The sequence below is a fragment of the Brotaphodocola sp. genome, assembly GCF_050873065.1.
In the GTDB taxonomy this organism is placed as follows: Bacteria; Bacillota; Clostridia; order Lachnospirales; family Lachnospiraceae; genus Brotaphodocola.
The window spans coordinates 1-40,384 of sequence record NZ_JBNMIC010000027.1 but is presented as its reverse complement, the minus strand read 5'-3'; the positions used below and the strand labels follow the sequence as shown (position 1 = coordinate 40,384).

The window sequence follows — 40,384 nt, the reverse complement described above, 5'->3', positions numbered from 1 at the left end:
CGTTCTACTGTTGTTTGGTTTGTTTTTGTTCTGAATTTCTCAATTCAAAGATGTCTTTACCAAAAGACTCTTTTTTATAAGAATTTTCAGGGTTTTAAACACTGTTCAATCTTTCATTTTCAAGGTTCAGTTTGTTGCTTTCGTTCTCAGCAGCAACTCGTTCATTATATCAGAGTGTTGCGAGCTTGTCAAGCACTTTTTTAAAAGTTTTTTCGAAGCATTTCGCTTCGTTTTCGCTGTTGCTCATCAGCAACTTTGGTAGTTTATCATACCTCGTTGTGTTTGTCAACAACTTTTTTACTTTATTTTTTCAAGCTCTTTACCAGCATTTTGCTTTAAGAGTGAAAAAAAGAATCATTTGGAACTGAGCGGAGAAAGAGGGATTTGAACCCTCGCGCCGGTTGCCCGACCTACACCCTTAGCAGGGGCGCCTCTTCGGCCTCTTGAGTATTTCTCCGAACTTGTGATTCCATATGATCGCGATTTGAAACATATTTTGTTGTCAAACGCATGAGTAATTATACTTGATACAACCCTCTTTGTCAACAACTATTTTAAAGTTTTTTATTTTTCTCTTGATCTTTTGTCCTGTTTTGTCTTATTTAAGAAGAAAAGAGCCCGGAAAACCGGACTCTTTTCCAAAACAAAAACACTCTAAATTCAAATACGATTCAAATACGCTCCTGCTGGCTGCTATTTCGCATACTGTTTGATTGCAGTCTCATACAGATTATTTCCCTCGGAGTCAATCACGACAATCACCGGGAAATCGCGGACCTCGAGCTTGCGGATCGCCTCTGTTCCGAGATCGTCATACGCGATCACCTCAGAAGACTGGATTCGCTGGGAGAGCAGTGCACCTGCTCCTCCGACTGCGGCAAAATAGACGCTTCCGTTTCGCACAACCGCATCAATGACCGCCTGACTGCGTTTTCCCTTTCCGATCATCGCACCGAGACCGAGATCGAGAAGCTGAGGGGTATACTTGTCCATCCGGCTCGCCGTCGTCGGACCTGCAGAACCGATCGGACGCCCTTCTCTTGCCGGAGACGGTCCCATATAATAGACAACATTTCCCTTCCAGTCAAGAGGAAGTTCTTTTCCCGCCTCAAGCGCCTCATACATTCTCTTGTGGGCAGCGTCACGGGCCGTGTAGATTGTTCCGTTTAACAGCACATAATCTCCCGCATGCAGACTCTTTGCATCCTCTTTACTGATCGGTACCTGAATAGTTCGATTCATCCTTCTCTCCTCCTACAAAACCCGATGAGTATGACGATTCACATGACAGCAGATGTTGACCGCCACAGGAAGTCCTGCAATGTGAGTCGGATACGTCTCAATATTGACAGCAAGTGCCGTAACCGTACCGCCAAGACCTCCCGGTCCGATTCCCAGCGCATTGATCTTCTCAAGCATCTCTTTCTCAAGCTCTCTGACATAAGGAACCGGAGAAACCTCCTCGAGGTTTCTCGTGAGTGCGTGCTTTGCCATCATCGCACACTTCTCAAAAGTACCACCGATTCCGACACCGACCACCATCGGCGGGCAGGCATTCGGACCTGCATCACGCACAGCAGTGAGAATTGCTTCCTTCACACCCTCGATTCCGTCTGCCGGTTTGAGCATGAAGACACGGCTCATATTTTCACTTCCAAATCCCTTCGGTGCCAGAGTCAGATCAATCTGATCCCCCTCGACAATCTCATAATGAATAACTGCCGGGGTATTGTCTTTTGTATTCTCTCTCTCGATCGGATCGCGCACAATGGACTTGCGCAGATAGCCGTCTACATATCCGTCGTGAACACCCTGATTGATCGCATCCGTCAGACTTCCGCCCTCGATATGGACATCCTGGCCCACGCGCGCAAAGATCACGGCCATTCCGGTATCCTGACAGATCGGGATCATATCATCGCCTGCAATCTTTAAGTTCTCCTGAAGCTGATTCAAAATCTGTTTTCCGAGAGGGGACTCCTCCTTCTCGACAGCCTGCTTCATGCAGGCTGCCATATCGTCAGAAAGGAAATGATTTGCCTCAATGCACATTTCCTTCACTGCCCTGGAGATCTCCTCAGTTCTGACTGTTCTCACCATCGTTTCCTCCCGTCTCGAGATTGAGTTCCTCGATTCCGTCACCTTCCGACTTGTTTCCGTCGTCACGTACTTTTGCAATGCTTGCCACCCGAATATCAGAATCCTGGTCGATCGCCATCAGTTTCACACCTGATGTATTTCTTCCGATCACGGAGATGTCATCCACAGAGATCCGGATTACAATTCCCTCATTGGTGATAATCATCAGATCGTGCTCATCCTTCACAATCTTCGCGCCGACAATATCGCCGGTCTTATCCGTAATCTTGTAGCAGAGAACACCCTTTCCGCCACGGTTCTGTGCCGTGAACTCAGAAATCGGGGTGCGCTTGCCCATGCCATTTTCCGACACGATCAGCAGATAATCGCCCTGCGTATCTACCTGCATGCCGACAACCTCATCGCCCTCGTTGAGCTTCATGCCGATGACACCCATCGAGACACGTCCGGTCACACGCACGTCCGTCTCATGGAAGCGGATGCACTGTCCCTTCTTCGTGACAAGGAAGACGTCCTTGGTGTCGTCCGTCGCCTTGACCTCAATCAGATCATCATTCTCCCGCAGAACAATCGCCTGAAGACCATTTTTTCGAATATTCTCATACTCGCGCATCGGAGTCTTCTTCACCATGCCATTCTTCGTTGCCATGAAGAGGTACTCACTCTCATGGAACTCCTTCATCGGAATGATTGCGGTGATCTTTTCCTCTGGAAGCAGCTGAAGCAGATTTACGATTGCAGTTCCACGCGCTGTCCGGCTGCCCTCCGGGATCGCATATCCCTTCAGACGATAGACACGTCCGCGGTTTGTGAAGAACAGGATGTAGTTGTGCGTCTTTGTCAGCAGCAGATCCTCAATGTAATCCTCATCGATCGTCTGCATTCCGCGGATTCCCTTTCCGCCGCGGTTCTGGCTGCGGAAATTATCGACGCTCATGCGCTTGATGTATCCGAGCTTTGTGATTGCGACAACCGTGTTCTCATTCGGAATCAGATCCTCCATCGACATGTCGAACTCGTCAAAGCCGATCGAAGTCTTTCTGTCATCGCCGTATTTCTCAGAGATTGCAAGAATCTCCTCCCGGATTACACCGAGCAGCTTCTTCTCATCCGCAAGAATTGCCTTGAGTTCTTCGATTCTTGCCATCAGCTCCTGATACTCGTTCTCAATCTTCTCTCTCTCAAGACCGGTCAGTGCACGCAGACGCATATCAATGATCGCCTGAGCCTGCACATCGCTGAGTTCAAATTTCTCCATCAGCTGCTGTTTTGCAATCTGAGGAGTCGACGCAGCGCGGACAATCTGGATCACCTCGTCAATGTGGTCGAGGGCGATCAGCAGACCTTTAAGGATGTGAGCGCGCTCCTCTGCCTTGTTCAGATCATATCTGGTGCGGCGGGTCACAACATCCTCCTGATGGCTCAGGTAGTAGGTCAGCATTTCTAAAAGATTTAAAACCTTCGGCTGGTTATCCACAAGTGCAAGCATGATCACACCAAACGTGTCCTGAAGCTGGGTATGTTTGAGCAGCTGGTTGAGGACAATATTTGCATTTGCATCACGGCGAAGCTCAATCACAATCCGCATTCCCTGACGGTCGGACTCATCGCGCAGATCTGTGATTCCGTCCACACGCTTGTCTTTGACAAGCTCTGCAATCTTCTCGATCAGTCTCGCCTTGTTCACGAGATACGGAAGCTCCGTAACCACAATCCGGCTCTTTCCGTTCGGCATCGTCTCGATGTCAGAGACTGCGCGCACACGGATCTTACCGCGTCCGGTCCGGTAAGCCTCCTCAATTCCGGCTCTTCCGAGGATCTCCGCTCCGGTCGGGAAATCTGGTCCCTTTACGATGTCAAGAATCTCCTCGATCGAAGTCTCACGGTCTTCCTGTACGCGGTTGTCAATGATTTTCACAACAGCGGAAATAACTTCTTTTAAGTTGTGCGGCGGAATGTTCGTCGCCATTCCGACTGCAATTCCGGTCGTTCCGTTTACGAGAAGGTTCGGGAAACGTGCCGGAAGAACAACCGGCTCCTTCTCCGTCTCATCAAAATTCGGAACAAAGTCAACCGTATTCTTTCCGATATCCGCAAGCATCTCCATCGAGATTTTGCTCAGGCGCGCCTCGGTGTAACGCATTGCTGCCGCACCGTCTCCGTCCACAGAACCAAAGTTTCCATGACCGTCCACCAGTGGATAACGGGTCGACCACTCCTGCGCCATGTTGACAAGTGCTCCGTAAATCGAGCTGTCACCGTGCGGGTGATATTTACCCATTGTATCGCCGACAATACGCGCACACTTTCTGTGTGGCTTGTCAGGTCCGTTGTTCAATTCAATCATCGAGTAGAGCACACGGCGCTGTACCGGTTTCAGACCATCTCTGACATCCGGAAGCGCACGCGCAGCAATAACACTCATGGCATAATCGATATAAGATTTTTCCATGGTGGATTTCAAATCTATGTCGTGAACTTTATCAAAAATATTCGGTTCCATCTTTCTCTCCTATCTCTTCGGTATTCCGTTCGTATTTCGATTTACACGTGCTTAAATATCCAGATTCTGCACGTACTTTGCATTCGTCTCGATAAATTCACGTCTCGGCTCTACCTGATCGCCCATCAGCGTTGTGAAGGTCAGATCCAGCTCAGAAGTCACATCATCATCCATGTTGACGCGAAGAAGAATACGGCGCTCCGGATCCATCGTTGTCTCCCAGAGCTGTTCTGCATCCATCTCTCCAAGACCTTTGTATCGCTGAATCTTATTGTTGTTGTCTCGTCCTACTTCCTTGAGAATCTGGTTGAGCTCCTCATCGCTGTACGCATACCAGACTTTCTTGTTCTTCTCAAGCTTGTATAACGGCGGCTGAGCCAGATAAACATGTCCCTGCTTGATTAGCTCCGGCATGAAGCGGTACAGGAAGGTCAGCATCAGCGTGCTGATGTGGGCACCGTCGACATCGGCATCTGTCATGATGATGATTTTTCCGTAACGCAGCTTTGTGATATCGAAATCGTCGTGGATTCCCGTTCCAAATGCCGTGATCATTGCCTTGATCTCCGCATTTGCGTAAACCTTGTCCAGACGTGCCTTCTCGACATTGAGGATTTTTCCGCGCAGCGGAAGGATTGCCTGGGTATCTCTCGAGCGCGCTGTCTTTGCGGAACCGCCTGCGGAATCTCCCTCAACGATGAAGATCTCACACTTCTGCGGATCTTTGTTGGAGCAGTCTGCAAGTTTTCCCGGAAGAGTCATGCTCTCAAGTGCCGTCTTTCTGCGGGTTAAATCTCTCGCCTTTCTCGCTGCCGCACGAGCGCGCTGGGAGAGAATGGATTTCTCACAGATCGTCTTCGCTGCAACCGGATTCTGCTCAAGGAAATACGTGAGCTGTTCGCTGACGATGTTGTCAACTGCACCTCTCGCCTCACTGTTTCCAAGTTTCTGCTTCGTCTGTCCCTCAAACTGCGGTTCCTCAATCTTGACGCTGATGATTGCAGTCAGGCCCTCACGGATATCCTCTCCGCTCAGATTGTCCTCACTGTCTTTGAGAAGCTTATTCTTTCTCGCATAGTCGTTGATCGTCTTTGTCAGCGCATTTTTCAGACCTGCCAGATGGGTACCGCCCTCCGGGGTATTGACATTATTTACAAAGCTGTAAATGTTCTCTGTGTAGGAATCGTTGTGCTGCATTGCCACTTCCACATAGACATTATCTTTTGTTCCCTCACAGTAAATCACATTCTCATACAGCGGTGCTTTTCCCTTGTTGAGGTAAGTGACAAACTCACGGATTCCTCCCTCATAGTGGAAAACTTTGTCTTTCTTCTCCTCACGCTCATCCTTCAGTTCAATTCTCAAGTTCTTTGTCAGGAATGCCGTCTCCTGGAGGCGCACACGAAGAATCTCAAAGTCGTAAACCGTCTCCTCGAAAATCTCCGGATCCGGCAGGAAATGAACCTCTGTGCCGTGTTTGTCCGGGGCACACTCGCCCACAACCTTCAGCGGATACATGACTTTTCCACGCTCATAGCGCTGCTGATAAATCTTTCCATCCTGATAAACACGAACCTCAAGCCAGGTGGAGAGCGCATTTACTACGGATGCACCCACGCCGTGCAGTCCGCCGGATACCTTGTATCCTCCGCCGCCGAATTTACCGCCGGCATGAAGGATTGTAAATACAACCTCAACTGCCGGGATTCCGGCCTTCTTCTGAATGCCGACCGGAATTCCGCGGCCATCATCAATGACGGTAATGGAATTATCAGCATTGATGGTAACCTCAATCTTGTCGCAGAAGCCGGCTAATGCCTCATCCACCGCGTTATCCACAATCTCATACACAAGATGGTGGAGTCCCCGCGATGAGGTACTGCCGATGTACATTCCAGGTCTCTTCCGGACTGCTTCGAGTCCCTCCAAAATCTGAATTTGATCTGCTCCGTATTCTGCACTCATGTTATGTCCTCCTCATTCTCAATTCCATTCAAATTCCACATAAATCTAAATCTGTATTTCAATTCACAGCCTCTGAAAATTCTTCAAGCTTTTTCAACCGGTCTTTCGATCCTTCTGTAGACGATCTCAATTCTCACAGGAAACTGTGCCTTCCACAACCCGAAACAGCCGGTCAATGTGAAAGCGGTTGTTCACAAAATCTTCAAGTCCCGTACAGGTAATCATCGTCTGAATATGACAGATTGCATCGAGAAGCTGATTTTGTCTGCTTCCGTCCAATTCAGAAAGAACGTCATCCAACAGAAGAATCGGATAATCCTTCACCATTTTTTTTACCAGCTCAATCTCCGCTAACTTCAGCGAGAGTGCCGCCGTCCTCTGCTGTCCCTGGGAACCAAACTTGCGGATGTCGATGTCATTGACAAAAAATGCAATGTCATCCCGATGCGGGCCGGACAGCGTCGTCTTCTGCTTCAAATCCTGCGCCCGGCTCTGGCGGACGGCCATCTCAAGTTCATCAGCTCGCGCATTCGGGTCATAGACAATTCTGAGAGCTTCCTTCTCGCCGGACAGTTTTTGATGAATTCCGAAAATCAGTTCATTGAGCTGATGGATAAAGTCTTCCCGATACCGGATCAGCTCCTGTCCATACTGGACAAGCTGCATATCCCACACATCGAGTGTCTCCTCATATTCCGGATGAAATGCAATCTCCTTCAGCAGGCGGTTTCGCTGCATCAGAACACGGTTGTATGAGACGAGGGAGTGCACATACAGTTTATTCAGCTGGCAGAGTTCGAGATCGATAAATTTTCTGCGCTCGGAGGGTCCGTTCTTGATCAGATTCAAATCCTCCGGCGAAAAAAATACCACATTCACAATCCCGAACAACTCACTCGCACGCCGGATCGGGATTCCGTTGATCGCAACCCCTTTTGCCTTATTCTTTTTCAGATGCATGTCAATGCGGTAAGGCACATCCCGTTTTCTCACCGTCATCTTGATGTGAGACTCCTCCTCACCGAAGCGGATCATCTCCCGATCTTTGCTGCTCCGGTGTGATCTCGTCGTCGCACAGACATAGACCGCCTCAAGGACATTCGTCTTTCCCTGTGCATTGTTGCCGTAAAGAATGTTGGTTCCGGGGGAAAACTCCATATGAAGCTCCTCATAGTTCCGGTAATTCTTCAGTTCGATGGATTCAATAATCATAATACAATCCGGATGGTCTCTCCCTGATACGTCACGACGTCACCGTCACGAAGTTTCTTTCCTCTCTGGTATTCCACATTTCCATTCACCTTTACAAGGCCATCCTCAATTGCATACTTTGCGTCGACTCCGGTCTCGCACAGTCCGGCAGCCTTGAGCGCCTGACCAAGTTTGATATACTCATCTCTTAATTTGATTGTCTCCATAATTTTCCTTTCCAGACAGATTTTACCTTTCTGTCCTCACAAACTATCTGCAAATTATAGCAGATTTTGCGCTCTTCTGCACCCGTTTCGTAAATTTCATAGCACTTTGTGCAGGGAATGCTGAGTTATGAACACAGCCCTCTTATCCACACCTACTCATCCACATGAATGTGGATAACCTGTGCATAACCTTGTAGATATCCGAGCAGTCTGTTGACTGAAACAAATCTCTGTTTCATTATACCTCAGATGCGATAAAGTTGACCGGTAAAATCAGATAAATATAAGTTCCGTCCTCATCCTTGATGAAGCACGGGGATTTCGGGTTCATCATGTAGAGCTCCACGTCCTCATCATCGATGACACGCAGGGCATCGAGAAGGAACTTCGGGTTGAAAGCAATCATGATATCGCTTCCGGTCTTGTGCGCCATCATATCGGCATTCATCGAACCGAAGGAGGATTTGACTCTCATATTGATGCTGTTGTCCGTGACATTCAGGATAATCGGCTTGCGGTCGCTGTCGCGGATCATAATCATCGCACGCTCAATGTTATCCATAAACTCTCTCTTGTTGACTTTCACGCGGGTCTCATAATCGCTTGAGAGCATGTGGTCAATCTTAAAGTATTCTCCCTCGATCAGACGGGAAACGACAACGGTGTCCCCAAACTCAAACAGGATATGGTTCTTGCTGAAGTAGATCTGAACCTCTGCCTCATTGTCCCCGTTGAGAATTTTGCTGATCTCAGACAGGGTCTTTCCAGGGATGATCACCTTGTGGTCTTCATAATGATCTTTAAGGCGAATGTTGCGGATGGAGATTCTGTGGCCGTCGAGAGAGACAACCTTGAATACGTCATCCTTTACCTCCATGAGTTCACCAGCCATCATCTTGTTGCTGTCGTTCGGAGAGATGGAAAAAATCGTCTGACGAATAGATTCCTTAAGCGTGAACTGCGTTAAGGAAATATGCTGATCACGCTCAATGTATGGCAGGTATGAAAATTCTTCCCCATCTCTTCCCTGAATGTGGAAGGATGCATTCTCACATTCGATTGAGGTGTTGAAGCGATTGTCGCTTGTGATCGTCACAGGAGAATTGCCGTCCGGGAGCTTTCTGACAATCTCATAGAACAGCTTTGCCTCCAGAGCAATTTTTCCACGCTCAAGAATAGAGCCGTCCACTTTTGTTTCGATTCCCAGTTCCATATCGTTTCCGGTCAGTCTGATGTCGTTTGCATCGGCATTGATCAGAATGCATTCTAAGATGGTCATGGTCGTCTTGGACGGGATTGCCTTGGATACGATAGAGATTCCATTCAGCAGTGCGTCTTTCTGAAAAACGAGTTTCATTGTTGATAACTTCCTTTCTTGGTGATCTGGTGGGGACGGTCCTTATAATAGAAAGATATAAGTAAGTTTCCGTCGTAGTAGTAGTAGGCGTTGTGGATTTGTGGAAAAGTGGCTCAAATCCTTGTGGTTAAAGGAAAGTTGATGTGAATAACTATGTGGAAACTATGTAGATAACCAGGTGAGTTATCCACAGTTATCCACAATGAAAAATGTGCAAAAAATCGCGAAAAAGTTATCCACAGGATATCCACACAGTATCCACAAACAATCCACAGAGTTATCCACACCCCATTTTTTTCGATTTTTTCACTATCCACAGGCCATTGTGGATAAAATGTGGATAATGTGGATAAAAAAAAGCATGCTTTTTTTACGGATGAATCTTCTTTTTCAAGATGTCAATCGTGTTTTGCAGGCTCTGGTTGTTTGGCAGATCCTTTGTTATTTTTTCAATTCCGTGAAGGATGGTTGTGTGGTCACGTCCTCCAAGCACTTTTCCGATTACCTGGAGCGGAATTGCGGTCATGTTGCGGCACAGATACATCGCAATCTGACGTGGGTAAACGATCTCCTTGTTGCGTTTCTGGGAAATGATCTCCTGCGGAGTCAGATCAAAATGATCTGCGACAACCTGAAGAATCAGTTCCGGAGTGATGCTCTGCACACCGTCAGGTGATATGATGTCTTTGAGAGCTTCCTCGGCAAGGGCAAGGTTGATTTCCTTGTTGCTGCTTCCGGGATTTCCGAGTTTGGAGAGGGCAACGATCTTGGTCAAGGCGCCTTCAAGCTCTCGGATATTGGATTTAATATTTGTTGCAATGTACTTGATGACCTCGTTGTCAATGTTGTAGCCCTCAAGTTCTTCTTTTTTGCGGAGAATCGCCATACGTGTCTCGTAATCAGGCGACTGGATATCCACAGACAATCCCCATTCAAACCGGGAACGCAGACGCTCTTCGAGCGTTTCAATCTCTCTCGGTGGTTTATCCGAGGAGATGATGATCTGTTTCTTCGCGTCGTGAAGGGCGTTGAAAGTGTGGAAAAACTCCTCCTGAGTGCTCTCTTTTCCTATTATAAACTGAATATCGTCGATCAGAAGCACATCGATGCTCCGGTATTTCTCGCGAAACTCGGTTGTGGAATAGTTGTTCTTATTTCGGATCGCATCGATCAGCTCATTTGTGAACTTCTCGGAAGTCACATACATGATCTTTGTGTTTGGATTGTTCTTCAAAATAAAGTTGGCAATCGAGTGCATCAGATGCGTTTTGCCGAGTCCGACACCTCCGTAAATGAAGAGGGGATTGTAAATTTCTCCCGGAGATTCCGCAACTGCGAGGGATGCCGCGTGTGCCAGGCTGTTGTTTGCGCCGACAACGAAGGTATCGAAGGTGTATTTCGGATTCAGACCGGCTTCCTGAAGCGTCGTCTGGCTGACCATGAGCTGATTGTTCTGAACCAGCTGGTTTGCTTTGAGCTGTTCTTCCTGAATCTCATCTTTTACGACGAAATCAACCTTGCACTTGAATCCCGTGATCTCTCCGATGGAGACAGTCAGCATCGTGGTGTATTTCTTTTTGATGTATCCAAGGAAATGGGCATCCGGTACGACAAGTTTTACTACTGTCTCGTCTTCAATGGAGTAAACTTCAAGCGGGAGCAGCCATGTCTCAACGGAAACTTCGGAAATTCCGTACTCATCTTTTAAGAAGCGGATGATTTCCGGCCATTTTTCTTTCAGTGTTTCTAACATACCATGTCTCCTAATTCTGCTGTAACTGTAATAAAGATCGCTAAAAACCGTAAATGGTAAAGACAGTTACATTCTGATAAATAAATGATGCCAGGGAGAATTCCCCGACATGATAAAAAAGAGTAACTGCAAGAATGTGGGGCAGTTACAAAAATGTGGACCAGAGTGAAAAAATTGTGGATAACTCTGTGGATATCTTTGTGGATAATCCTCAGAGCACGCATAGACAGCGGACAAAATAAACAAGAGCTTGTTTGTGGATAACTCTGGACAAATTGTGGATACTTATTAGAACCCAATCTATTATTATTGTATACCAAAATGGGCTTTTTTTCAATGAGAATAGTAAAAACGGAGCGGTTTTCTGAAGATTATCAACATAGTTATCCACATCTTGTGGATAACTTCTCCCCAAACAACTATATCCTGTTTTTTGTCGAATTCATCCACAAATGCAAGAATCCGCGCGAAGAAAGAGAAGTTCCTGTCGAGAACGGGACGGTTATCCACATTTTGGGTGGTTGAAAACCATTGTGTATAAGTGGATAACTTATTGCTCTATATAGGTAGGAATTAGTTGATGTCAAAAACATAAGAAACTACTTGACGAAAATGAGGCTTTTCATTATAATTGAAACGATGTCAATTAAAATAGTCGTAATGTGTTCATCAGATAAGAGAGAATAAGAGGAGGTGCTGCGATATGAAAATGACTTTCCAGCCGAAGAACAGACAGAGATCGAAAGTTCATGGCTTCAGAGCCAGAATGAGTACTCCGGGCGGTAGAAAAGTACTTGCTGCTAGAAGAGCTAAGGGCAGAGCAAAATTATCAGCTTAATGAACGAAGGTCACAAGAAATTGTGGCCTTTTTCTTAAATTTAGGGATAATATGAAAAGATTTCCAAGTATCAGAAAAAATAGGGATTTTCAGTCTGTATACCGGACCGGGAAATCCTGTGCCAACAAGCAGTTGGTGATGTATGTAAAGCGGACGGAGGAGCCGGCAACCAGAATCGGAATTTCCGTCAGCAAGAAAGTCGGAAACAGTGTGGTGAGACATCATATTACCCGTCTGGTGCGGGAGAGTTTCCGTCTTCATGTGGACATGTTGGAGACTGGTTGTGACATCGTCGTGGTGGCGAGAGCCGCCGCAAAGGACTCAGATTATAAAACCATTGAGCGTGCATTTATGCATTTGTGCGGACTTCATAACATTGTAAGAGAATCGAAGTGAGAGAATGATTAAAAAAATCTTGATTTTAATGATTCGGGGATACCAGATTTTCCTCTCCCCGTTAAAAGTAAGGACTCACTGTATTTACACGCCGACGTGTTCTCAATACGCCATTGAGGCACTCACCAGGTACGGTGTGGTGAAAGGACTATGGTTGGCCACGAAGAGGATACTGCGGTGTCATCCGTGGGCAGAAGGCGGTTATGATCCAGTTCCGTAGCTTATGAGGAGGTAACAGATTGGAATACTTGGCATTGACAAAGACCGGGGGATTTTTCTTGTTCGCGTGGATCGTAGAGATTATGGGCTACATCATGAGCGCGCTGTTCAAGTTTACAAGCCTGTTCGGTGTTCAGAACATTGGCTTGTCAATCATTTTGTTTACACTGGTCGTTAAGGTCCTGATGTTCCCGCTGACCATCAAACAGCAGAAGGCTTCCAAGCTGATGGCGGTGATGCAGCCGGAGATTCAGGCGATTCAGAATAAGTATAAGGGAAAAACAGACAATGACTCCATGATGAAAATGAACGTGGAGACAAAGGCTGTCTACGAGAAATACGGCACTTCCATGACAGGCGGATGCTTACAGCTGGCAATTCAGCTGCCGATCCTTCTGGCACTGTACCGGGTAATCTACAACATCCCGGCATATGTAGGTTCTGTAAAGACACACTTTATGAGCATCGTTTTCGCACTGACCGGAGTGTCAAATGCGGCTGACCTTGCAGACGGAGCGGGAGCTTCCCTTCTTCAGTTTGCAACGGAGCACGGTGTGAACTTAAAGGGTATGAATGCCATCGGCGATCTGACCGGAGTGACCGGAACGGCACTCGGCAACAAGATGGTTGATATTCTTTACAAGATGAACCCGAGCCAGTGGGGCGATTTAGCAGGTGCATTCCCGAATGCAGCAGACGTCATTCATGAAAATTATAAAGTTATTGAGGGAATGAACTCCTTCCTTGGCATCAACCTTGCAGCACAGCCGTTTGACGGAAGTTTTGTTCCGAATCTGGCGTGGATCATCCCGATCCTTGCAGGTCTGAGCCAGTACCTGAGCACAAAGCTGATGATGAACACAAACCCGACTTCTTCCGGTCAGGATGAGAATCAGGCAGCACAGATGATGAAGAGCATGAACGTAACCATGCCTCTGATGTCTGTCTTCTTCTGCTTCACTTTCCCGGCAGCAGTCGGCATCTACTGGGTAGCCAGCAGTGTGTTCCAGATTCTTCAGCAGCTCATTGTAAACAAGTATTTAAACAGCATGGATCTCGATCAGCTGATCGCAGAGAATGTTGCAAAGGCAAACAAGAAGCGTGAGAAGCAGGGGCTTCCGCCGCAGCAGATCAGCCAGAATGCGACTGCAAAGTTAAAGAACATGCAGATCGAGGCTGAGAAGGAAGAGAAGCAGCGTGCGCAGAAACTCGAGAAGAACGAGGAGCTGGTGAAGGAATCTACTGCTTATTACAATAAGGATGCAAAGCCTGGCAGCCTTGCGGCAAAAGCCGGAATGGTTGCGAAGTACAACGAGAAACACAGTAATAAATAAGGGGGAGGGACACAATGGAGGAGAAGATTACGGTTTCTGCCAAGACATTGGACGAGGCGATCACAAAGGCGCTGATCGAACTTCAGACGACGAGTGATCACCTTGACTATGAGGTGGTTCAGAAGGAAAGCTCAGGTCTTCTTGGATTATTTGCGAAACCCTGTGTGATTCGCGCCAGAGTGATGAGCGAGGCGGAAGAACAGACCCTGAAAGAGAAAGCTGCCAAGGCTGCCGAGGAAGAGGCGCGAAAGCTCAGAGAAGCTGAAAAGAAAGCGCAGATGGAACGGCAGACGGCAAAACCGGCAGCACCGGAGAGTCCGAAGAAGGCTGAGATGACGGCGGAGCCGGAGCGATCCGAGAAGCCGGAAACAGCAGAGCCGGAGAAGAAATTAAAGAGCTCTGCGAAGATCAATGAGGAAGCTGTCAAGACGGCAGCGAAGAACTTCCTGAGTCAGGTTTTTGACGCGATGGGAATGGAAGTTTCTGTTGAGGCGGAGTATGATCCGTCCGAGCGGGAACTGCGCGTGATGATGGAGGGCGGAGATATGGGAATTCTGATCGGAAAACGCGGTCAGACACTCGATTCCCTTCAGTATCTCGTGAGCCTTGTTGTGAATCGTGAGACAGAAGGCTATCTTCGTGTGAAGCTGGATACGGAGAACTACCGGGAGCGCAGAAAGGAAACGCTTGAGACGCTTGCCAAGAATATCTCTTACAAGGTAAAGCGCACGAAGCATCCGGTTGCACTCGAGCCGATGAATCCGTATGAGCGCAGAATCATTCATTCCGCTCTTCAGAATGACCGCTATGTTGTGACGCGAAGCGAGGGAGAAGATCCTTATCGCCATGTTGTGATTTCCTTGAAGAAGGAAGTTCCGTACAGCGGAAACAACACCCGCCGCGACCGCTATCCGTCGCGCCGTGACAAGAACAACACGGAGACGGCAGAGGGCAGAAAGGGCGGAAAGAAGCCTTATCGTTCTCATTCTCACTCTCGTTCCGGACAGAACGCGCAGAGTGCACAGAATACACAGAACGGTGGAGAGCAGGCTGCTCTTGCAGATGCGGAAGTTCTGGTAAAGACAGAGACCACGATTGTAGAAACCATAGCAACAGGTTCTGAGACAACAGAATCATAAGATCATAAGATCATTAGAAAAAACATCAGACGGTTTTTGGAAAAAACGGGGGTGTCTGGTAGTGGGTTTGACCACCGCCGGATGCCCCCGTTTGTATTGGATTCATTGGCGCTCCTTAGGCAAGGTAAAGTTATGCAAACGCGCTCTCGCTCTAGGTTTGCATAACTTTCCTGCCTTCGGAGCTTTCAACAAAGTTTCACTATTTATAGTATTTACAGAAAGAAATAACAGAAAGAGGCAGATATGGAGAAAGTTACCGATACGATCGCAGCGGTTGCCACGGCGATGAGCAGTTCCGGAATCGGAATCATCCGAATCAGTGGGCCGGAGGCGATTGAGGTTGCCGATCGGATTTTTAAGAGCCGGAGAGAGAAGTTTCGTCTGGCAGATGCAAAAACACACACGATTCATTATGGAATGGTGTATGATGGGGAGGAAGCGCTCGACGAGGTCCTTATGATGGTGATGCGGGGACCGCACAGCTACACGGCGGAGGATACGGTTGAGATCAACTGTCATGGCGGTGTTCTGGTTATGAAGCGGATTCTTGAGACTGTGATTCGAAACGGTGCCCGTCCGGCAGAGCCGGGAGAGTTTACAAAGCGTGCATTTTTAAATGGAAGAATGGATCTGTCCCAGGCGGAGGCAGTCATCGATGTCATCAATTCCCGCAGCGAGTATGCAATGCGTTCTTCTGTCAGCCAGCTTGGCGGATCGCTCTCAAGAAAGGTGAAAAAGCTCAGGGAGGATATTCTGTATCAGATTGCTTTCATTGAGTCAGCTCTCGATGATCCGGAGCATATCTCCCTTGACGGGTATGAGGAGAAGCTGAATGCACTCCTTATGCCGATGGTGTGTGAGATTGAGAAAATGCTGAGATCGGCGGACAACGGCAAACTGCTCTCAGAGGGAATCAAGACCGTCATTCTCGGAAAACCGAATGCCGGAAAATCTTCTCTGATGAACGTTCTCGTCGGCGAGGAGCGTGCAATTGTCACGGACATTGCCGGAACGACGAGGGATACGCTTGAGGAGCAGATCCGCCTCAGAGGAATCAGTCTCAACATCATTGACACGGCGGGAATCCGTGAGACAGAGGACCGCGTTGAGCAGATCGGTGTCAGCAGGGCGCGGGCAGCGGCGGACGAGGCAGACCTGATCATCTACGTCGTCGACGGTTCCCGTCCTCTCGATGAGAATGACCGGATGATCATTGATCTGATCCGCGACCGCAAGGCGATTGTTCTGCTGAATAAGTCTGACCTTGAGGCAAAGGTTTCAGAAGAAGAATTGTCAGAACTGACAGGCGGAAAGACGGTTCTTAGTGTGTCGGCGAGGGAGGAGACCGGAATCGATCGCCTCGAGCAGGAGATTGAGAAACTGTTTTATGAGGGAAATCTGGATTTCAATGATGAGATTCTGATCACGAATGTGCGCCATAAATCTGCTCTCGAGCAGGCGCTTGCATCTCTTCGCATGGTGCAGACAGGAATTGCCGACCAGATGCCGGAGGATTTCCTCACAATCGATCTGATGGATGCGTACCGTCAGCTCGGCACAATCATCGGAGAGGCTGTGGAGGATGATCTCGTCAATGAGATTTTCAGCAAGTTCTGTATGGGAAAATAAATCCCTCAATTACAAATATAGAAAGGCGTTAAGACAGAAATGAAATGTTTGGAAGAAAGCTATGATGTGGTCGTCGTAGGAGCCGGACATGCGGGGTGTGAGGCGGCACTTGCGTGCGCGCGTCTGGGACTTGAGACGATTGTGTTTACGGTCAGTGTGGACAGCATTGCACTGATGCCGTGCAATCCGAATGTCGGCGGAAGTTCAAAGGGACATCTCGTCCGTGAGCTCGATGCGCTCGGCGGAGAGATGGGAAAGAACATTGATGCGACCTTTATTCAGTCCAAGATGCTCAACGAGTCAAAGGGGCCGGCAGTCCACTCCCTGCGTGCCCAGGCGGATAAGCAGGAGTACAGCCGCCATATGCGTCAGACACTTGAAAACACCGATCATCTGACAATCCGTCAGGCGGAGGTATCTGAGCTGATTGTGGAGGATCATCGGATAACGGGAGTCAAGACATTTTCCGGAGCAATCTATCACGCGAAGGCAGTTGTGCTTGCGACAGGAACCTATCTGCGCGCACGCTGTATCTACGGAGAAGTCAGCAATGCGACGGGACCGAACGGACTTCAGGCAGCCAACCATCTGACGGACTCCCTGATTGCAAATGGAGTTGAGATGTTCCGCTTTAAGACCGGAACGCCGGCGCGTGTGGACAAGAGAAGCATTGATTTTTCAAAGATGGAGGAGCAGTTTGGAGATAAGAGAATCGTTCCGTTCTCATTTTCGACGGATCCGGAGTCTGTGCAGAAGGAGCAGGTATCCTGCTGGCTGACGTACACAAACGAGGAGACGCATCAGATCATCCGGGACAATCTCGACCGTTCTCCGCTGTTTTCCGGTGCGATCGAGGGCACAGGTCCGCGCTACTGCCCGTCGATTGAGGACAAGGTTGTGAAGTTTCCGGATAAGTCGCGCCATCAGGTCTTTGTGGAGCCGGAGGGACTCTACACGAATGAGATGTATCTCGGAGGAATGTCGAGCTCACTTCCGGAGGATGTGCAGTATGCGATGTACCGCACGGTTCCGGGTCTTGAGCACGTGAAGATTGTGAGAAATGCATATGCGATTGAGTACGACTGCATCAACTCCCGCCAGCTCAAGTCCTCCCTGGAATTCAAGGCGATTCACGGACTCTTCAGCGGTGGCCAGTTCAACGGAAGTTCCGGATATGAGGAGGCAGCGGTTCAGGGATTCATGGCAGGCGTCAACGCAGCAATGCAGGTGCTCGGACGGGAGCCGGTGATTCTTGACCGTTCTCAGGCGTACATCGGCGTTCTGATCGATGATCTTGTGACGAAGGAAAACCATGAGCCGTATCGGATGATGACCTCGCGCGCGGAGTACCGCCTGCTTTTAAGACAGGACAATGCAGATCTGCGTCTTCGCGGAATCGGCCATGAAATCGGTCTTGTCAGCGATGAGGAGTATGAGAGAGTCTGTCAGAAAGAGCGGGACATTGAGGCGGAGGTGGATCGCCTCGAGCACACGACAACCGGAGCAAACGAGAGGGTGCAGGCTTTCCTGCGCGCGCATGGAAGCACGGAGCTCAAGACAGGTGCGACGATGGCAGAACTCTTAAGACGGCCGGAGCTTGACTATTTCATGCTTGCCCAGATTGATCCGAAGCGCCCGGATCTTCCGCGCGATACCGCAGAACAGGTCAACATCAATGTGAAGTATGAGGGATACTTAAAGCGCCAGATGCAGCAGGTTGCACAGTTTAAGAAACTCGAGAGCAAGAGGCTCGATCCTGATTTTGATTACAGCACGGTCAACAGCCTGAGAATTGAGGCGGTACAGAAGCTGAATCTCTATAAACCGGCATCGATCGGCCAGGCATCCCGAATCTCCGGAGTTTCACCGGCGGACATCTCGGTTCTTCTGGTGCACTTGGAGCAGCTGCGTCACGGCGGTCACAGCAGCCATGACAGTCATGGAAAGAAACAGGAAAGCTAAGAGAGGATAAGGTAAGAGAGCCGGAATGGAAGAGATTTTTAGAGAAAAAATGGAAGTGGGAGTTTGGGAGGCAGGACTGGAATTATCTGAGAACCAGCTGGAACAGTTTTACCGCTACTATGAACTCCTTGTAGAGTGGAATAAGGTGATGAACCTGACCGGAATCACAGAGGTCGGGGATGTGGCGGAGAAACATTTTGTGGACAGTCTCGCTCTGGTGCGCGCCGTCAAGGAATCCGCGCTTGAGGGGGCGAAACTGATCGATGTGGGAACCGGAGCAGGATTTCCGGGACTGCCGCTCAAGATTGCGTTTCCGAAGTTAAAGGTGACGCTTCTCGATTCCCTGAACAAGCGAATCAAGTTCCTGAACGAGGTCATCGGTGAGCTTGGTCTTCAGGATATCGAGACAATTCACGGAAGAGCCGAGGATTTCGGAAAGAATCCACAGTACCGTGAGCAGTATGATTTCAGTGTATCGCGGGCAGTGGCAAATACGGCATCTCTTTCAGAGTACTGCCTGCCATTCGTAAAAGTGGGTGGACTTTTTGTGCCGTACAAGTCAGGAAAGATCGATGAGGAGCTGAAAGCCGGCGAGAAGGCGATTCAGGTGCTCGGCGGAAAAGTGGAAAACGTTGTGAGATTCACTCTTTCCGGTGCAGAAGCGGACAGAAGTCTTGTGGTGATTAAGAAGACGGAGAAGACGCCGAAACGCTTCCCGAGAAAAGCGGGAGTTCCGGCGAAGGAGCCAATTGCGTAACTGAATACAAAAGAATAGGGATTAAGGGGAAAACTTTTCCCCTTAATCCCTATTCTTTATCTTGCAGGTACAATCTCAATCCAGTATCCGTCCGGATCGCCGATAAAGTAGATTCCCATTGCCTCATTCTCAAAGCAGATGATTCCCATCTCTTTATGGCGGGCGTGAAGAGCCTCGAACTCATCGGTTGTGAAAGCGAGATGGAACTCACATTCTCCGAGATCGTAAGGTTCGGTGCGATCCTTAAGCCAGGTCAGCTCAAGCGTGAAATCAGAGCTTCCGTCGCCGAGGTAGACGAGCTTGAAGGAGCCGTCCTCAGCCGTCTTCTCTCTGACCGGAGTCAGATTCAGAGCTTCCTTGTAGAATGCAAGACTTCTTTCAAGATCGAGAACATTGAAGTTAAAGTGATTGAATCGGATCATTTTTGTAAGGTTTCCTTTCTCGTTTTTCTTTTCATTGTATCTGGAATGAGAAGAAAACTCAAGCGTTATATATATGAGTGCTTGTTTTCGTTTGAATTTTCACGTATAATAGGAAAATGGGATACATTTAGGAAAAATTTATTGAAATTCGAAGATAAAGGAGGGGATGGAATGAGACAGACAGAAACGGATGACAAGATTCAGGAAAAACAGGTCATTTTAATTGTAGATGATTCTGAGATGAATCGTGCGATCCTGACGGATATGCTTCAGGAAGATTATCGAACTCTGGAAGCAGAAAATGGAGTACAGGCAGTTGAACTCATCCGCAAATATTCTGATGCTATTGATCTGGTTCTTCTGGACATTACCATGCCGGAGATGGATGGTTTTGAGGTATTGGCAATCATGAATAAGTATCATCTGATTGACAATATTCCGGTCATCATGATTTCAGCAGAGCGGGCATCTTCTTATATGGAGCGCGCCTATGAACTTGGTGTGACGGATTACATCAGCCGTCCGTTTGACGCGCTGATTGTACGGCGCAGAGTAGAAAATACCCTGATGCTTTACGCAAAACAGAAACGTCTGGTAGGTCTTGTTGCGGATCAGGTTTATGAAAAAGAGCGAAATAACAGCATGATGGTGAATATTCTCAGCCATATCGTGGAATTCAGAAATGGCGAGAGCGGACTTCACGTCCTTCACATCAACACGATGACAGAGATTCTGCTTCAGCACCTTGTAGAAAAGACGGACAAGTATCCTCTGACGCAGGAGGATATCATCCGGATTTCCACGGCATCGGCACTTCACGATATTGGAAAGATCAGTATTCCGGATGAGATCATCAACAAACCGGGAAAGCTGACAAAAGAAGAATTTGAGATCATGAAAACACACTCGGCAGTCGGAGCTTCCATGCTGTCTGCAATCACGGCTTATCAGAATGAGCCGTTTGTGAAGACGGCATACGAGATCTGCCGCTGGCATCACGAGAGATACGACGGAAAGGGATACCCGGATGGACTTAAAGGGGATGAGATTCCGATTTCCGCGCAGATCGTTTCCCTCGCAGATGTGTATGATGCATTGACGAGTGAGCGATGCTACAAGAAGGCATTCTCGCATGAGACGGCAATCAACATGATTCTGAATGGAGAGTGCGGTGCGTTCAATCCGCTTCTGCTCGACTGTCTGCTGGAAGTCGCAGGGGATATTCAGAGAGAACTTGCTGTGAACTCTCCGGAGAGAGAATTCCAGGTGCATGAGACGGTAGAACAGATTCTCAAGCACAAAAAGCTTCATGGATATGGCTATTCGATCAACCAGATGAGAATTGAGCAGGCGAAAAAAGAATTCTTCTTCGAGCATGAGAGAACACTGGTCTTTGATTACAGCGAGCTGACCAATGTCATTCTGTTTTCAAACTGGGGAAGACGTCTCCTTGGGCTCAAGAAAAATCAGCTTGATCTCAGAAAAGAGTCTGCTCTCCTTCAGGATCAGGAGACATTTGAACAGGTGCAGGCGGAACTCGCAAAGACAACACCGGAGAATCCGGCGATCGATATAAAGATCAAGATTCATGCATTTGGCGAGTTGAAGGAGCACCGTCTTGTTGCGAGAACCTTGTGGTCTGACGGTGAGGAAGCACTCAGAGTCGGTGTGATTGGAAGAGCGGAAGAGGTATTCCGGCTGGATGAAAGGAGATAGGGAAAATGAATCTGAGAGAATGTTACGAAGCGATGGGAGCAGACTTTGATGCAGTTTTGTCTCGTCTTCGCAGCGAGGGATTGATTAAGAAATTCGTACTGAAATTTGTGGACGATCCGAGCTATTCACAGTTGGAGCAGACGATGCAGGCAGAAGACTACAAAGAGGCATTTCGCGCCGCACACACAATTAAGGGTGTCGCACAGAATATGGGATTTGATGGTCTTGCACATTCCTCTTCTGATCTGACCGAGTGTCTTCGCCCGGCAGGTGAGGATAAGGCGGTGGATCTTGCAGAGGCAGGACGCCTGTGGACTCAGGTTCAGGAGGATTACGCCCGCACGATCTCTGCAATCAAGGCGATGAATGAGTAAGAGTAATAAGTGAGGCTGAGTGCCATTAGGGCATTAAGAGAAAAAGCGATTTTTCTATCTGGTTGAGGGAATACCTCAGGCAGGATTGAAAAATCGCTTTTTTATTTCACAGTTTTATAGAAAATTGCGCCCTGTTCTGCAAAAATGCGTTCGGCAGAACTTAGTGGATGTAGGTGCGGATCAGCTCCACCAGCTCTTCCGGAGCCTCGAGCTGAGGAAGTCCCTTGGCACCCGGGATTAGTGCAGTCTCGATTGCGGAGTTGTATTCCTTGTATTCATTCAGGCGGTCTTCGATATGCTCGATTCCGCTGCCGCCGATGAGATATATACTGTTGTCAATCTTTTTGAGCGCATTGGCGATGTTGCAGCGCGTGTAATTGCAGCTTGTGCTCGCATACATGGACTTCGGAGAGGCGCCGAGGTGGGCGGATTCATAGTAGGCATCCACATATGCCGGTTTGACGGAGTATGGATTCTGGAAACCGGATTCCACGAAACGCTCATGGATGGCCTGACGGCTGTTGGCAATGTTGTAGAGCAGGGTTCCGATCATCGGGAGCTCGACAAGGAGTTTGTACATCTTTGAGATCTTTCCCGGCATCTGGCAGAAATCCTGTACACTCAACGGGTTGATAAACATCAGCTGGTCAAAGAGTTCCGGATTGTTGGCGCATGCCATGATCGGGATTGATGCGGATTCTCCGGTTGCGATGACGCTGGTGCGGTGGCCGATTACGGATTTGATGAAATCAGAGATCAGCTGAACGTAGAGGTAATTCGTGTAGGTCATGTTCGCCTTTTCCGAGCGGCCGCAGCCGAGAAGATCGATGGTGTATACCGTGTAGTCATTCTGGAGGGAAGAGACAATTCTGCTCCACTCATAGCCGCTTGCTCCGGCATTCAGATCGTGGATCAGAAGCAGAGGCATTCCGCTTCCGGCTTTTGTGTAATGGATATTTCCCAGGCGCCATTTAAAGCACAGGGAATTTGACTTATCATCCGTGAGAAGATTCTTTGATACCGCGGTAACTTTGATGATTTTATTGATAGCTGCGACGGAGGCAGCGGTGGTGGCAGACAGAATCAACAGGGTCAGTAATTTGTTTTTTGCCTTCATATAATTCCTCCTTGTTGCAGGCAAGATGCATTTGATCTGTTGATATTATAGTACAAATTATCGGGATAGACAATAAAAAGACAGAAAATTAGGAACAGACATACAGAGGAGTTTCACAGGAACGAATTATCAGACAACTACCGGGATGGATTTCATTTATTTTTATAGGAAAACAAAAAAAATTGTGTTATACTATTCCCCGTAAAAAAGAACGGGTTTCCGCGGAAAATACGAACCTTTCGGGCGGGACCCATGAGAGATACAATAAAAAGGATGCAGAATGGGTAGAATAATAGCGATTGCAAATCAGAAAGGCGGCGTGGGAAAGACGACCACGGCGATCAATCTTTCAGCGTGTCTGGCAGAGGCAGGACAGAAGGTTCTGTCTGTGGATTTTGATCCGCAGGGAAATGCTACGAGCGGACTGGGATTTGAGAAGGAAGAGATGGATAAAACCGTCTATGAGCTTTTGCTTGGAGACTGTGGACTGGATGCATGCATCTATCAGGAGGTACAGGAGAATCTTGACGTCATGCCGTCAGATATGAATCTGGCAGCGGCAGAAATTGAACTTCTTGACGTGAAGAACAAGGAGTCACTTCTGCGCACGGAGCTCAAAAAAATTTCGGACTCCTATGATTTTATCATCATTGACTGTCCGCCGTCCCTGAACATTTTGACGATCAATGCACTGACTGCGGCAGACACAGTGCTGGTTCCGATTCAGTGCGAGTACTATGCGCTTGAGGGCTTAAGCCAGATTCTTCAGACGGTGGAGATGGTAAAGAAACGTCTGAATCCGAGTCTGGAGCTGGAGGGCGTGGTGTTCACGATGTACGATGCGAGAACAAATCTCTCTCTTGAGGTGGTGGAGAATGTAAAGAAGCATCTCAATGAGACGATTTATAAGACCATTATTCCGCGGAATGTGAGACTGGCGGAGGCTCCGAGCCACGGCATGCCGATCAATCTTTATGACTCACGTTCAAGCGGTGCGGAGAGCTATCGGATGCTCGCTTCAGAAGTAATCAACAGAGGGGGAGAGGAATGAGGAGAAGCAGAAAAGGACTTGGAAGAGGACTTGGTGCATTTTTCGGTGAGGAAGTTGTAGATGAGGTTTCCGGAAAGAGCGCAGATACTTTGGAAGGTCAGAAAGAACTCTTCGTCAAGGTGACGGAGATCGAGCCGAATCCGGATCAGCCAAGAAAATATTTTGATGAGGCGCAGCTCAATGAGCTGGCAGAATCCATCAGGCAGTATGGAGTTCTTCAGCCGCTGCTTGTCCAGAAGAAGAGAGACCACTATGAGATTGTCGCAGGAGAGCGCAGATGGCGCGCGGCGAGAATCGCAGAGGTTGAGAAGATTCCGGTGATCGTCCGTGAGTTCAGTGCACAGGAGGCGATGGAGATTGCCCTGATCGAGAACCTTCAGAGAGAAGACCTTGACCCGATTGAGGAGGCAAAGGCGTATGAGCGTCTGATGCTTGAATTCCGCATGACACAGGGTGAGATCGCAAAGCGCGTATCGAAGAGCAGAACGGTCATCACAAACAGTGTTCGTCTGCTTTACCTGAATCCGGAAGTCCAGAAGATGGTATCGGAGAAGCGGATTACGAGCGGTCATGCACGTGCAATCTTAAGCCTTCAGGATCAGGATCAGCAGCTTGAACTGGCAAAGATCGTGGAGAGGGACCACCTCAATGTCCGTGAGGTCGAGAGAGCAGTAAAGACATTCGGAAAAGAGAAAAAGGAAGAGACGAAGGCACCGGAGACTGTGCAAGAGAAGGTCGCTGAGCAAATGGCAGAAAATCCAGATCAGAAACCTCTCAATGTGAGAGAAGATGAGCAGATTGCGATGGTTTATCAGGATCTTGAAGAACGCATGAAAGAGATCCTCGGAACTCAGGTCATCATCAGCCGCAAGGACAACAACCGGGGAAAAATCGAGATTCCGTACTATTCACAGTCTGAACTTGAACGGATCATTGAGCTGATCGAATCCATCCGGTAAGATTAAGTTATGGGTGGGTTTGTTGGCAAAGATACACAGAAATAGATAGGAGTGGAATACAGAATGGAAGGAAGCATTCTCAATAATCTTGGGATTGATCCGTTTTATATTATTCTGGCGCTGGCAGTTCTGAATCTGATTCTTCTGATTGTTGTATTTATCGGAGTTTTGAAGATGCAGCAGCTCTACCGCGGATACGATTATTTTATGAGAGGAAAAGATGCGGAGTCCTTGGAGGAGCTGATTTCCGAGCAGATGGATGAGATTCTTGAGCTGCGCTCTCAGGATCGCGCGAATAAGGATGCGATCCGCACGGCAAATAAGAACAGCCGGGCAGCTTTTCAGAAGATTGGAATTGTAAAATACAATGCATTTCAGGGGATGGGCGGGAATTTGAGTTTTGCTCTCGCCATCCTCGACTATACCAACACCGGATTTGTCATCAATTCGGTTCACAGCCGGGAGGGATGTTACCTCTACTTAAAGGAAGTGGACCGCGGTGAGACGGAAGTTCTTCTCGGAAATGAGGAGAAAGAGGCGTTGGAGCAGGCACTCGGATATAAAGAGCGGGAACAGTAAAGAAGAATAAAGGGATAAGATAAAGGAGAGTCCGGGAAGCCGGACTTTTTCTTGTATGTATAGATGTATTTTTTTTAAAAATAGAAAAAAACTTGAAAAGACATATTGACAATTATTTAACGATCGGATATAATGCATATAGAATCAAGTTGTTAAAAAAATATCAAACAGATAACGCGTTAACAAACCTAACATCGATTCATCGATTATGAGACACAGACATTAAGACATTGAGTTAGAGAATAACATTTTTGGAGGAGAATCAAGATGGCAAAGAAAGAAGAAGTAGTAACTTCCGGAATCATTGACAACGTGGAAGCTCTGGAAGCCAAGATGAAAGCAATGCGCGAGGCGCAGAAGATATTTGCTACCTATACTCAGGAGCAGGTAGATGAGATTTTCTACCGTGCAGCTCTGGCAGCGAACAAGATGAGAATCCCGCTGGCAAAGATGGCTGTGGAAGAGACCGGAATGGGTATCGTAGAAGATAAGGTCATCAAGAACAACTACGCAGCAGAGTATATCTACAATGCTTACAAGAATACGAAGACCTGCGGAGTCATCGAGGAAGATAAGGCATACGGCATCAAGAAGATCGCAGAGCCGATCGGTCTGGTTGCAGCCGTTATCCCGACCACGAACCCGACTTCTACCGCAATCTTCAAGACGCTGATCTGCTTGAAGACAAGAAATGCCATCATCATTTCCCCGCATCCGCGTGCTAAGGCATCCACGATTGCAGCAGCTAAGGTTGTTTTGGATGCAGCTGTTAAGGCAGGAGCACCGGAGGGAATCATCGGATGGATCGATGTTCCGTCTCTGGAACTGACCAACACTGTTATGAAGGATGCAGACATCATCCTCGCAACAGGCGGCCCGGGAATGGTTAAGGCAGCTTACTCCTCCGGAAAACCGGCACTCGGCGTAGGCGCAGGAAACACTCCGGCAATCATCGATGATACCGCTGATATCAAGCTGGCAGTAAACTCCATCATCCATTCCAAGACCTTTGATAATGGTATGATCTGTGCATCTGAGCAGTCCGTAACCGTTCTGGCTCCGGTGTACGAGGAAGTCAAGAAAGAATTCATCTACCGCGGATGTTACTTCTTAAAGCCGGATGAGCTTGAGAAGGTAAGAAAGACCATCATCATCAACGGCGCACTGAATGCAAAGATCGTTGGCCAGAAGGCACACACGATTGCAAAACTTGCAGGCGTTGATGTTCCGGAAGATACCAAGATCCTGATCGGTGAGGTTGAGTCCGTAGAGCTGAGCGAGGAATTCGCACATGAGAAGCTGTCTCCGGTTCTGGCTATGTACAAGGCACAGACCTTCGACGAGGCAATTGCAAAGGCAGAGCGTCTCGTAGCAGACGGCGGTTACGGTCATACTTCTTCCCTGTATGTCAATGTCAATGAGAAAGAGAAACTGGCAAAGCATGCAGCAGCAATGAAGACCTGCCGTATCCTCGTAAATACCCCGTCTTCTCAGGGTGGTATCGGTGACATCTACAACTTCAAACTTGCTCCGTCTCTGACACTTGGATGCGGTTCCTGGGGCGGCAACTCCGTTTCCGAGAACGTTGGTGTAAAACACCTGATCAATATCAAGACTGTGGCTGAGAGGAGAGAGAACATGCTGTGGTTCCGTGCACCTGAGAAGGTATACTTCAAGAAAGGCTGTATGCCGGTCGCATTAAGCGAGCTGAAAGACGTACTTGGCAAGAAGAGAGCTTTCATCGTAACCGACTCCTTCTTATACATGAATGGCTATACCAAGCCGATCACCGACAAGCTGGATGAGATGGGTATCGTATACCAGTGCTTCTCCGATGTACAGCCGGATCCGACCCTGGCAAATGCACAGGCAGGTGCAAAGGCAATGACCGCATTCAAGCCGGATGTCATCATCGCACTCGGCGGTGGTTCCGCAATGGATGCCGGAAAGATCATGTGGGTAATGTACGAGCATCCGGAAGTAGATTTCCAGGATATGGCAATGCGCTTCATGGATATCCGCAAGCGTGTATACACCTTCCCGAAGATGGGTGAGAAGGCATACTTCGTAGCAATCCCGACCTCTTCCGGTACCGGTTCTGAGGTGACTTCCTTCGCAGTTATCACCGATCAGGAGACCGGAATCAAGTATCCGCTGGCTGACTACGAGCTGCTCCCGGATATGTCCATCGTCGATGCAGACAACATGATGAGCCAGCCGAAGGGTCTGACGAGTGCATCCGGTGTCGATGTTCTGGTACACGCACTCGAGGCTTACGTTTCCGTGATGGCAAGCGACTACACTGACGGTCTTGCACTCAAGGCAATGAAGAACGTATTTGAGTATCTCCCGCGTGCTTACAACAACGGAAACGATGTTGAGGCAAGATGCAAGATGGCAGATGCTTCCTGCATGGCTGGTATGGCATTCAACAACGCCTTCCTCGGAGTATGTCACTCCATGGCACACAAACTGGGTGCATTCCATCACATCCCGCACGGTATCGCAAATGCGCTGATGCTTGAGCTGGTAATTGCTTACAACGCAGCTGAGGTTCCGAGAAAGATGGGTACCTTCCCGCAGTACGAGTATCCGCATACCCGCGCAAGATACGCAGAGTGCGCTCGTTTCGTAGGCATTCAGGCAAAGAATGATGAGGAAGCTGTAAACAAGCTGATCGAGAAGATCCATGCTCTCAAAGAGGCTGTCGGCGTGAAGAAGACAATCGCAGACTACGGCGTAGACGAGAAGTACTTCCTCGATACTCTGGACGCAATGACCGAGCAGGCATTCGATGACCAGTGTACTGGTGCGAACCCGAGATACCCGCTGATGAGCGAGATCAAGGAGATGTACCTGAAGGCTTACTACGGAAAATAAATTCTCACGTTACGGTATACGGGTGGGAATGAGAGAAGTTTTAATCACCACTTGCAATTTCACAAATAATTCGGTATAATCCAACAACATAAGAGCAGAGGCGGAGCATTCGATGGCGAATATCGTGATCGGGTGCTCCGCATTTTTTGTATGATAGGAAATTGCGTCCTATCATACAAAAAATGCTCCGCAAGGATGCGCACTCGGCGCAGGGGAAGATGGTTGCCAAAGCAACCGCGCCTCGGCGCGAGAATGTGCCAAGGCACATTCTTTTTTATATCAAGGCACATTTTTTAGAGAGGAGGAATCCGAATCGTGTATCAGGTACTTCTTGTGGAGAATGAGGAGCGGACAAGGGCACAGGCGTGTTCGTATCCGCTCTGGAGACATGGATTTTACAGGCTTGCTGGAGTGGCAGTAAACGGAAAGGATGCCCTCGAAAAGATGGCGGTGAATCGCTATGATATTGTGATTGCGGATGTGACGATGCCAGTGATGGGAGGACTTGAACTTTGCAGGCAGATCCGGGACGGAGGATACGCCTCCTGTGTGATTCTTGCCGGTCCTCAGAATGATTTTTACTGTGCAAGGGAGGGAATGCGCCTCGGGGCGGTCGATTACATCGAAAAGCCGTACAGCGAAGAGAAACTGACGGAGGCCCTGTTTTTTGCGGGGAGGAGCCGGCTTGCGCCGGAGGAGGATACGGGAATCCGGTTTTACCGCAAACTGCTTGAAAACCCGAATCAGGCAGATGGAGCGGCGATTGCGGGGGAACTCTGCGCAGAGGCAAAGAAGGGCTGTCTGAATCCGGAAACGGAGCTTTGTGGGCGTGTTATGGATATTCTTGAGCAGATCTGGCAGAAGATGGAAGAAGATGCGCTCTGGCTTCGCTTTTTAGATCCTGTGGACATTCTGGATGAGAGCGAGAGGTCTTGTGGAAAACTCCGTGGAGGAGGGGAGAGTGAGGGCGCAAAGATCCGCAGGTTTGCACAGCAGGTGATTGAGGAATTTCTTGAGCGCATCTGCCGCTATGGGCTTGCATCCCCTGATCCACTCGCTAACCGGATTGCCGGAATTGTGGAGCAGAACGCCTCGATGGAGAATATTCAGGATTATTTGGAGCAGCAGCTTGATCTCAGCCGCGACTATATGGGAAAGCGGTTTCGGCGGCGCACAGGGGTCACGATCTCGGATTACTGTATGCGCATGAGGATGGAAAAGGCGAAGGGAATGCTCCGCGGGACGAACAAAAAAGTGTATGAAATCAGCGGAGAACTCGGCTATGCGACCGTGGATTATTTCACAAAACTGTTTAAAAATTATACGGGGTGCACGCCGGCCGGATACCGGAAATCATGCTGAATTCCGAAAATGTCGGGTATAAAACCGAAACTGTATGGTTTTTTTTACGCCATAAATCATGTATGATTCTCTCATCTGCAGAACGCAGGAAAAACAAAATAAGCGGTATGAAAAGACGAAGCTGTCATGTTCCGGAAAGAGGGAACAGGCGGCTATTTTTTTACTCTTTTTATACGGCAGAAAGCCAGAACGAAAAACTTGATGAGGAGGAAACAATTATGAAGAAGATGGGCAGACTGGCAGCGGCAGTGATGGCGGCTGCAATGGCATTTTCCCTCGCAGGGTGTAGCGGTGGTGCAATGTCGGAGGTATCCGGAAGCGGTGCATCGACAGAGGCAGAGACCAAGACTTCAGAGTCCGGAACCGAACAGGCAAGTACCCAGGAATCATCGGGTGACACGATCAAAGTTGGAATTCTTCATTCCCTCAGCGGAACGATGGCGATCAGTGAGACATCGGTAAAAGATGCAGAGCTTCTGGCAATCAAGGAGATCAACGCATCAGGAGGTGTCCTCGGAAAACAGCTCGAGGCGGTCGTGGAAGATGGAGCTTCCGACAATGCAACCTTTAAGGAGAAGGCTGAGAAACTTCTGCTGAATGATAAGGTTGCAACCGTATTTGGATGCTGGACTTCCGCAAGCAGAAAGGCAGTGCTTCCGACTTTTGAGAGCAACAATGGTCTTCTGTGGTATCCGGTTCAGTACGAGGGCATGGAGTCATCCCCGAACATCTTTTATGTCGGAGCAGCTCCGAACCAGCAGATTGTTCCGGCAATCGAGTACATGAGTGAGAATTACGGAAAGAAAGTATTCCTGCTCGGCTCTGATTATGTTTTCCCGCGCACAGCAAATGAGATTGTGAAGAAACAGGCGGAGGCTCTGGGAATGGAGGTTGTCGGTGAGGAGTACACCCCGATGGGTCACACCGATTACACGACGATCATCAGCAAGATCCAGCAGGCACAGCCGGATTTCATTTTTAACACCTTAAACGGTGACTCGAACGTTGCGTTCTTCAAACAGTATAAGGATGCAGGCCTGACACCGGATCAGATCCAGACCCTCTCCGTATCGATCGCGGAGGAGGAAGTCGCAGGAATCGGAGCTTCGTACCTCGAAGGTCATCTGACTGCATGGAACTATTATGAGACGACGGACACGCCGGAGAATCAGAAATTCGTTGAAGCGTACAAGGCAGAGTATGGTGAGGACCGTGTGACGGATGATCCGATTGAGGCAGGTTACGATGCCGTATATCTCTGGGCCGCAGCTGTTGAGAAGGCAGGTTCCACCGATGTCGACAAAGTGAAAGCGGCAGCGGGCGGAATCGAGTTTGCAGCTCCGGAGGGAACAATAAAGATCGACGGAGACAACCAGCATATGTATAAGCCGGTGCGGATCGGCAAGATCAATGCGGACGGTCTGATCGATGAGGTCTGGAGCACGGGCGAGGCTGTGAAACCGGATCCATACTTAAGCACTTACGAGTGGGCAGCAGGACTTTCCGCTCAGTAAAAAACTCTACAAAAAGAATATCGTTCACAGACAATGGTGATAATGGCATCCCGACTTCGGTCGGGATGTCTTCGTTAAGAGGAAAATTTGGAAGGGAGAGAACACTATGGAACTATTTCTGATGCAGCTGTTTAACGGAATCAGCGTCAGTTCCATCCTGCTTCTGGCAGCACTCGGACTGGCAATTACATTTGGACTTATGGGAGTCATCAATATGGCTCACGGAGAATTTATTATGATCGGGGCTTACACCGCCTACGTCGTTCAAAATCTTTTTAAAAAGTATCTTCCGGCATCGCTGTTTGACAGCTACTGCATCGTGGCGATCCTTCTCTCCTTTCTCGTTGCCGCACTCTGCGGTCTGATTCTGGAAAAACTGATCATCCGAAAGCTGTATGGAAGAGCGGCGGACAGCCTGCTCGTGACCTGGGGCATCAGCCTGATTCTCCAGCAGGGGGCAAGAAGTATTTTTGGTTCCCCGAACGTCGGTGTCGAGGCTCCCTCCTTTCTTGAGAACAGCTTAAAGATTTCCGGCATGCTTGCCCTTCCGTACAAACGTCTCTTCATTCTTCTGATTGCGATTGTGTGCCTCCTCGGCGTGTATGGACTGATGTTTAAGACCCGTCAGGGAAGAAACATCCGTGCCGTCATGCAGAACAGAAATATGGCGGCGAGTCTCGGAGTCAACACGAGCCGGATTGATGCTTCCACATTTGCGATCGGTTCCGGACTTGCAGGTCTTGCCGGATGCGCTCTGACCTGGATCGGAGCGATCGGGCCGACACTTGGAACCAACTACATTGTGGATACGTTCATGACGGTTGTCGTCGGCGGCGCGGGAAGCATCATCGGTTCCGTCTTCGGAGCTGGATTCATCGGAGTCGGTGAGACGGCGTTTGAGTTTGTGACAACCGCTTCAATGGGAAAAGTTCTGATCTTTGTGTGCGTGATCATCCTGCTTCAGTTTCGTCCTAAGGGCATTTTTGCCGTACATACCCGTTCTCTGGAAGACTGATGAATGTGGCCTGACGGGTGATAACTCAGAGTGGATGCGCAGTGATTCTGATTGGAAGATGTCAGCAGAGCTGACCAGAATCTTGTTTGAATCGCTGGAAGCGCTATCGTAAGTAAGGAAAGGATGGTACAGAGATGAAACCTGGATCTGCTATAAAAATAAAAGGAACCACAGTTCTGGTTCTTCTGATTTTTCTGTTTCTCGGCACACTTCCGTTTTATATGCCGATGTTTCGCGTCAGCCTGTTTGGAAAATATATGTGTTTTGCGATTGTGGCGCTCGGGCTTGATATGATCTGGGGATATACGGGAATCCTTAGTCTCGGACACGGCGTTTACTTCGGACTTGGAGCGTACTGCATGGCGATGTATCTGAAACTGGAGGCATCCGGTGGAGCACTTCCGGACTTCATGCAGTGGACGGGAATGAGTGCACTTCCGGCATTCTGGAAACCATTTGCAAATCCGGTTTTTGCGATTGCAATGGCAATTCTTGTGCCGATGGCGCTCGCGATTCTGATCGGATATTTAACCTTCTTAAATAAGATCCGCGGCGTCTATTTCTCCATTCTTTCTCAGGCGATGGCAATGATTATGAGCACGCTCCTGATCGGAAGCCAGGCGTACACCGGAGGATCGAACGGACTGACAGACTTTAAGACAATTTTTGGAAAGAGCATCAATTCCCCGATCACAAAGATTCAGATGTTTTACGCAACTCTGATCGCACTGATTCTGATTTACGGAATCTGCCGTTTCCTGACGGGACGCCGTGTCGGCCGTGTGCTGATTGCAATTCGTGACGGAGAAAACCGTGCCGGATTTGCCGGCTACAACACGGCAAGCTACAAGGTGTTCGTCTATGCACTCTCCGCTGTGATTGCCGGAATCGCCGGTGCTCTGTATGTCGGTCAGGTCGGCATCATTTCCCCGAACGAAGTCGGCATCACTCCGTCGGTTGAGATGATCATCTGGGTGGCAATCGGAGGAAAGGGAACCCTTGCCGGACCGATTCTAGGTGCGCTTGCCGTCAATGGATTCAAGACGATTGCGAGTGAGAATTTCCCGGAACTCTGGTCTTACTTCATTGGTGTTCTGTTTGTCGTTGTAATCCTGTGGCTCCCGGGCGGTTTCGTCTCCCTGAAAGAAGTTCCGGGAAGAATCCGTCATGCAATAGAGGTCAGGAAGAATGAGAAGCCGAGAGAGACGGAGAATTTTGTATCAGAGGAAAAGAGAAGCAGCGCGCACTAATCTTTAGCTGTAATTTGTGTCAGGAATTTTGTCAGGAAAAATCAGGGGCGCGAAAGGAGAATGAATCATGGAAGTAAAAGATCCGGTTCTGGATATTCAGGATGTGAGCATTAAATTTGGTGATTTCAAGGCGATCAAGGATGTCTCCACAAGCGTCGGAAAAAATGAGATCCGTTTTTTCATTGGACCGAACGGAGCGGGAAAGACAACGATCCTCGATGCGATCTGCGGAAAAAATAAAGTCTCCGACGGACATATCATTTTCCACAGTGATAGAGAGGGCGATAAAGATGTGACGAAGATGCGCGAGTACAAGATCTCGGATCTGGGAATCGGACGGAAGTTTCAGGCGCCGAGCGTATTCGGAGGCATCACGATCGAGGAAAATATTGAACTTGCGGTGGCGAGAAAACATTCGATTTACTGTACCACCTTTTTGAAACTCTCGAAAGAAAAAAGAGACTATATGAACTACGTTCTGGAATTTATCGGTCTTCAGGACAAACGGTTCAAATATCCGGGAAGCCTCTCGCACGGAGAAAAACAGTGGCTTGAGATCGGCATGCTGATGGCGGCAAGACCGCAGCTGATGCTTCTCGATGAGCCGGTTGCCGGAATGGGAAGAAAAGAGACGGAAAAGACGGCGGAACTCTTGAAAAAGATCAAGAAGGACTGTTCGATCATTGTCGTCGAGCACGATATGCAGTTTGCAAAGGATGTCTCGGATACCGTTACCGTCTTCCATGAGGGACAGGTGCTTGACGAGGGCACAATGGAGTCCGTTCAGAAGAACCAGAAGGTCATTGACGTGTATTTGGGCAGAGGATAAAGCTAAAATGGAGGTGATCGAGAATGACATTTAAGACAGAAGGTTTGTATGCAACTTACGGAGAGGGAATGGTTCTGCGCCATGTAGATTTGGAGGCGCCGACCGGGCGGATCACCTGCCTTGTGGGAAGAAACGGAGCGGGAAAGACGACGACTATGAAAGCGGTCATGGGTCTGGTAAAGACCCCGGAGGGAAGTATTCAGCTCGACGGAGAGGAACTGATTCATCTTCCGGCTTATGAGCGGGCGAGAAGAGGAATCGGATACGTCCCGCAGGGCAGAGAGATTTTCCCGCAGCTGACTGTTGAGGAAAACATTCTTCTCGGCTTAGAGGCGAAGAAGGGAAAAGGTGAGATCCCGGATTTTATTTTTGAGACATTTCCGATTCTGAAAGAATTTCTCCAGAGAAAGGGCGGAGATCTCTCGGGCGGACAACAGCAGCAGCTCGCAATCGCGAGAGCGGTTGTGTCGGAGCCGAAGATCCTGATTCTCGATGAGCCGACCGAGGGCATTCAGCCGTCAATCATTCAGGAGATCGGAAGGGTCATCACGGGGCTTAAATCCCGGATGGCAGTATTGATTGTGGAGCAGTATCTGGAGTTTGTTCTGGAGATTGCGGATTACTGTTATGTGATGGAAAATGGACGCATCATCATGGACGGTGCTCCGGCGGATCTCGATCAGGAAAAACTTCAGGCAACCATGTCGCTGTAAGAGCAAAGCAGGACAGAACGCCAGATGGATTGATTAGATGGAGGAGGATTTCACAGATGAGACTGACACCGAAAGAACAGGAGAAGCTGATGCTTCATATGGCAGGGCAGCTTGCGGCAGAGCGCCGGGGCAGAGGATTGAAGCTCAATTATGTGGAGACGGTGGCCTACCTGAGTTCAGAACTTTTAGAACTTGCCAGGGACGGAAAATCGGTTGTGGAGCTTATGGAACTTGGACGAAAACTCCTGAGTGAGGAAGATGTGATGGATGGCGTGGCAGATATGGTCGGGGAGGTCCAGGTTGAGGCAACCTTCCCCGACGGAACGAAACTTGTGACGGTTCACAATCCGATCCAGCCGGGACCATCCTGCTGGGAGGCAAGAAAAGCGAAGGAGGCGGACTTATGAGACCGGGAGAAATTCTGCCCCTTGACCGGGACATTGTTTTGAATGAGGGAAAAGAGACGAGAGAGCTGATGGTGGCAAATATGGGAGACAGACCGGTTCAGGTTGGCTCTCATTTCCACTTTTTTGAGGTCAACCGCTGTCTGGAATTTAACCGGAGAGAGGCATTTGGATTCCGGCTGGATATTCCGTCCGGAACTTCCGTGCGTTTTGAGCCGGGAGAAAAGCGGAGCGTCCGGCTTGTCGCACTGGGTGGAAAGAAGATTGTGTACGGATGCAATGATCTGACCGTCGGAGAGGCCGTTCCCGAAAATCTGGATCAGGCACTCGAGCGCGCGAAGGCAAAAAAGATGCGCGGAGTTTAAAGGTATAGACAAGGAGGACTGACAAGATGAGTTGCAAGATCAGTGGAAAACAATACAGCATGATGTACGGTCCGACAACCGGGGACCGGATCCGTCTCGCAGATACCAACCTGATTGCGCGTGTGGAGTATGATATGACCCGTTACGGGGATGAGATCAAGTTCGGCGGCGGAAAGACGATCCGCGATGGAATGGGACAGTCTGTGAAGACGACAAGTGTGGACGGCGATCTGGATCTGGTACTGACAAATGCCCTGATTGTGGATTACACGGGAATCTACAAGGCAGATATCGGAGTCCGGGGCGGAAAGATTGTCGGGATCGGAAAAGCGGGCAATCCGGACATCATGGATGGGGTGACACCGGGAATGACGGTCGGCGCTTCGACGGAGGCACTTGCGGCAGAGGGAATGATTGTGACAGCAGGCGGAATCGACACGCACATTCATTTTATTTGTCCGCAGCAGATTGACTGTGCGTTGTTTTCCGGTGTGACAACGATGATCGGAGGAGGAACAGGGCCGGCGGACGGAACAAATGCGACGACGTGTACACCGGGACCGTGGAATCTTGCGAGAATGCTTGAAGCGGCTGAGGAGTATCCGATGAACCTCGGTTTTCTCGGAAAAGGAAACTGCTCCGATGAGGCTTCGCTGATTGAACAGGTTAAGGCCGGTGCGATGGGACTCAAGATTCATGAGGACTGGGGAGCAACCCCGGCGGTCATCGATCACTGCCTCAATGTCGCAGATGAGTATGACGTTCAGGTCGCAATTCACACGGACACCTTGAATGAGGGCGGATGTGTGGAAGATACTCTTGCAGCGATTAACGGGCGCACGATCCACACGTATCACACGGAGGGTGCGGGCGGTGGTCATGCTCCGGATATCATCCGCGCGGCATCTGCGCCGAATGTGCTTCCATCCTCGACAAATCCGACAATGCCATTCACAAAGAATACACTTGATGAGCATCTGGATATGCTGATGGTCTGCCACCATCTCGACAAAAACATTCCGGAGGATGTTGCTTTTGCGGATTCGAGAATTCGGCCGGAGACGATTGCGGCGGAAGATGTTCTTCACGACATGGGAGTATTCAGCATGATGAGCTCAGATTCGCAGGCGATGGGACGAATCGGAGAGGTCATCACGAGAACCTGGCAGACTGCGCACAAGATGAAAGAGGAGCGCGGGCCGCTTGAGGGCGATACAGAAAATGATGACAATATGAGAATTCGCCGCTATATCTCCAAGTACACAATCAATCCGGCAATCACGCACGGAATCTCCGATTATGTCGGATCCGTCGAGGTCGGAAAACTCGCAGATCTTGTACTCTGGAATCCGGCGTTTTTCGGAGTCAAACCGGACATCATCATCAAGGGCGGAATGATTATCGCATCGAAGATGGGAGATGCAAATGCGTCGATTCCGACGACGGAGCCGGTGATGTACCAGCACATGTTTGGTGCACACGGAAGAGCCAGGTATGCGACCTGCGCGACCTTTGTTTCTCAGGTGTCTTTCGATGAGGGAATCAAAGAAAAACTTGGTCTTCAGAAAATGATTCTTCCGGTTCACAATACGCGGAACATCTCGAAGAAAGATATGAAGTGGAATGACAAGACACCGGAGATCACCGTGGATCCGGAGACGTATGAGGTTAAGGCAGATGGAGAGTCTCTGACTTCGAAACCGGCAGAGAAACTTCCGCTGACACAGATGTATTCGCTGTTTTAAGGTGATGTACAATCAAGCATTTGGTAATGCAGGCGATATGGCGGAAATACGGATAAGTGGAATAAGAAACGGCTCCTCCGGCAGAGAAAGTCCTGTAAACGCGCTCTCGCTCCGGGTTCGACGTAGTGGTGCATAAGGCTGTAAAATACACAGCCTAAGCACCAACGTCACACACGGGTTTCCAGTGACTTTCTCGCCCTACGTCGCCTGTGTCTCGATTGTTTTATTATTTGTGAAGCGAATTTTATGGAATTGATCGAAGATATAATTCAGCAATAAATATTATTTGTTTTGTAAAGTAGGGGAGAGAGAGGACGGGAAAATATGATACTTTGTGAGCAGGTGCTGGGAAATCTTTCTGATGAAAAATTTTCCGGTGAAACATATAAGATTGATTATGTAGAGATTGAGTGGCATGAAGCATATAAGAGAATTCACCAGAAAGTGACGCAGAGCGGACGGGAGATCGGAGTTCGTCTCGGCACAGAGATACTTACGAGAGGACTGCGCCAGGGGGATGTGTTGTGGCAGGATGGAAATGAGATCATTGCTGTAGACGTTCCGCCATGCGAGGTTATTGTCATTCATGTTGACGAGCACCATCCGAAGATGGCGCATAAAGTTTGCTTTGAGATTGGAAATAAGCATGGCGCTCTGATGTGGGGCGAGGAGGACAATGAGTTTATCACTCCATATAACGAGCCGACGTTTCAGCTTCTTGCAAAACTGCATGGGGTGACTGTTGAGAAGGCAGTGAGAAAACTTGATTTTGATCGCGCAATTTCCTCAACAGTCAGCAGTCACACTCATTAAAAATATAGGGGAAATTCAGAGAGAAGACGGAGGCAGAAAACATGAGTGATTTGAGTGAACAGAGAAAACATTACTTGCTGTTGCAGATCAATGATGCCTTGTTTCCGATCGGAGGATACTCTCATTCTTATGGCTTGGAAACATATATCCAAAAGGGAATCGTGAAAGATGCAAAGACCGCGCGAGCTTATATCAGAAGCATGCTTCTGCACAGTTTCTGCCAGAATGAATTGTTGACGGTGGCAATGGCGTATGATCTTGCGGAACATATTCCAGAACAAAACAAGGAGATTCTGGCGAACCTTGCAGAGCTTGATGAGACTGTGACGGCAACCCGTGTTGCGATGGAAGTTCGTCAGGCGGGAGAAAAATTGGGATCTCGTTTTATCAAGACAGTTTCAGCATGGGAGGTTCCATTTGAAAGTCAGATTTTCGACGAATATATCAAACTTCCGGGAGTAAAAAATCATCCTGTTGTATACGGAGTCTTCTGTGCGGCAGCGGGGATAAAAAGGCAGATGATGCTCGAACATTATCTCTATGCACAGACGTCTGCAATGGTTACAAACTGTGTGAAAACCGTGCCGCTCAGCCAGACTGCCGGACAGCAGATTTTATTTGGTGCGCAGGAATTGTTTGATGAGGTCATGGCACGGTTAGAGGAACTGGATGAGGATGACCTCGGCGCGGAGGCACCGGGATTTGAGATTCGTTGTATGCAGCATGAGGCACTTTATTCGCGTCTTTATATGTCCTAAATGTAAGATAAAAATCATTGTTCGTGATGATTAATTAGTTTGGATTGGATATTGTATGTAGGAACATTTGTTATTTGAATGAATTACCACGTCTGAAGTCTCCGTTTCCTACGCCATCAGGCGTGGTTTCTAAAAGACTACGATAAGTGGCTTATGGCTATTCACAAAGCCCTATCCCAATGGGATTACTTTTAAGCGACTGTTTGACGCAAAGTATGTTCCTTTCGTCGCTGACGTTTTTGTTTTGATTTGCTGGGCAAATGGTTTGTTTGTAATTGTTTTTGACAGTTTCTTTTCTGATTTTCATAGTCAGGATGAAGAATGATAAAAACATTCTCAAAACAAGGCAGACTTTCCCCAGTAAAGGCTTGCGGATATGCTTTTCTCAAAATATTCGCAGATCCATTTAAATCAGAGTTGATGATCATGCTATTTTTTGTTTGATAAAGACCGCGAAATCCATCTTTCTTATACATTCCTGCATAGCGAGTCGGTTTTCGCTTACCGGAAAACGTATATTTTGCGGAATCTCCTTTTTGGTATACCGGGATCGGATCATGATCAGGAAAACTTGCCTTTGAGGTATAGCTTTCTTCCTGTTCAATACAGCGAATCCCGTTCCATTCGCAAAGATACTGAATGATTTCGCGAAGTTTAGTGATTGGCAGCTGCACAAACTCCTGATTATTTTGATGACCGATTCCAGAATTCTGCTTCCAGTATTTATTTACCCCCATGACAACGGTGTCGATACGGTTTTCTACGCACCATGTCACAAAGTGTTTTGCACATTTATGCAGATAATCTGAGATCTGATCGTTTCGGCGGTTTGTAATCGCATAATACGCTTCATCTGGTACAAATTTCTTTCCCGATTGAAGAGTCTGTTTGCTTACAAGTTTTGCAATCGTTTTGTTGTACCATTGATTGGATGCCTTGGCTGTGCCACCTTTATATAAAAGAGACGCTATGCCACAATTATTCGTAACTGCCATGAGATTATCGACACCAAAGTCAATTGCACAGATTCGGTAAGATTCTTCTGAACATTCAGGAAGGTCTCTCGCAACTTCAAACTGAAAGGTCAAACGGTAACGACCATTTTCCGGAATGATACACGCCTGCTTGAGTCTTGCATCCGGAATCGG

At 48.5% G+C, this 40,384-nt stretch carries 35 protein-coding genes, 1 tRNA gene and 1 pseudogene; 25 read left to right on the top strand and 12 right to left on the bottom strand.

Annotated features, from left to right (window positions below):
• Window positions 1-369: 369 nt before the first annotated feature.
• The 9 genes from ACR0QE_RS08650 to dnaA form a co-directional block, all read right to left on the bottom strand.
• A tRNA-Ser gene (locus ACR0QE_RS08650) sits at window positions 370-457 on the bottom strand.
• 236 nt (window positions 458-693) lie between these two features.
• Window positions 694-1,242 (bottom strand): Fe-S-containing hydro-lyase, encoded by a 549-nt coding sequence (locus tag ACR0QE_RS08645; protein WP_432627965.1) that lies wholly within the window; start codon window positions 1,240-1,242, stop codon window positions 694-696.
• Window positions 1,243-1,254: 12 nt separating this feature from the next.
• Window positions 1,255-2,100: a fumarate hydratase gene (locus ACR0QE_RS08640; RefSeq protein WP_432627964.1), complete on the bottom strand. Its 846-nt coding sequence runs from the start codon at window positions 2,098-2,100 to the stop codon at window positions 1,255-1,257.
• Window positions 2,078-4,603, bottom strand: coding sequence for a DNA gyrase subunit A (gene gyrA, locus ACR0QE_RS08635; RefSeq protein ID WP_432627963.1), 2,526 nt, complete (start codon window positions 4,601-4,603; stop codon window positions 2,078-2,080). The genes ACR0QE_RS08640 and gyrA overlap by 23 nt, the downstream gene beginning before the upstream one ends.
• A gap of 51 nt (window positions 4,604-4,654) precedes the next feature.
• The gene (gene gyrB / locus ACR0QE_RS08630) at window positions 4,655-6,568 is read right to left on the bottom strand and encodes a DNA topoisomerase (ATP-hydrolyzing) subunit B (RefSeq protein ID WP_432627962.1); all 1,914 of its coding nucleotides are present in this window, start codon (window positions 6,566-6,568) and stop codon (window positions 4,655-4,657) included.
• Between the two features lie 126 nt (window positions 6,569-6,694).
• Complete coding sequence (gene recF / locus ACR0QE_RS08625; RefSeq protein ID WP_432627961.1) at window positions 6,695-7,780, bottom strand: DNA replication/repair protein RecF; 1,086 nt, start codon at window positions 7,778-7,780, stop codon at window positions 6,695-6,697.
• Window positions 7,777-7,986, bottom strand: a complete 210-nt coding sequence (locus ACR0QE_RS08620) for an RNA-binding S4 domain-containing protein (RefSeq protein WP_177977297.1) — start codon at window positions 7,984-7,986, stop codon at window positions 7,777-7,779. Before ACR0QE_RS08620 ends, recF begins: the two co-directional genes overlap by 4 nt.
• Before the next feature lie 238 nt (window positions 7,987-8,224).
• Window positions 8,225-9,343, bottom strand: a complete 1,119-nt coding sequence (gene dnaN, locus ACR0QE_RS08615) for a DNA polymerase III subunit beta (RefSeq protein WP_432627960.1) — start codon at window positions 9,341-9,343, stop codon at window positions 8,225-8,227.
• A 370-nt stretch (window positions 9,344-9,713) separates the two neighbouring features.
• Window positions 9,714-11,096 (bottom strand): chromosomal replication initiator protein DnaA, encoded by a 1,383-nt coding sequence (gene dnaA / locus ACR0QE_RS08610; RefSeq protein ID WP_432627959.1) that lies wholly within the window; start codon window positions 11,094-11,096, stop codon window positions 9,714-9,716.
• Window positions 11,097-11,799: 703 nt separating this feature from the next.
• Between dnaA and rpmH the strand changes: the two genes are divergently transcribed.
• The 8 genes and pseudogenes from rpmH (at window position 11,800) to rsmG (ending at window position 19,370) form a co-directional block, all read left to right on the top strand.
• Entirely contained in the window at window positions 11,800-11,934 is a 135-nt protein-coding gene (gene rpmH, locus ACR0QE_RS08605; protein ID WP_118532075.1) for a 50S ribosomal protein L34, read from the top strand.
• Window positions 11,935-11,985: 51 nt separating this feature from the next.
• Entirely contained in the window at window positions 11,986-12,330 is a 345-nt protein-coding gene (rnpA, locus tag ACR0QE_RS08600; protein WP_432627958.1) for a ribonuclease P protein component, read from the top strand.
• 4 nt (window positions 12,331-12,334) lie between these two features.
• Window positions 12,335-12,550, top strand: a complete 216-nt coding sequence (gene yidD, locus ACR0QE_RS08595) for a membrane protein insertion efficiency factor YidD (RefSeq protein ID WP_177977293.1) — start codon at window positions 12,335-12,337, stop codon at window positions 12,548-12,550.
• Window positions 12,551-12,569: 19 nt separating this feature from the next.
• On the top strand, window positions 12,570-13,883 hold the full coding sequence (locus ACR0QE_RS08590; protein WP_432627957.1) for a YidC/Oxa1 family membrane protein insertase: 1,314 nt from the start codon (window positions 12,570-12,572) through the stop codon (window positions 13,881-13,883).
• A 14-nt stretch (window positions 13,884-13,897) separates the two neighbouring features.
• Window positions 13,898-14,743, top strand: a pseudogene (gene jag / locus ACR0QE_RS08585) (RNA-binding cell elongation regulator Jag/EloR); the annotation flags it as partial.
• A gap of 522 nt (window positions 14,744-15,265) precedes the next feature.
• Window positions 15,266-16,651: a tRNA uridine-5-carboxymethylaminomethyl(34) synthesis GTPase MnmE gene (gene mnmE / locus ACR0QE_RS08580; RefSeq protein WP_432627956.1), complete on the top strand. Its 1,386-nt coding sequence runs from the start codon at window positions 15,266-15,268 to the stop codon at window positions 16,649-16,651.
• Between the two features lie 39 nt (window positions 16,652-16,690).
• Window positions 16,691-18,613, top strand: coding sequence for a tRNA uridine-5-carboxymethylaminomethyl(34) synthesis enzyme MnmG (mnmG, locus tag ACR0QE_RS08575; RefSeq protein WP_432627955.1), 1,923 nt, complete (start codon window positions 16,691-16,693; stop codon window positions 18,611-18,613).
• A gap of 25 nt (window positions 18,614-18,638) precedes the next feature.
• A complete protein-coding gene (gene rsmG / locus ACR0QE_RS08570; RefSeq protein WP_432627954.1) occupies window positions 18,639-19,370 on the top strand; it encodes a 16S rRNA (guanine(527)-N(7))-methyltransferase RsmG in 732 nt (243 codons plus the stop codon).
• A gap of 56 nt (window positions 19,371-19,426) precedes the next feature.
• Here the strand turns inward: rsmG and ACR0QE_RS08565 are convergent, their stop codons facing one another.
• On the bottom strand, window positions 19,427-19,792 hold the full coding sequence (locus ACR0QE_RS08565) for a VOC family protein (RefSeq protein ID WP_432627953.1): 366 nt from the start codon (window positions 19,790-19,792) through the stop codon (window positions 19,427-19,429).
• Between the two features lie 171 nt (window positions 19,793-19,963).
• On the opposite strand from ACR0QE_RS08565, the gene ACR0QE_RS08560 reads away from it, so the two are divergent.
• Both ACR0QE_RS08560 and ACR0QE_RS08555 read left to right on the top strand, forming a co-directional pair.
• Entirely contained in the window at window positions 19,964-21,508 is a 1,545-nt protein-coding gene (locus ACR0QE_RS08560) for an HD domain-containing phosphohydrolase (protein ID WP_432627952.1), read from the top strand.
• Window positions 21,509-21,513: 5 nt separating this feature from the next.
• The gene (locus ACR0QE_RS08555) at window positions 21,514-21,882 is read left to right on the top strand and encodes an Hpt domain-containing protein (protein WP_432627951.1); all 369 of its coding nucleotides are present in this window, start codon (window positions 21,514-21,516) and stop codon (window positions 21,880-21,882) included.
• A 160-nt stretch (window positions 21,883-22,042) separates the two neighbouring features.
• Here the strand turns inward: ACR0QE_RS08555 and ACR0QE_RS08550 are convergent, their stop codons facing one another.
• Window positions 22,043-22,999 carry an alpha/beta fold hydrolase gene (locus tag ACR0QE_RS08550; RefSeq protein WP_432627950.1) on the bottom strand — a complete coding sequence of 319 codons (957 nt, stop codon included), beginning with the start codon at window positions 22,997-22,999 and terminating at the stop codon, window positions 22,043-22,045.
• A gap of 280 nt (window positions 23,000-23,279) precedes the next feature.
• Here ACR0QE_RS08550 and ACR0QE_RS08545 point away from each other — a divergent pair, with 280 nt between their 5' ends.
• From ACR0QE_RS08545 to ACR0QE_RS08475, 15 genes are all read left to right on the top strand, one after another.
• Entirely contained in the window at window positions 23,280-24,050 is a 771-nt protein-coding gene (locus ACR0QE_RS08545) for a ParA family protein (protein WP_432627949.1), read from the top strand.
• A complete protein-coding gene (locus ACR0QE_RS08540; protein ID WP_432627948.1) occupies window positions 24,047-25,009 on the top strand; it encodes a ParB/RepB/Spo0J family partition protein in 963 nt (320 codons plus the stop codon). The genes ACR0QE_RS08545 and ACR0QE_RS08540 overlap by 4 nt, the downstream gene beginning before the upstream one ends.
• A 63-nt stretch (window positions 25,010-25,072) precedes the next feature.
• A complete protein-coding gene (locus tag ACR0QE_RS08535) occupies window positions 25,073-25,588 on the top strand; it encodes a DUF4446 family protein (RefSeq protein WP_432627947.1) in 516 nt (171 codons plus the stop codon).
• A gap of 267 nt (window positions 25,589-25,855) precedes the next feature.
• Window positions 25,856-28,468 (top strand): bifunctional acetaldehyde-CoA/alcohol dehydrogenase, encoded by a 2,613-nt coding sequence (gene adhE / locus ACR0QE_RS08530; RefSeq protein WP_432627946.1) that lies wholly within the window; start codon window positions 25,856-25,858, stop codon window positions 28,466-28,468.
• A 315-nt stretch (window positions 28,469-28,783) separates the two neighbouring features.
• A complete protein-coding gene (locus tag ACR0QE_RS08525) occupies window positions 28,784-29,830 on the top strand; it encodes a response regulator transcription factor (protein WP_432627945.1) in 1,047 nt (348 codons plus the stop codon).
• Window positions 29,831-30,048: 218 nt separating this feature from the next.
• Window positions 30,049-31,344 (top strand): urea ABC transporter substrate-binding protein, encoded by a 1,296-nt coding sequence (gene urtA, locus ACR0QE_RS08520; protein ID WP_432627944.1) that lies wholly within the window; start codon window positions 30,049-30,051, stop codon window positions 31,342-31,344.
• 106 nt (window positions 31,345-31,450) lie between these two features.
• The gene (urtB, locus tag ACR0QE_RS08515) at window positions 31,451-32,359 is read left to right on the top strand and encodes an urea ABC transporter permease subunit UrtB (RefSeq protein WP_432627943.1); all 909 of its coding nucleotides are present in this window, start codon (window positions 31,451-31,453) and stop codon (window positions 32,357-32,359) included.
• Window positions 32,360-32,493: 134 nt separating this feature from the next.
• A complete protein-coding gene (gene urtC, locus ACR0QE_RS08510; RefSeq protein WP_432627942.1) occupies window positions 32,494-33,609 on the top strand; it encodes an urea ABC transporter permease subunit UrtC in 1,116 nt (371 codons plus the stop codon).
• Window positions 33,610-33,676: 67 nt separating this feature from the next.
• Window positions 33,677-34,438 (top strand): urea ABC transporter ATP-binding protein UrtD, encoded by a 762-nt coding sequence (gene urtD / locus ACR0QE_RS08505; protein ID WP_432627941.1) that lies wholly within the window; start codon window positions 33,677-33,679, stop codon window positions 34,436-34,438.
• Between the two features lie 23 nt (window positions 34,439-34,461).
• On the top strand, window positions 34,462-35,151 hold the full coding sequence (urtE, locus tag ACR0QE_RS08500) for an urea ABC transporter ATP-binding subunit UrtE (RefSeq protein ID WP_432627940.1): 690 nt from the start codon (window positions 34,462-34,464) through the stop codon (window positions 35,149-35,151).
• Window positions 35,152-35,207: 56 nt separating this feature from the next.
• Window positions 35,208-35,558 carry an urease subunit gamma gene (ureA, locus tag ACR0QE_RS08495; protein WP_432627939.1) on the top strand — a complete coding sequence of 117 codons (351 nt, stop codon included), beginning with the start codon at window positions 35,208-35,210 and terminating at the stop codon, window positions 35,556-35,558.
• On the top strand, window positions 35,555-35,920 hold the full coding sequence (locus ACR0QE_RS08490; RefSeq protein WP_432627938.1) for an urease subunit beta: 366 nt from the start codon (window positions 35,555-35,557) through the stop codon (window positions 35,918-35,920). Before ureA ends, ACR0QE_RS08490 begins: the two co-directional genes overlap by 4 nt.
• A 26-nt stretch (window positions 35,921-35,946) precedes the next feature.
• Entirely contained in the window at window positions 35,947-37,665 is a 1,719-nt protein-coding gene (gene ureC / locus ACR0QE_RS08485; RefSeq protein ID WP_432627937.1) for an urease subunit alpha, read from the top strand.
• A gap of 324 nt (window positions 37,666-37,989) precedes the next feature.
• Window positions 37,990-38,478, top strand: coding sequence for an urease accessory protein UreE (locus tag ACR0QE_RS08480; RefSeq protein WP_432627936.1), 489 nt, complete (start codon window positions 37,990-37,992; stop codon window positions 38,476-38,478).
• 41 nt (window positions 38,479-38,519) lie between these two features.
• Window positions 38,520-39,236, top strand: a complete 717-nt coding sequence (locus tag ACR0QE_RS08475) for an urease accessory protein UreF (RefSeq protein WP_432627935.1) — start codon at window positions 38,520-38,522, stop codon at window positions 39,234-39,236.
• 191 nt (window positions 39,237-39,427) lie between these two features.
• Here ACR0QE_RS08475 and ACR0QE_RS08470 read toward each other — a convergent pair.
• Window positions 39,428-40,384, bottom strand: a 957-nt coding sequence (locus tag ACR0QE_RS08470) for an RNA-guided endonuclease TnpB family protein (RefSeq protein WP_432627934.1), incomplete at its 5' end; no start/stop codon positions are given.

Bases quoted from the DNA above. Each gene is read 5' to 3' on its own strand.
- rsmG (WP_432627954.1), top strand. From the start codon at position 18,639: ATGGAAGAGATTTTTAGAGAAAAAATGGAAGTGGGAGTTTGGGAGGCA.
- urtE (WP_432627940.1), top strand. From the start codon at position 34,462: ATGACATTTAAGACAGAAGGTTTGTATGCAACTTACGGAGAGGGAATG.
- urtA (WP_432627944.1), top strand. From the start codon at position 30,049: ATGAAGAAGATGGGCAGACTGGCAGCGGCAGTGATGGCGGCTGCAATG.
- dnaN (WP_432627960.1), bottom strand. From the start codon at position 9,343: ATGAAACTCGTTTTTCAGAAAGACGCACTGCTGAATGGAATCTCTATC.
- ACR0QE_RS08540 (WP_432627948.1), top strand. From the start codon at position 24,047: ATGAGGAGAAGCAGAAAAGGACTTGGAAGAGGACTTGGTGCATTTTTC.
- ACR0QE_RS08550 (WP_432627950.1), bottom strand. From the start codon at position 22,999: ATGAAGGCAAAAAACAAATTACTGACCCTGTTGATTCTGTCTGCCACC.
- mnmE (WP_432627956.1), top strand. From the start codon at position 15,266: ATGGAGAAAGTTACCGATACGATCGCAGCGGTTGCCACGGCGATGAGC.
- ACR0QE_RS08620 (WP_177977297.1), bottom strand. From the start codon at position 7,986: ATGGAGACAATCAAATTAAGAGATGAGTATATCAAACTTGGTCAGGCG.
- rpmH (WP_118532075.1), top strand. From the start codon at position 11,800: ATGAAAATGACTTTCCAGCCGAAGAACAGACAGAGATCGAAAGTTCAT.
- ACR0QE_RS08555 (WP_432627951.1), top strand. From the start codon at position 21,514: ATGAATCTGAGAGAATGTTACGAAGCGATGGGAGCAGACTTTGATGCA.
- yidD (WP_177977293.1), top strand. From the start codon at position 12,335: ATGATTAAAAAAATCTTGATTTTAATGATTCGGGGATACCAGATTTTC.
- recF (WP_432627961.1), bottom strand. From the start codon at position 7,780: ATGATTATTGAATCCATCGAACTGAAGAATTACCGGAACTATGAGGAG.
- ACR0QE_RS08545 (WP_432627949.1), top strand. From the start codon at position 23,280: ATGGGTAGAATAATAGCGATTGCAAATCAGAAAGGCGGCGTGGGAAAG.
- ureA (WP_432627939.1), top strand. From the start codon at position 35,208: ATGAGACTGACACCGAAAGAACAGGAGAAGCTGATGCTTCATATGGCA.
- ACR0QE_RS08480 (WP_432627936.1), top strand. From the start codon at position 37,990: ATGATACTTTGTGAGCAGGTGCTGGGAAATCTTTCTGATGAAAAATTT.
- ACR0QE_RS08560 (WP_432627952.1), top strand. From the start codon at position 19,964: ATGAGACAGACAGAAACGGATGACAAGATTCAGGAAAAACAGGTCATT.
- gyrB (WP_432627962.1), bottom strand. From the start codon at position 6,568: ATGAGTGCAGAATACGGAGCAGATCAAATTCAGATTTTGGAGGGACTC.
- urtD (WP_432627941.1), top strand. From the start codon at position 33,677: ATGGAAGTAAAAGATCCGGTTCTGGATATTCAGGATGTGAGCATTAAA.
- dnaA (WP_432627959.1), bottom strand. From the start codon at position 11,096: ATGTTAGAAACACTGAAAGAAAAATGGCCGGAAATCATCCGCTTCTTA.
- urtC (WP_432627942.1), top strand. From the start codon at position 32,494: ATGAAACCTGGATCTGCTATAAAAATAAAAGGAACCACAGTTCTGGTT.
- gyrA (WP_432627963.1), bottom strand. From the start codon at position 4,603: ATGGAACCGAATATTTTTGATAAAGTTCACGACATAGATTTGAAATCC.
- ACR0QE_RS08490 (WP_432627938.1), top strand. From the start codon at position 35,555: ATGAGACCGGGAGAAATTCTGCCCCTTGACCGGGACATTGTTTTGAAT.
- mnmG (WP_432627955.1), top strand. From the start codon at position 16,691: ATGAAATGTTTGGAAGAAAGCTATGATGTGGTCGTCGTAGGAGCCGGA.
- ACR0QE_RS08535 (WP_432627947.1), top strand. From the start codon at position 25,073: ATGGAAGGAAGCATTCTCAATAATCTTGGGATTGATCCGTTTTATATT.
- adhE (WP_432627946.1), top strand. From the start codon at position 25,856: ATGGCAAAGAAAGAAGAAGTAGTAACTTCCGGAATCATTGACAACGTG.
- ACR0QE_RS08640 (WP_432627964.1), bottom strand. From the start codon at position 2,100: ATGGTGAGAACAGTCAGAACTGAGGAGATCTCCAGGGCAGTGAAGGAA.
- ureC (WP_432627937.1), top strand. From the start codon at position 35,947: ATGAGTTGCAAGATCAGTGGAAAACAATACAGCATGATGTACGGTCCG.
- rnpA (WP_432627958.1), top strand. From the start codon at position 11,986: ATGAAAAGATTTCCAAGTATCAGAAAAAATAGGGATTTTCAGTCTGTA.
- ACR0QE_RS08645 (WP_432627965.1), bottom strand. From the start codon at position 1,242: ATGAATCGAACTATTCAGGTACCGATCAGTAAAGAGGATGCAAAGAGT.
- ACR0QE_RS08565 (WP_432627953.1), bottom strand. From the start codon at position 19,792: ATGATCCGATTCAATCACTTTAACTTCAATGTTCTCGATCTTGAAAGA.
- urtB (WP_432627943.1), top strand. From the start codon at position 31,451: ATGGAACTATTTCTGATGCAGCTGTTTAACGGAATCAGCGTCAGTTCC.
- ACR0QE_RS08475 (WP_432627935.1), top strand. From the start codon at position 38,520: ATGAGTGATTTGAGTGAACAGAGAAAACATTACTTGCTGTTGCAGATC.